The following is a 46,011-nucleotide window of genomic DNA, read 5'->3' as shown; positions in this document are numbered from 1 at the left end:
CCGTCGAAAGCCCCCCGGGCGGGCCCCCGGCGGGCGCCCCCCCCCCCCGGGCGGGCCCCCCCCCCCCCCCCCGCCGCCCCCCCCCCCCCCCCGGGGGGGGGGGGGGGGCCCCGGCGCCCCCCCCCCCTCCCGTCCGTCCACCGGTCGCGTGGAGAACGTGACTGGCACCATGGCGGGATGGCCGAGCAGTCCGTCCCCGGTGCCCCGAGACCCGGGCGCCTCCCCCGGCCGCGCGTCCGGAGCCTGGCGCAGCACGACATCCGCGATGCCCGCGCCCGGCTGCGCGGCACGATCTACGAGGACGTCACGCCGGACACCCGACCGCGCGAGCAGTACTCCCCCGTGCAGATCGTCGACTTCTGCCTCGACCTCGCCGAGGTGATGCTCGCCTCCGGTGCCGACACCCGCAGCGTCGAGACGGCCGTCGTGGCGGTCTCGACGAAGTGGAACCTCGCGCCCCTCGACCTCGACTTCTCCGGCAGCTCGGTGACGATCCAGTACGCCCCGGCGGACACCCCGCCGCTCGTGAAGGTCCGCACCGTGCAGTCCGACGGCTCCGACCTGGACCGGCTGGCACGGGCGAACCAGATCGTCGACGACCTCGTGCACGACGAGCGCGACATGACCTCGGCCGTGAACGCCCTCGTCGCGGTGCTCCGCCTGCCGCCACGGTGGCCACGGTGGCTGGCCGACGTGGGGCTGTCGATCCTCGGCATCTCGATCTCGATGCAGGCCGGTGGCGGCTGGCGAGCTGGCCTGGGCGCGTTCGTGCTCATGCTCGGGATCATCGTCTCCGGACGGTGGCTGACCGGTCGGGGGTTCCCGCAGTTCTTCGTGTCCGGGGCGCAGGGTGCGGTGGCGTCGGCGATCGGCACCCTCGCGATCTGGGCCGGCGTGCTGCACCCCGGCCAGGCCGCGACGATGGTGGCGGCGCTCGTGGTGCTCCTGCTCCCGCACCCGTCACTCGTCACGTGGGCGCAGGACGCGATCTCCGGGTTCCGGGCGATGGCCGTCGCCCGGGCGTTCTACATCGGGCTCATCATCGCGGCGATCGTGGTCGGCGTGCCGGCCGGCATCGCCGTGACGAAGTGGCTGCACATCGAGGTCGATCCGTCCGGCATCGTCACGCAGACCCTGCCGCTCTGGGCGTCGCTCGCGCTGACCGTGGTGTCGGCGGCGGCGAACTGCTTCGTGCAGCAGGCCAGTGCCCGCGTGATCCCGGTCGCCGTGGTCTTCTCGGTCGCGGCCGGCGCGGCGCTCCGAGGCCTGCGTGACCTCGGCATCCCGCTGCTCGGCGCCACGTTCCTCGCGGCCGTGCTCCTCGGCGTGCTGTCGACCATCGCCGCAGCCCGGATGCGGACGGCGGTCGCGGCCATCGCGGTCCCGGCGTTCTGCGGGGCCCTGCTGCCCGGGGTCGCCGTGTCGAACGCGCTGCTGAACTTCATGTCCGGGTCGTCGAGCGCCGCCCTGGACTTCGTCGCCGCGGTGTCGGTTGCCCTGGCGATCGGCGCCGGGCTCGTGCTCGGCGGACTCGTCGCGACACCCGGTGCTCGACGGGCGCTGCGCCGCGCACGGAGGGTCGTCGTGCACTCGGTCCACAACGACACGACCGCGCTGCGGGTCATCCGCGACTCGGGCTACGACCCTGGCGGCGGATCGGTGCCACGCGGCCCGCGACCGCGCTGACGACCGACGCTCAGAGCTCCCAGCCGCCGTCGCTCCACGTCGACAGCCGACGTGCGGCCTGCGGTTCGTATCGCTCCATCCAGCCGCGCTCGAGCCGGGCGACGGCACGGTCGAACGCCGGGACGAGGTCGAGGTCCGACCGCAGGAGCGCCTGCAGCTGCAGCCCCTCGTACAGGGCGATGAGCTGCTCCGCTCCGCGACGGGGGTCCATCGTGTGCGGTGCGCGGCCCACGGCGATGTCGTGCTCGAGCCCGCGCTTGATCTGCGCGTAGAAGAGCTGGTACCGCGACCGCAGGTACGTGGCCATCGGGTGCTGCGGGTTCCCGGCGACGGAGAGCAGCGCCACGAGCAGCCGCATGAGCGCCGGGTCCTCGGCGTTCGAGGCGACGATCCCGCGGAGGAGCTGGACGGTGGACCCGTCGCCGACCTCGCGCGTGACCTCGTCCATCCGACCGCCGTTCCACCGGTCGACCGCGGCGAGCACGAGCCCGTCCCACGAGGGGAAGTGCTGCCGGAGCTCGTCGACGGAGATGTCGAGCCGCTCGGCGACCTTCGCGGCGTCGGCCTCGTGGAAGGGGACGTCCCGGAGCAGGTCGACGGTCGCACCCACGATCGTGATCCGCAGGTGCAGGGTGGCGGCCGCGGCGGCTGCCGCCTGCGTGTCCGCGCTGGTGTGTTCGAGCATCGTGCCCTCCGTCGGTCCCCGGACGTCCTGTCCGCGTCGCCCACTGGGGGCAGGTCCATCCAAACGGAGATCGGGGGACACCAGAATCCCCGGTCCGGGTGTCGGCATGTCGGGGGACAAGACGTCGGTTCGCAGCACGTTCGCGGGGATCCGTGTGACGATGCCGACATGACCCCGAACGACCCCACCGCGCAGGGACTGGCGACCATGGCCTCGGCCGGCTTCGAGTTCGGCGGCGATCCCGACCAGGTCGCGCACGACGTCCGCACGATGTGGGAGCAGCTCGGCCGGCCGGTCGGCGCGTTCGACGCCGCCGCTCGGGCGATCGCCGTCCTGCCGCAGCGTCCGGAGGTCGCGATCGCGGACCAGGCCCGCCGCCGCGAGTTCGAGCGCGCGGTCGGCATCAACCCCGTCGAGGTCGAGCTGGCTGCGGCGCTGTCGGCCCGCGAGCTCCTCGAGCGGATGGCGCGCACCTGCACGACCCCGTGCTGAACATCTTGTATTTCTAATACGATGCTGTCAGGATGGGTGCGACCCGATCCCTCCCGAGGAGCACCCGATGCCCGCAGCACGTCGTTTCGTCAGCGCCCCGTCGACCGATGCCCGTGACTTCGGTCGCGACGCCCTGATCGAGACCCTGCGCTCGCTCCTGCCGCAGGACGCACTCGTCGTCGGCGCCCGCGGTCTCCGCGCGCGCCTCGGCCTCCTGGGCAAGGAGACCGTCGACCTGGCGGACCTGTCGTCCGTCGCCGACCTGGCCGCACTCTGGCACCGCGAACACGGCGCGCTGCTCGAGGGTGGGCCGTCCGCACTCGCCGTGAGCATCGGCGCCGACTCCACGGTCGCCAGCGAGGCCCTCGCCGCCGCCGCCACCGCCGTCGCCGGTGAGCTCGAACTCGCCTCGATCCGGGTGTTCCAGTTCGCCGAGCGCGATGCCGCCGCCACGAAGCAGCTCGTCCGCGCCTTCCGTCGCGTCACCGAGATCCCCGTCTCGGTCGTCACCCACACCGACTCGGTCGCGGACACCGCCTCGGCGTTCGCCGCGTGCAACCTGGTCGTCACGCACGACGCCGCGGTCGCCGCGATCGCCACGTCGGTGCACACGCCGGCGGTCTCGCTCGACGACCACACCGACATCACCGAGCTCTACCTGGCGATCCGCACCGCGACCTCGGACCCCGAGTCCGCGCGCGTCGACGACCGGGCCGCCCGCGCGCTCGCTCTCGCCCTCGACGCCTGGGCCCGCGGCCGCATGTCGACGGCGGACCTCCACGGCGCGATCGCCGACCCCAGCCGGGTCGACGAACTCGTCGGCGCCTGACACCGCCCGGCGCGAGAGACGCCGGACACACAGCGAGACACCGCCGGATCCGGCGGTGTCTCGCTGTCGATGCGGCGCCTCGCGCGCGATGCGCCCGGCCCGTCGCGCTACGGCGTCGGCATGCCCCCGTCGACGTGGAGCGTCTCCCCGACGACGTACGACGACTCGCCGCTCGCCAGGAAGACGTACGCCGGCGCGAGCTCGGCCGGCTGCCCCCAGCGGCCGAGGTACGTCTGCTCCCCGGCGGTCGGGAGGTCCTCCGGCTTCTGCCCACCGGCGGGCTGCAACGGCGTCCAGATCGGCCCGGGTGCCACGGCGTTCACGCGGATGCCCTTCGGCGCGAGCTGCGCCGCCAGGCCCTTCGCCAGGTTGTTCACGGTCGACTTCGTCGCCGCGTAGTGCACGAGGTGCGGGGACGGCGCGTACGCCTGGATCGACGTCGTGTTGATGATCGTCGACCCCGGCTGCAGGTGCGGCACGGCGGCCTTCGTGATGCGGAACGTCGCGTAGACGTTCGTCTTGAAGGTCTCGTCGAACTCGTCGTCGGAGATGTCGACGATGGAGTCGACGTTCTGCTGCTTGCCCGCGTTGTTCACGAGGATGTCGAGCCCGCCGAGCTGCTCCACCGCGTCGGCCACGAGCTGCTCGCAGACCTCGAGCGAGGTGATGTCGCCGGGCAGCGCGACGGCCTTGCGGCCGGCGGCCTCGATGAGGGCGACGATGCGGTCGGCGTCCTCCTGCTCCTCGGGGAGGTACGAGATGGCCACGTCGGCACCCTCGCGGGCGTAGGCGATCGCGACGGCCGCACCGATGCCCGAGTCGCCGCCGGTGACGAGCGCCTTGCGTCCCTCGAGTCGGCCCGAGCCGCGGTAGGTGTCCTCACCGTGGTCGGCGGCCACGTTCTGCGCCATCTCCGCGTCGGTCCCGGCACCCGGCAGGTACTGCTCGTCGGGCTTCTTGTCGGCGTACATCGTCGTCGGGTCCTGCTTGCTGTACTGGTCCGTCATGACATCGACGGTACGCAGGCGGTCGCCTCCGCCCGTCCAGGCGCCTGTCCCCCGGTGCGCGACCCGGACTGCGTCCGCCGGCGCTCGCCTCCCCCGCCCGGTCACGCTCACATCGCGCCCCCGGTCGGACACCGCACCCCGCTGTGACGGGGCGCGATGTGCGCCACAGGGCGCGGAACGGGCGGCGGTCGGGAAGGCCGGACTGGAGGCACGGTGCGGCCCCGGCGGGCGGGTCAGGCCGGGTGGGCGGCCAGGAACGCGTCGGTCTCGGCCCGCGTGGGCGCCGTCGCCGGACCGGGTCGCGACACCGCGATCGCGGCGGCGGCGTTGGCGCGACGGACCGCGTCCAGCAGGGCCTCGCCGCGGGACAGCGCCGCGACGAGGACGCCGCCGTGTGTGTCCCCGGCTCCGTTCGTGTCGACGGCCTCGACCGTGAACCCCGGCACCAGGGCGGGTCCGTCGGGCAGCGACGGATCGGCCACCCAGCACCCGGCACCGCCGTCACGGACCAGCACCGTGCCCCGCGCGACCGCGGCCATGGCGGTGACCGCCTGGCAGAGGTCGGCCGATCCCGGGGACGTGAGCCGGGCCTCCCGGGCGTTCGTGGACACGATGTCCGCACGCGCCGTGACGGGGGCGACCACCTGCGGGTCGAGCGTGTCGACCAACGGCGACGGGTCGAACACGACCCGCACCGATGCCGGGATCGTCGGGATCCAGTCCGCGATCGCGCGACCGTTGACGGGGTGGGCGAGGCCGTAGCCGGACACGAACAGCGTGTCGTCGTCGCGCAGGTCCACCCGGGCGAGCTCGGCCGGACCGAGCCGTCCCTCGGCGCCGACGCTCGTCACGAAGGTCCGCTCGGTCGACGCGTCGACGAGCGCGACGCAGTACCCGCTGTCCTGGTCCGGGATGCCGGGCTGCAGGACCTCGACGTCGGCGTCGGCGAGCGCCCGACGGACCACGTCGGCGAAGGGGCCGGTGCCGTACTGCCCGGCGAAGACCACGTCGAGGCCGTCCCGGCGCGCGGCCACCATCGTGTTCAGGCCACCACCGGCCGTTATCTCGGACGACGACGCGATCACGTCGCCGCCCGGGTCCGGCAGCTCGCCGACACGCATCACGATGTCGACGATGACGTTGCCGACCGAGACCAGACGGGGCATCAGGCGTGCTCCGTCGCGGGCAGCGGAGCCGACTCGTCGGCGGGTGCGTGCAGGGCACCCTTCGGACCACCGGTGAGCACGTAGACCGCGGCGGCGACGATGAACGTGACGATCCAGCCGAGACCGTTCGCACCGATCCAGGTGCCGGCGAGGGCGCCGACGAACACCGGGTCCGCGTCGCCGACCTGCACGCTCGTGAACAGGAAGCCGACGACGATGGCGACGGCCCAGGCGACGACCGCCCGCCACGCGATGCCGCCCGAGTACCAGTAGCGGCCGCCGGCCCGGAGGTCGAGCAGCGCCTCGGGTTCGTACCAGGTGCGACGGACGATGTCGGCGATGAAGACGCCGAGCCAGGCCGTGATCGGGACGGCGAGCACCGAGATGAACGTGATGAACGGCGCGTAGAAGCCGTCGGCGACGAGCATGAAGTACATCGCGCCGAGGAACGTCACGACCACGTCGACGGTGACGGCCCACACCCGGGGCACCTTGATGCCGAGGGTCAGCGTGGTGAGGCTCGCGGAGTACACCGACAGGTGGTTCGACAGCAGCAGCCCGCCGAACGCCGCGATCAGGTACGGGACCGCCATCCAGCCGGGGAGCAGGTCGCGGATCGCGGCGACGGGGTCGCCGGCCTGCGCCAGGGTCGGGTCGCCGGCGGACACGAGCGCGCCGAGCCCGACGAGGACCACGAGCGGGATGCCGGCTCCGGCGGCGCTCGCGCTGACGAGCTTGCCGGCGCGCACGCTCGTCTTCGAGTACCGGGCGATGTCCGCGCCCGCGGTCGCCCAGCCGATGCCGGTGCCGGCCGCGATCGTGCCGATCCCGATCGCCATCGCGGCGAACGGTCCGGCGGGGGCGCTGCCGACGACGTGCCAGTCGACGCGGACGACCAGGAACACGGCGACGAAGACGTTCAACGCGCCGAAGACCCACGTCGCCCACTTCTGCACGGCGACGATGAAGGCGTGGCCGAGGCCGGAGATGAGCACCGTCGCGACGACGAACACGAGGATGGCGACGATCGTCAGGACAGGGTTGTGCTTCGCGTCGCCGTCCGTGCCGAACAGGATCGTGAAGAGCGACAGGAGCACGAAGGCCGCCGTCGTGGTGTTCACGGTCTCCCAGCCGAGGCGGGAGAGCAGCGAGACGAAGGTCGGCCCGATGTTGCCGCGGACGCCGAAGACCGCCCGGCTCAGGGTCAGGCCGGGTGCACCGCCCCGACGCCCGGCGATCGAGATCACCCCGACCACGGCGAACGAACCGGCGGCGCCGATCACCGCGACGAGCAGCGCCTGCCAGATGTTGAGGTGCTGGAAGGCCACCAGGGTCGCGCCGAGGGGCAGGCCGAGGATGGAGATGTTGGCGGCGAACCACACCCAGAAGAGTGCGCCGGCCTGCCCGGTGCGTTCGGCCGCTGGTACGGGTTCGATGCCGCGCTGCTCGATGCTGGTGAGCGTTCCCGAGCTCGGGGTGTCGGTCATGGTTCCTCTTACGTCGTCGGAAGGGTTTCGGGTCCGGGCGGTGGCTCGTGGGGGTCGCCACCGACCGGGGCTAGTGGCTGCTGGCCGCGCGGAGCTCCAGCAGGGGGGAGACGGCGTCCGCGAACCGGATGCCGTTGACGGACTCGACCTGCGCGACCGCCTCGGGGGACCACGCCGACGCCCCGTGCACGGCACCGAGCACCGCGCCCGCCATGGCCGCGATCGTGTCGGTGTCGCCACCGGTGCTCGCGGCGGTGCAGAGCGTCTCCCACGGGTCGAGGTCGAGTGCGACGAGGGCGAGCGCCGCCACGACGGACTCCTGGCTCGCGACACTCGTGCCGATCACGCTGTCGATCGCCGCGATGCGGTCCGCGGCTGCCACCGTCGGCAGCCATCCACGGGCCCAGGCGGTCTTGTCGGCGATCGAGGCACCGGCGATCCAGTGCCCGCGCCGCTCGCCGATCCGGGCGGCGGCGACGGCGACGTCGAGCGCCTCCGCGCGGGAGGCACCGTCGATCCCGGCGCTGACGGCGGCGGCGACGGCCGAGGCCCCGGCGATGCCGAGTCCGGTGTCGTGGGTGACACGGGACGCGTCCTGCACGGCGTCGACGAGGACCTCGAGGTCGTCGGCGGACGTGGTGATGCCGACCGGGGTGATGCGCATGGCGGCACCGTTGGTGGTGCCCGTCGAGCCCGCCTCGGATGCGGGGACGCCGTCGAGGATGCGCTGCACGGCCGTCTTCGTGCTGGGCCCGAGCAGGTCGAGCGACCCCTTGGCCGCCATCCCGCGCTCCCACTCGATGAGCGCCTCGGCGAACCGCGTCGGGTCGAGTCGGCCGTCGCCCTCGACGAGCAGTCGTGCGACGAGCACGGCCTGTTCGGTGTCGTCGGTGATGCTCGCGGCGGGCATGCCGTGCGCGATGCGCTGTCGGGGCCCGGCGTCGACGAAGCCCGTGATGCGGCCGTGGTCCTCGCGGATCTGCTCCAGCGTCATCGACTGGGTCGGCATCCCGAGTGCGTCGCCGATCGCGAGGCCCTGGAACGCGGCGAGGGCGTGGTCGTGGGTCGTGCTGTCGGTCATCGTCATCGTCCTTGTCCGAAACGCATGTGGATACGGAAGCGCTCGGGGTCGAGCAGGCTGTCGACGGCCTCGACGAAGGCACCGTCTGCCGTCCGTGCGACCCGGCGGCTGTGCAGGAACGGCGTGCCAGGTGCCCGGTCGAGCACGGCCGCCTCGTCGTCGTCCAGCGGCCGGACGTCGATCCACTGCTCCGCCCGGGCCGGCACGAGCCCGGCGGCTTCGATGGTGGCGCTCAGTGATCCGTCGACGAGGCCCTCCTCGACGGCGCGGTCGAGGCGTCCGATGCGCGGGACGAGACTGCGCTCGTAGGACACCTTCGGGCCGTCCACGACGGAACGAACCCGGTCGACCGCGACGAGCGCGGGGTCGGCGTCCACGAGGCTCGCGAGCTCGGCGTCCTCGATCCGCTCGATCCGCAGCGTCGAGGCGCGCACCTCGGTGCCGCTCCCAGCGATCGAGCGTGCCCAGCCGGCGCGCGGGTCGAGCGCCGCACCGTCGAACGTGACCACCGAACCGATGCCGCCGTGGGTCGCGATGTACTCGTCGTCGGCGAGGTCGGCGAGTGCCGCACGGACGGTGCCGCGACTGACCGCGTAGCGCTCGGCGAGGTCGTGCTCGCCGGGGAGGCGTTCCCCGGGGACGTACCGGCCCGTCGCGATCGCGTCGCGGAGGGCGTCGGCGACGAGGCGTCGCTTCGATGAGACGGGCATGGTGGCGACCATACATGTACAAGACCTGTCCAGTCCAGGGTGGCCTGGTCGGAAAGGTCACGGTCCGGTCACTGCCAGGCTCCGATTCGGTAACACCCGTCGTCCAGGCAGCCTCGACGTCGTACCGTCGAGTGGTGACCTTCCGGACCGTGCTGGCGTTGAGCGCCGCCGTGCTGGCCTTCTCGGCCGGCACGTTCGTCGTGGACGGCACGTCCGGCGTCGGCGCAGCACCGGCCTCGGCGGCCGAGGTCGCCCCGGAGACGGCGCCGCGCGACGACCCGGCGCGCGTCACGACCGCGAAGCTCAAGCGGGTCGACTCGATCGAACTCGACGCCGAGTCCCTGGTGTTCCGCCGTGGCGAGAAGACCGTGGTCGAGGCCTCGATGCGGGACTCCCGCACCACCGTGAGCCTGCTCAACCGCCTGCTCGGCACCCCGTCCCGCACCCAGACCGCCGAGGGCGACGGCGGCGCGTGCTTCCCGTCCGGCACCACCTACACGTGGGGTGGTGCGATCCGGGTGGCCGCGCTGACCACGCCGGCGCAGGCGGGCAACGCGGTGGAGGTCCGGGTGCTCCGCGATGCCGTGCGCTCCCGCTTCGGCGACGACGTCGAGCTGACCGGACCCGACGGCGTGCAGGTCGGCGACGACATCCACGACGCCATCTCGGACGCCCCGAAGGCCGACCGGATGTCGTTCGGCTCGGACGAGGCGAAGGCCTGGCAGCTCCTGCTCGAGGAGGGCTGGGCCCCCGAGGACGACGCCGACACCGCGGGCACGAACGGCGTCTCGGCGCTCACCGACGACACCACGGTCACGGTGCTCGGGTCGCCGATGCCGGTGCACGCGCAGCGCACCTGCTGACCAGGTCCCCGGCGGCGCGTTCGTTCAGCGGCGCGTCCGTTCAGATCCGGAGCGTGGCCACGACCGGGAAGTGGTCACTCGCGAACCACGTCTCCGGTCCGTCGTGGTCGATCAGGACGCGGTCCACACCGGCGATCCCGCGCGTGAGCACCCAGTCGATGCGCTCCCCCGAGTCGACCGGCGGTTCCCAGTCGTTGAACGTTGCGGTCCGGTCCTCCGGGTCACCGCCGAGCACCCACGCGTCGTCGTAGCCGGCGTCCGCGAACACCGTCGACGCCGTCCCCGCTCCGGCCGGCTCGTTGCAGTCCCCCGCGACGACGACGGGTCCGTCCGTGGTGCTGAGGCGCTCGACGATGAGTGCCGCGCTCTTCGCCCGGACCTCGTCGCCGTGCGGGCCGACCTCGTGGTCGAGGTGCGTGGTCAGCAGGGTGAACGGGTCCCCTTCGACGTCGAGGAAGCGGGTGTGGTTCGCGACCCGGGGGAACAGGCTCCCCCACGTGTTCGAGACGGGCTCGTCGGGGGTGTCCGACAGCCAGAAGGTCCCCTCGTCGAGCGGACGGAAGCGGCTGCGGCGGAAGAACACCGCGGCGTGCTCCCCCGCCGTGTCCCCCTCGCGCCCCTGTCCGACGTCGCCGTGGTCCGGCAGTCCGGCCCGGAGGTCGTCCATCTGGTGCGCGAAGGCCTCCTGCACGCAGACGAGGTCGGGATCGTGCCGGCGGATCACGTCGAGCAGGACGGGGAGCCGGGCCGGCCAGTCGTGCGCGGGATCCGGGTTCTTGATGTTGTAGGTCATCAGGGTGATCGGACGCGCTGCGTTGCTCACCCCTCGAACCTACCGACCTCGGTGCGCAGGGAACCGTGACCCGCCGGAGCGCGAGGACCCGGTCAGTTGATGCAGACGCCGTCCTTGCCGTAGCTCTTCACGTCGGTCGACGACGGCTTCGGCTCCGACGACGCGGACTTCGACGGCTTCGACTCCGACCCTGCGGACTCCCCCGACGACGGCTGCGACGCCGCACCACCGGGAGCGGCCGGCGCCGTGGCGGTCTTGCCGTCGGTCCCGAGCACGAGCGTGACACCCGTCACGGCGGCGGTCCGGACCGGTACGGCTCCCGGCACGACGGCGGCGAGGGCCTTCGCCTGCGCCTCCTGCCCGGCCGGGTACTGGATCTGCGTCGTCTTCGTGGTTTCGGACGAGCCCGGGGCGCCGACCTGGAAGCCCCGCGCGGTGAGGTTCGTCCCCGCGGCAGCTGCGGCGCCCGTGACCCCGCTGCCGTTCAGGACCGTGACGGTCGTGGCGGCGGGCTGCGCGGCCGTCGCCTTCGTGTACTCCTCGGGCTCGCCGACCAGGCTCTGCACGAAGGCGGGGAGCCCGACGGTGTCGATCTCGACGATGGACAGCGCCGACCCGTTGACGTAGATGGTGGGGGTGCCGAGCGTCGGGATGGTGGCCGACTGGATGTTGCCGGGCCGCAGGTTCCGCATCTGCGTGGCGAGGTTGACCAGGTCGGTGTCGGTCTGGATCGAGCCGCCCACGGCGCCGAGGATGTTGTTCATCTTGACCGGGTTGAGCAGGGTGCCGGCGGAGAGCACCTTGCGGGCCTCCTGCGACAGGAAGTACTGCTGGCGGATGTTCCGGTCGAGGTCGCCGTTCGGCAGCCCGTGGCGCTGGCGCACGAAGGACAGCGCCTGCTTCGCGTCGAGCGTGGACTTCCCCGCGGGCAGGTCGACGCCGGAGTACGGGTCCTTCGCCGCCTGGTTGAGGCAGACGTCGACCGGCCCGAGCTCCTTGACGACCTGGTAGAAGCCGAGCAGCGAGACGCGCACGTAGTGGTCGATCGTCAGGCCGCTGAGGTTCTGGATCGTCTGGATGAGCAGCTTCGCCCCGCCGGTGTCACCCCGGCCGTTGAGGGTGCCGAAGTAGAAGGCGCTGTTGAGCTTGCCCTTGCCGACGCCGGGGATGTCGACGTACGAGTCGCGGGGGAACGAGATCATCGTCCCCTGGGTGCCGTCGGCGTTGATGTGCAGGACGATCATCGTGTCGGTGTTCGTCGCACCGCCGTCGGACTCGGTGCTGAGCTCCGCCATCTCCTCCGGCGTCGCGTTGTCCGGCCGGTGGTCGTCGCCCACCAGCAGGATGTTCTGTGCCTGCCCGTCGACGTCGTCCTTGTCGGACTTGTTGCCGGCGATCGCGTCGATCTTCGTGATGCCGGTCGAGAGCCGTCCGTACGCGAACGCGGCGTAGCCGCCGCTCAGCAGGAGCCCCATGGTGAGCACGCCGGCGACGGCGGGCAGGATGACGCCGCCACGCCGTTTCTGGCGGCCGTGGCGAGGCGGCGTGAAGCCGCGGCGGCCGCGGCCGGTCGTCTGCTCAGGGTCGTTGCTCACCCGGAAACCATAACTGCGATGCATGAAGTGGTCATGAAACGGCCCTGGAAGGTCGCCGCGATTCCGCCGCACCGGGACGCACCGGTCACGGACGGGAGGCACGGTGCCAGCTGGCACCGTGCCTCCCGTCCGTCATCCGGTCGCGTCTACGACGCGAGCTCGGCCTTGTTCGTCTCGCGCGCCCGGAGGACGGTCACCCCGGTGATCGCGGCCGCCGCCATCACGTAGAACGCGGGGGCGAAGGTGTTGCCCGTCGCGGTGATGAGCCAGGTCGCGAAGTACGGCGTGATGCCACCGAACAGGGCGACGCTGATGTTGTAGGCGATGCCCATCGAGCCGTAGCGGATGGCCGTCGGGAACAGCTCCGCCATCGCGGCACTGACGGCACCGTCGAACGCCGCCATGAACAGCCCGAGCAGGACCATCGCCCCGGCGGCCGCCCAGAAGTTGCCGGCGTTCATGAGCATGAGGGTCGGGTAGGTGAGCACGAGGAACCCGCCGCAACCGGCGAGCATCACGGGCTTCCGGCCGATCTTGTCCGAGAGCAACCCGAAGAACGGCACGAGACCGGCGATCACGATGAAGCCGATGACCACGACGCCGTAGGACACCAGCGGCGAGTACCCGAGATCGGCCTGCAGGTAGGACGGCATGAACGTCTGCAGGATCCAGTGGCCGACGGCCTTGAGGACGACGAAGCCGACGCAGAACAGCAGCGCCTTCCACCCGGTCCGGAGCGAGCGTCGGAGCGGGTTCTTCGCGAGTTCGCCCTTGGCCTTGAGGGCGCGGAACTCCGGGGTGTCCTCGAGCTTCGAGCGGAGGTACAGGCCGACGAGGCCGAGCGGCAGTGCGATGAGGAACAGCACACGCCAGCCCCACGACTCGAGGGCCCCGTCACCGGCGATCGCCGTGAACAGGAAGACCAGGCCGCCACCGACGATGAACGCGGCGAACCCGAAGACGTCGATGAAGCTCGTCACGAAGCCGCGCCGGTTGGACGGCGCGAACTCGGCGAGCAGCGTGGTCGCCCCGGCCCCTTCGCCACCGGCCGCGAAGCCCTGCACGAGCCGGACCACGACGAGCAGGATCGGGGCGAGCAGTCCGACGCTCTGGTAGGTCGGCAGGATGCCCATCACCGCGGTGGCGCCACTCGTGATGAGGATGACCGTCGCGAGCGTGGTCTTCCGGCCGACCCGGTCACCGAGCGAGCCCCAGAACAGGCCGCCGAGTGGACGCATCACGAAGCCGGCGCCGAACACCGCGAACGCGGAGAGCAGTGCCACCTGGGGGTCGCCCTGCTTGAAGAAGTACAGCGAGATGACCGTCGCCAGGGTGCCGTAGAGGCCGAAGTCGAACCACTCGACGAAGTGCCCGACACCCGCGGCGACGATGACCTTCCGCATGCTCTGGCGGCGGGCGTCGTCGCCCAGCGCTGCGCGGACGTCCGGACTGGTGGCGGCGTCGGGGGTGCTGGCGGCGTCGGCGCTCGTGCGCGTTCGGGTTCCGTCGCTCATGGGTTGACCTCACACTTCGTTGTCGAGAGTTCGTTGACGATAGCACTTGCCGGGCATACTTTGCCACACAGTGGGAATGTCTCGCCAGCAAGTGATACCGTCGCCGCCATGCAGTCCCGTGAACAGCACCACGACGTCGTGGTCGTCGGGGGTGGCCTCGCCGGTGTGAGCGCCGCCGTCGCCGCCGCCCGCCTCGGCTCCAGCGTCGCCCTCGTCACCAACCGCCCGGTCCTCGGCGGCAACTCCTCGAGCGAGGTCCGCGTGTGGGTGGTCGGCGCCACCGCCCACGGCACGCAGCGGTTCGCCCGCGAGACCGGGATCATGGGCGAGCTCTTCCTCGAGAACCAGTACCGGAACCCGCAGGGCAACGCGATCTACTGGGACCAGGTGGTGCTCGACCTCGTCCGCGCCGAACCGAACGTGCACCTGCACCTCAACACCGACGTGCGGACGGTGGTCACCGACGGGGACCGCATCACGTCCGTGACCGGTTGGACCATGGGCTCCGAGATCGAGACCACCTTCACCGCGCCGGTCTTCCTCGACTGCACCGGCGACGGCCTCGTGGGTGCCCTCGCCGGGGCCTCGTACCGGATCGGCCGCGAAGGACGCGACGAGTACGGGGAGGAGTGGGCACCGGAACGGCCCGACGACGAACTGCTCGGCAGCTCGATCTTCTTCTCCACGCACGACACCGGCCGCCCCGAGAAGTTCGTGCCGCCCTCGATCGCCGTCGATCTGGCGAAGACGCCGATCCTGGCGAACCGGGCGATCAAGACCGGCGACAACGGCTGCAACTACTGGTGGATCGAGTGGGGCGGCGAGCTCGACACCGTGACCGACAACGAACGCATCCGCGACGAGCTGTGGGGCGTCGTGTACGGGATCTGGGACCACATCAAGAACTCCGGCTCGTTCGACGCCGACTCGCTCACCCTCGACTGGGTCGGGGCGATCCCCGGCAAGCGCGAGTACCGCCGGTTCGTGGGCGACCACACCCTGACGCAGCAGGACCTGTTGTCACAGCGGACCTTCCCGGACACGGTCGCGTTCGGCGGCTGGTCGATCGACCTGCACCCCGTCGAGGGTGTCTACGCCGAGACCGCCGGCGCGCAGCAGCGGTACACCGACGGCACGTACGACATCCCGTTCCGCTCCCTCTACTCGGCCGACGTGGCGAACCTGCTCTTCGCCGGCCGGAACATCTCCGCGTCGCACGTGGCCTTCGGGTCCACCCGGGTGATGGCCACCTGCTCCACCCAGGGTCAGGCGGCCGGGACCGCGGCGCACCTCGCGGCCCGGCACGGCGTGACCCCGCGGGAGCTCGGCACCGACCACGTCGCGATGCTGCAGCAGACCCTGCTCCGCGAGGACGCGCCGCTCGTCGGGGTCCGAGCGATCGACGGCGCCGACCTCGCGCAGCGCGCCAGGATCAGCGCGAGCAGCGAGCTCACCGCGCTCGACACCACGCCGTGGACGACCGACGACACCTTCGCACTCGACCGCGACGTCGCGATCGTCCTCCCCGCCGACCCCGCACTCGGGTCGTTCGTGCTCCGGACCGTCGCCGATGTCGACACCGAGCTCACGATCGAGCTCTGGACCACCGGGAAGCCGCAGAACTACGCGCCCATCGAGCACGTGTCGACCCACACCGCGAGCGTCCCCGCCGGCGCGGGTGCGGCGGTCGTCGACCTCGGGTTCCGGCCGGACGAGCCGTGCAACGCCGTCGTCGTGGTCCGTCGTGCCGACGGGGTCCGCCTGCCCCTGACCGACGGACACCCGTACGGCGTCCTCGCGCTCCGGGCCCGGTCGGCCGAGGACGCCCAGTTCGACGACCACATCCCCGAGGAGGCCGACCAGCCCGTCACCGACTGGGAAGCGCGGGCCCTGCGCGGACGCTCCTTCGCGTTCACCGCAGCCGGCACGTCGGACGCGTGGCGCGCCTCCCGGATCGCCGACGGCTACCAGCGTCCCTTCGGCGGGCCGCACCTGTGGTCGTCGGAACCGGGCGACGGCGCGGCCACGCTCATCCTCGACTGGGCGGAGCCCGTCGACGTCCGCGAGGTCCGCATCGTGTGGAACGACGACGTCGACGCCGACCTCATCAACCTGCACCACCACCGCACGCCGTGGGACGCCGTCCCGACGCTCGCCCGGGACTACCGGGTCGAGGCGTGCGTCGACGGATCGTGGCAGGAACTCGCGACCGTCACCGACAACCGGCACCGGCACCGCGTGCACGACGTCGCACCGACGCGCACCGCGTCCCTGCGCGTCGTCGTCACCGCCACGAACGGTTCGCCCTTCGTGTCGGCGAGCGCCGTGAAGGTCTACTGACCCACCCGCAGCACCACCACCGATCAAGGGAGATCGCCATGCGCCTGCGCACACTGACCATCGCGACAGCCGTCGCGCTGTCACTCACCGCCCTCGGGGTGGTTGCCCCGGCGGCCGCCGCGACGAACGCCGCCGGTCCGACCGCCGGCACCGCCGTGATCCACGCGAACCCGGGCAACCCGACGGCACCCACCGCCACCGCGCACACCGTGTCGGCGAACGGCACTGCCGTGCCGGTCAAGGCCGAGTCGGTGAGCGGCACCTCGCACGACGTCGCGATGTTCGCCAAGGGGACGGGCACCGCGACCGTCAGTGTCACGATGCCGGGTCTGGCCGCGTCGGCCGCGCCGGTCGTCACCCCGCGGACGCTCGCGATCGCCACGACGCGCTCCGGCGACACCGTGACCTTCACGATCCGCGATGCGCACCCGCTCGTCATCGAGACGCCCGGCGTCCGCGCGCTGTTCCTCTTCGTCACGCCGGAGGAGACCGCGGTGCCGTCCGCCACCGACCCCGACGTGCTGTACTTCGGCCCGGGTGAGCACGACGCCGGCGTGATCCGTCCGGTGTCGGGCCAGACCGTCTACCTGGCGCCGGGTGCCCTCGTGCACGGCCGCATCGACGGCGACGGCGTCACCGGCGTGCAGGTCCTCGGACGCGGGATCCTCGACGCCGGGGCGGACACGTCGCGGACCAGCAAGACGATGGCGATCCGGTTCCACGACAGCTCGGACATCACGGTGTCCGGCATCGGCGTCCGCAACGCCCAGTGGTGGCAGACGCTGTACATCCGCTCCTCGGGCATCCACGTGTCCTGGATGAACCTGATGGGCACGCTCATCAACAACGACGGCATCGACACCGACGGCGTGCAGGACATGACCGTCGAGCACAACTTCGTGATGAGCGGCGACGACGGGTTCGGCTGGCACGCCCTCGACGCGGCCACGAACGGCGAACCGGAGACCCGCGGCCTGCACGCCACCGACACCACGTTCTGGAACGTCACCGGCGGCAACCCCGTCCGGTTCGGCTCGTCCATGGAGACCGAAGTGTTCACCGATATCTCCATCACGCAGTCGTACGTGCTCCGCGCGAAGGAGGTCGCCCTGAAGTTCGACGTGCAGGACTGGGCGACGGTCTCGGACGTCACCGTGGACGGCTTCCACGTGGAGTCGCAGCCGGTCGGCAAGCAGGCCATCGTGCTGCAGGTCCTCAAGGGGCAGTACTCGAACGACACCGGGTACCGCGACGAGCGCGGCCGGATCACGGGCATCACGATCCGCGACTTCACCGACGTCACGGCCGACCCGGTGACGCTGTCCGGGTGGGACACCACGCACGGGATCTCGGACGTCGCCTTCGAGGACGTCGTGCTCGGCGGCGCGCCCCTCACCGCGGCACAGGTGCGGACGAACCAGTTCGTCAGCGGTGTCACGGTGTCCTGATCGACTCCACGGGACAGAATGGGCGGATGGCCACCACCCCTCCGAACCAGAGCATCGAGCGCGCCGCGGCTGTCCTCGGCGCGCTCGGTGCTGCCGACGGGGCGATGCGCGCCTCCGACATCGCTCGTGCGATCGGACTCGGGACCTCGACCACCGGACGGCTCCTCGCCACGCTGGAGTCACTCGAGTACGTGCGCCGCGACCCCGAGTCGCAGGGGTACTCCGTCGGCCGTGCGGTGCTCGAGCTCGCCAGCCAGGGGCTCAACCACAACCCCGTCCACCGCGAGAGCCGGGCCGCTGCGCAGGAGCTCGCTCACCGGATCGGCCTCACCGCCAACGTCGGCGTGCAGGACGACACGGCCTGCATCTACCTCTGCCACTTCGAGGGGTCGCTCGCCCCGAAGTCCCACACCATGATCGGGATGCGGCAGCCGCTGCACGCCTCGGCGCTGGGCAAGGCGCTCATGCTCGACCTGTCGCAGTCCGAGCGGCAGGCGTTGCTCGGCGAGGACCTCGCGCGCTACACGGACCACACGATCACGTCGCACGACGAGCTGACGGCCGACCTCGAGGCGTCGGCGAAGCGTGGCTGGTGCGTCGAGAACCAGGAGGTCGCGCTTGGGAGGTTCTGCATCGCGGCCCCGATCCGGAACGCGTCGGGGCGCATCGTGGCGGCGCTCTCGATCTCGGGGCGGGTCACGCAGCTGCGGGACCGGGACATGGATTCGCTCGCCGAGGACCTCATCGAGGTGGCCGACCGCATCAGCGTCGGCCTCGGCATGATCAGCGCGGTCGCGCACTGACGGCCTGGAGGACGTGGCGGGGCCGGTCGGGCCCGGTCGGGCCTGGGCCGCAACCTCCGCGCGAAAGCGACAGAATCCGGCCGACTGTGCGCGCCAATCTGTCGCTCTCGCGACAGCGTCCGTGGTCGACGACGAGAACTGTCGCTTTCGCGACGCAGGTGGTGACGCACTGACGGCCTGGCGCGCCCCGCTCGGCGGCGACGCGGAGCGTTGCGCGGGGCGCGCCGACCGAGCCTGCGAGGGAGGACGTGGCGGGGCCGCCACGTTCCTCCAGGCCGTCTGCTGGTCGCGCTGGTCGCGCTGGTCGCGCTACGAGCGCGACGGGAGCAGGTGGATCGCCTCCATGGCGAGCTCGGCCGCGATCGGGTCCTTCGCGAGGACCGCGTCCTTGAGCTTCGCGAGCTCGGGAAGGACGACGTCGGCCGGGATCAGCTCGGCGAGCTCCGGCACGCGGAGCTTGAACGCCAGCCCGTCCGTCGTCGACTTGCAGAGCTGCTCGAGCGAGGGGTTGCCGCAGTGGTCCGCCCACATCGAGTAGATCGCGGCGCCGTTCTGGGCGACCTCGCCCTGGTGCTGCGCCTCGACCTGCGCGGTGACGTCGTCCAGCATCTTGACGACCTTCTTGCGCTGCGCGTCGGGGAAGCGCGGGGTCGCCAGTCGGACGACGCCGCCGTAGATCACGCCGAGGGTACGGTACGCGTCGAGCAGCTCGTCCTTCGCCGGGGCGGCGACCCGGGTGTACCGGTTCGGCGCCATCTCGATCAGTCCGGCGCGGGCGAGCTCGGCGAGGGCTTCGCGGATCGGGGTCCGGGAGACACCCAGCCAGGCGATGAGGTCGTCGTCGTTGAGACGCTCGCCCGGCTCGAGGGTGCCGTCCATGATCGCGTCCCTGATCTTGTCCTGCACGGTGTCACGGAGGAGCTTCCGCTCGGCGGCGGGCTGCGTCGAAGGAACTGGCATACGCCCAGCGTGTCACATGTGATGGTCTGCGCGCGACAGGCGCGACGGCCACCACGTGCGCCGCCCCAGGTCGTACGCCAGGGCGGGGACGAGCAGGGACCGGACGACGATCGTGTCGAGCAGCACGCCGAACGCCACGACGAACGCGATCTGCACCAGGAAGAGGATCGGGATGACCCCGAGGGCCGCGAACGTCGCCGCGAGGACGACCCCCGCCGAGGTGATCACCCCACCGGTGACGCCGAGCCCGCGGAGGACGCCCTCGTGCGGACCGTGCCGGAGGGCTTCCTCGCGGACACGGGTCATGAGGAAGATGTTGTAGTCCACCCCCAGCGCCACCAGGAAGACGAACGAGTAGAGCGGCACGGACGGGTCCGCCCCGGGGAAGTGGAACACGTGGTCGAACACGAGGGCACCCACCCCGAGCGCCGCGGCGAACGACACGATGACGCTGCCGATCAGGACGAGCGGCGCGACGATGCTCCTGAGCAGCAGCATCAGGATGAGCAGGATGACGGCGAGCACCACGGGGATGATGAGCGTGCGGTCGCGGATGCCGGTGTCGTTCGTGTCGACGGCCGTGGCGGTGGCACCGCCGACGATCGCGTCCGGGTCCACCCGCTCGACCGCAGTGCGGAGGTCGCGGACGGTCTGCTCGGCGGCGTCGGAGTCCGCCGGGTCGGACAGGGTGGCCTCGAGCAGGACGTCGCCGCGGGAGACGGTCGGGGTCGTACCGCTTGCCTGGTCGACGGCCACGGTTCCTGACGGGGCGTCCTTCGCCGCCGCCACGACGCTGTCCACACCGTCGACCGAGGTGATGGCGTCGGCGAGCTCGTCGACCTTCGCCGCCGAGCCGATGACCTGCGCCGGGCTGCCCGAGCCGCCCGGGAAGTGGTCGGCCAGCACGTCCTGACCGTCGCGGGCCTGCGAACTCCCGATGACGAGGTCGCTCTGCGGCACGCCGTCGGCCTTGAGCCCGACGAGACCGGTGCCCATCGCGAGCAGCCCGACCGTGCACACGATCCAGACGACCCGGGAACGCCGGGCCACGAGCCGGCCCACCCGCGCCCAGAGTCCACGGGCATCGGGGCCGGTGAGGACGGGGTGCGCGCTGCCGTACGCCGGGCGGAGCGGCCAGAACGCCGCGCGTCGGAAGGCCAGCAGGAGTGCGGGCAGCAGGCTGAGGGCGGCCAGCAGGCTGAACGCGATGCCGATCGCCGCGACCGGACCGAGCGCCTTGTTCGAGTTGAGGTCGGAGAGCAGCAGGCAGAGGACGCCGACGATCACCGTGCCGCCCGAGGCGAGGATGGGTTCGAGACTCCCGCGCAGGGCCGCCTTCGTCGCACCCCACCCGGCGCGGTGGTCGCGGAGCGCTTCCCGGAACCGTGCCGTGTAGAGGAGCGCGTAGTCGGTCGCAGCGCCGATGACGAGGATCGACAGGATGCCCTGCACCTGGCCGTTCACGGTCACGATGTCGGCCTTGGCGAGCCACCACACGACGAGGATCGAGGCGCACAGGGCGAAGGTCGCGGTGCCGAGCACGAGGATCGGCAGCAGCGGTGATCGGTAGACGATGATGAGGATCACGAAGACCGCGGCGAGCGCCACCCCGAGCAGGATGCCGTCGATGCCCGCGAACGCCTCGGTCAGGTCGGCGGTGAAGCCGGCCGGGCCCGTGACGTACCCCTGTACGCCGGACGGCAGGGCGTCGTCGACGTCGGCGCGGATCGCCTCGACCGCGTCGCCGGTGTCCGCGTCCTGCGTCAGCGTGGCGACGATCTCGACCGCGTCACCGTCCTCGCTCGGGATCGCCGGGCTGACCCCCTGCACGTCGTCGCGCTTCCCGAGGTCCGCCGCCAACGTGCCAGCGGCCCGCTGGTCCGACGCAGTCAGCCCGCCGTCGCGCTCCAGCACGATGATCGCGGGCGCTCCGGATGCCTGCCGGAACTCCGACGCGCGCTCCTGCACCTTGGTGGCGTCCGCCGAGGCGGGGAGGAACGAGGTCTGGTCGTTCGTCGAGACCTCGGAGATCTTCCCGAAGTAGGGACCGCCGACGGAGGCGATCGCGAGCCAGGCCACGATGACGAGCGCGGGGAGGACGATGCGGAGGAAGCGGGACACGACCGTGAGCGTACTCCATTAGTCAGCATGCTGATTACTAGACGAACCGCAGGAACCCCGCCCGTAGACTCCATCCATGCGCGAGACCCCCGACGGATGGCCACTCGGCCGTCTCCTGTCGGCAGCGGCACGGGCGGTCGAACGGGACTGGGACGAGCGACTCCGGGCCATCGGGCTCCCCCACGCGGCGCTCATCGCGATCGACATCCTCATCCGCACGGGCCCGACCGGCGCCGACACCCTCGCCCGCACCGCCCGCGTGCAGCCGCAGACGATGTCACGGACGCTCGAGCGCATGGAACGGGACGGCCTGGTCGAGCGCTCCCCGCACCCCGCCGACCGCCGCCGTCGGATCGTCACCGTGACGGACCACGGTCGCGAGGCCTGGGAGACGGCCCGGCACATCGAGCGCGACGTCCTGCCGGACGACCCGGCGCTGCGCGAGGCACTGACCGCCCTGCTCGCGCGCGGGGACAGCAACTCGAACTGATCACATAGAGTTTGATATACATCATGCGGTAGACTGGCCGTGTCGGCAGCAGGACCGACCCGACCCGCCAGGAGCCCCGATGTCCGAGCGCCGCGCCGCCCGTCAGGCCGCCGATGCAGCGGAAGCCGCCGCAGCCGCACCGATCGACGCACCGAAGCGGAAGCGCAAGCGGCCGTTCCTCGTCGCACTCGTCGCCACGCTCGGCTCGCTCGTCGGCATCGCCGCGGTGGTCGCCGTCGTCGCGAGCGTCTTCGTCGGCGGTCTCGCCCGCAGCTACGACGCCGGTAAGGACGTCCTCGCGGACCCGTTCCCGACCGGTTCCCGCCCCGCACCGTCAGCGGGCGCGCAGAACATCCTGCTCATCGGCTCGGACTCACGCTCGAACTACAACCCCGACGGCGACCACCAGAAGCTCGACATCGGCGGCCGCTCCGACGCCCTGATGCTCGCGCACGTCCCGGCCGACCGGACGGGCGTGTACCTCATGTCGATCATGCGTGACTCGTGGGTCGACGTCCCCGGTCACGGCATGGCCAAGATGAACGCCGCGTACGCGTGGGGCGGCGTCCCGCTGACGGTGCAGACCGTCGAGCGGCTCCTCGACGTCCGGATCGACCACGTCGCCGAGATCGACTTCGAGGGCTTCAAGGACATGACGGACGCCCTCGGTGGCGTCACGGTGGACTCGCCCAAGGCGTTCGAGGCCCGGGGACACACGTACGCGGCCGGCGCGAACCGCCTCGACGGCGATGCCGCCCTGGCGTTCGTCCGCGAGCGCTACTCCTTCGCCGACGCCGACTACACGCGTGTGCAGAACCAGCAGGCGTTCATGCGCGGCATCCTCGACGGCGTCCTCTCGAAGGGCACGGTCACGAATCCCGGTCGCATCCAGGACTTCGTGACGGTGACGAGCAAGTACCTGTCCGTCGACGAGGGCCTGACCTTCCAGACACTCGTCGGCCTCGGATGGTCGTTGCGCGACGTCCGCCCGTCCGACCTCAGCACGTTCACGATGCCCACCGCGGGCACGGGGACGTCCCCGGACGGCCAGTCCATCGTCAACGTGAACACCCTCGCGGTGCAGTCGCTGTCACAGGCGCTCCGGTCCGACGATCTGCCGGAGTGGCTGCTGGACAACCCGCAGTAGAGCCCCGGCAGCCCGTACGACGACAACGCCCCGCGACCGAGGTCGCGGGGCGTTGCTGCACGGATCGCCGGAGCGATCAGGCGGGGAGCTGGAGCTCCTGGCCGGCGTAGATGAGGTTCGCGTCGTCGATGGTCGACGTGTTCGCGGCCCACAGCTTGTTCCAGCCGCCGTCGATCTTCAGCTTCGTCGCGATGCTGTCGAGCGTCTCGCCCGAGGCGATCGTGTACGTCTTGCCGCTCGTCTTGACGGGCGCGGGCTTGCTCGGAGCGGCCGGCTTCGGCGCTGCCTGCGTGGTGCTGGGTGCGGCCGGCGTGCTCGGTGCCGCCTGCTGCGGCGCGGCCTGCTGCTGCGGGGCGGCAGGCGCCGGAGCGGCGGGTGCCGGAGCCGCGGCCTGCGGAGCTGCACCGGTGGTGCCGCTCAGCCCGAGCTTCGCGGAGCAGGCAGGCCAGGCGCCCCAGCCCTGCGAGGCGAGGACGCGCTCGGCGACGGCGATCTGGGCGCCACGGCTCGCGGAGGCCGGGTTGCCCGCGCCGCCGTTCGCCTGCCAGGTGCCGAGGGTGAACTGCAGGCCGCCGTAGTAGCCGTTGCCGGTGTTGATCGCCCAGTTGCCGCCGGACTCGCACTGCGCGAGGGCGTCCCAGGTCGAGCCGGATGCTGCGTTCGCGGGTGCTGCCGCGAGGCCGACACCGGTTGCGGCGATGCCGGCGAAGGCCAGGCCACCGACGATGGTGCGGGTACGGGAAAGCTTCTTCATGGTTGATACTCCAAGCAGTTGCGGGAGCGCCACCGAGGGTGGGGGTCTCGTGCCGGGGGCGCCTCGGTCGGCCACCATAGGAAACTCTTGACTGTTATCAAACCGAGACCAACGGTTCTACCCATCGATGCTATGTACCCCGGCGGTGAACCTGTACGCGTCGATCGCCGCGTGCGCGGCGATCGCGGCGTACCCGGGTACGCCACCTTGGCAGTTCCCTGGCAATGACGGCCTGGAGGAACGTGGCGGCGGTGATCCGCGCCTCCCGTCCGTCGTCCTGGTCACCTCCGGGACAGCAGCGTGACCGCTTCCAGGTGCCCCGTCTGCGGGAACATGTCGAGCACACGCGCGCGCCGCAGGCGCAGCGACGGCATGCGCGCGAGGTCCTTCGCCAACGTCACCGGGTTGCAGCTGGAGTAGACAACGTGCTGGACGTCGGACTCCTCGAGCCACGTCGACAGCGTCTCGCCGATCCCGCGCCGCGGCGGGTTCACCACGACGAGCTCCGGGAGCGCCTCAGGACGGGATCGGAGCGCGTGCTCGGTCGCGTCGTCGGCGGCGAACCGGACCCCCTCGAGCCCGGCCTCGCGCGCGGACTGCTTCGCGGACCGGATCGCCTCACGGCTGGTCTCGATCCCCGTCACCGAGCGCCCCGGACGCGCGGCGTGCAAGGTGAACCCGCCGACGCCGCAGTACAGGTCCCACATCGAGGCGGGCGACACCTCGTCGATCCACGTCGACGCCTGCGCGTACAGCTGTGTCGCCACGGTCGTGTTGGTCTGGAAGAAGCTCTGCGGGCGCAGGTGCATCGTGACGTCGCCGAGCCGCATCGACAGGGTCTCCTGGTCGGTGAGCACGACCTCGCGCTCGCCTTCGGTCACTGCCTTGTGCTCGGGCAGCAGGTTCGCGGTGACGACGACCGCGTTCGGCAACACGCGCTGCAGTGCCCCGAGCTGCTGCCGGAGCCGTGGGAGCTGCCCCTCCGAGCGCAGGACGAACCGGACCATGAGCTCCCCGTCGGGCGACTCGGTCACGAGCACGTACTTCAGCTCACCCCGGCGTGCGGCGACGTCGTACGGGATGAGGCCGGCGTCGCCGATGAAGTCGGCCAGGACGGGCAGCGCCTGCTGGATGCCCGGGGTGCAGATCCCGCAGTGCCGCAGGTCGACCCCGCGCTGCCGGTGGTCGAGGATCCCCACCGTCGGCTGCTGGACCGTCCCGCCGACGACCATCTTCGCCTTGTTGCGGTACGCCGCCTCGGGGCTCGTGATGGCCGGGAGCCACTCGACGCTGCCCGGGCCACCCGACGCCTCCACCGCGTCGTGCAGGAGCTCGCGCGTGCGGAGTTCCTTGTCCAGGACCTGCTCGGCGTACGGCTGCCCCATGAGCGTGCACGATCGGCACACCCCGCGGTCGAAGTAGTCGCACTGCATGGCCGAGTCAGGATACGGCAGCCGCGTCCCTCGTCGTCGTCGCGATCCGGTAGATCGAGGTCGTGGCCGCGAGGAACAGGGTCGTGCCGTCGTCTCCGCCGAAGCAGAGGTTCGCCACCGTCTCCGGAACGTCGATCTGCCCGAGCCGTCGCCCGGACGGGTCGAACACCACCATGCCCCGGTGCGACGACGACCACACGTTGCCGTGCACGTCGACGCGGATGCCGTCCGGAGCACCCTCGCCGGGCTCGAGACGGGCGAACACGCGACCGTTCTTCAGCCGGGCGCCGTCGCGGTCGTAGACACGGATGACCGGCTCGTCGGACGACGAACTCGCGATGTACAGGACCCGTTCCGTCGGGTCGAACGCCAAGCCGTTCGGCTCGTCGAGGTCGACCGCCACCGGACGGAGGTCCTCGCCGGCGGCGCCGCAGCGGAACACCCAGTGGTCGCCGTACTCCCGCTCGCCGGGGTGCCCCTCGCGCGGCTGCGTGATGCCGTACGCGGGGTCGGTGAACCAGACGCTGCCGTCCCGGGCCACGACGACGTCGTTCGGGGAGTTCAGCCGGACGCCGTTCCACGAGTCGACGATCGGGGTGACGGTGCCCTCCCGGTCCCGCTCGACCCGCCGGAGACCGTGCGAGCACTGCACCACACTGCCGTCCCGGTCGAGGGTGCGACCGTTCGTGAACTCGACCCCCTCGGCGTAGGCGTCGACCGCCCCGGTGTCGGCGTGCCACTGCAGGATGCGGTCGCCCGGGATGTCGGACCACCTGAGGGTCCTGGTCGCGGGGATCCAGCACGGCCCCTCGGCCCAGGTGCTGCCCGTGGCGATCCGTTCGAGCGCGGTGGGGTCGGGAACGATGTCGGTCAGCCCGTCGGGCACGTCGTCATGCACGGCGCCAGCGTATGCCGGTTCAGTCGATCTCGGGCTCCCGGAAGCGCTCGAGGAAGTCGCGGTGCGTCGGCGCGTAGAGCTCTCGCAGCGCCGCCCGCGCAGCGTCGGGGTCATCGGCGACGAAAGCGTCGTGCACGGACTCGACACCGCGGCGGAGCCATTCGGTGTCGATGGCCGTCGTCGAGTCGCCCGGGGCGAGGAAGCGTGCGAGCTCGGCGTCGATCCGGCGCACCTGTCGTTCGAGTTCCGGGTTCCCGATCCGGTTCGTGAGGACGACGAAGAACGCACCGATGCCGCGGGCGATCCGCGGCCCGTCCCCGGCCTGGACGACCGCCGCGACCTCGGCTCGCTGGGTCGCGAGCTCGTCGGCGACGCCCGGGGCGTCCGATCCGATCAGCCGGACGACGGCGTACTCGTTGCAGATCCCGGACACGAACAGGGCACGGTTCGTCCGCTCCGGCGCGAGTTCGGCGACGGTGGTCTGCCGACCGGCTGACATCTCGATCAGGCCGGACTCGGCGAGACGGATCAACGCGTGCCGGATCGGCGTGCGGGACATGCCGAGCCACTCCATCAGCTCGTCGTCGCGCAGCACCTCACCCGGGACGAGCTGACTCGTCTGGATCGCCTGGAACAGGGCGTCGTACGCGCGGTCACGAAGGAAGGTACGGCCGGCGGGCTGCGCGGCGCTCCCGGGGAGGGGCATCAGATCGTCTCCTGGGCAGGTGCGTCGAGCACGGTTCGCGGGTGGGCGTCGTGCGCGTCGAACCAGCGGCGGAGGACGACTTCCGTGCGGTCGCCGTCACCGTCCGTGACCGCTGCGGCGAATCCGTCGAGGTCGAGCTCGTCGAGCGTCGGCGCGTGTTCGGGTGCGATCGTCCAGGTCCGGAGCACGTGCGGGACGAGTTCGTCCCACGCCTGACGGAGTCGCGGGTTGCCGATGACCCCGACGAGCACGTCGAAGACGCCGTCCGTCGCGACCAGCTGGGCTGCCGACCGCACCGACCGCGTGCGGCGTGCCACCGCGTCGCGCTGCGTGGCCGTCGCCACCGGGACCACGATCCGCGAGGAGACGGCGAGGAGCTCCCCGAGCAGGGAGAACGACGAGGACGCCCGCTGGGGGTCGAGCTCGGCGACGAGCGTCCCGCGTTGCGGCAGCACGTCGACGAGCCCCACGGCGGCCAGCCGGTCGATCGCCTCGCGCACCGGGGTCCGGGACGCGTTGGCCCACGACTCGACCTCGGACTCGCTGATCGTCTCGCCCGGCTGCAGCTCCCCGCTCACGATCGCGTCGCGCAGTTTCGCGAACACGACGTCACGGAGCAGGAGTCGCTTCGCGGGACGGGTCGGCTTCGGGATCGGCATGCACACAGCGTAGAGCCCTCATCGGATATCAGATACCGCGGCGAGAGCACCGCGTGTCGACTCCCGCATCGACCGTTCGGACATCGTCGCCACGAGTGTGTCGCCACCACGAGGACATCCGGTGGAAAACCACGCAAAATGGAATATGATACATCTATGATCTGTTACCTCGTGCAAGCGCACCACCAGCCGGATCACCACGAGCGTCTGATCAGGACGCTCACGGCCGATGGTGACGTCGTCCTGACGCACGTCGACGCCAAGGCAGATCAGTCAGCGTTCGCGACGGTGCCCAACGCGAGCTTCACCGAGGAACGCATCAGGGTCTCCTGGCGAGGGTTCAGTCAGGTACGCGCGACCCTGATCCTGCTCGCAGAAGCACGTCGACGGCACCCCGATGCGTCGCACTACTGGTTCATCAGCGGGGACAGCTACCCGCTCCGTCCTCCCAGGGCGCTCCGAGCCATGGTCGACGCCCATCCGGGACGGCAGCTCCTCAGCGTCCTGCCGTTCCCGGCGCCCGAGATGGGGAAGCCGGAGTCGAGGCTCTCGGGACTGTGGATCGAGCACGATCCGCGGCACCGCAAGCTGCTGTCACTCGTTCTCAGGGTGATCCACCGCACGGTCCGACTCCCGTACCGGCGCGCATTGGGAGACCTGTCGCCGTTGTGCGGCAGCAACTGGTTCACGCTGACCGCGGATGCGGTCGACGCGCTCCTCGAGCAGGTCGGCGCCCGGAAGTCGTTCCGGAGACTCTGCGAACGGACCAGCTGTGCCGACGAGCACTACCTCCACACGCTCCTCGGCGCGACGGAGTTCCTCGCCGACACGGCACCGGCGGGGATGTACGCCGACTTCGAGTCACCGACCGGGCCCTGGCCGAACGCACTGACCAGCGGGCACGTGCAGCGGCTCGCTGCAGCGACGCCGGGCCGCGCAGACGAACGCTACGGCGCCTCCGCAGACTACTTCGCGCGGAAGTTCACCGACGCGACCAGCGAGGCCCTGATCTCGGAGATCCATCAGCACCTCTGGCCACTGCCGATCCCCGACCCCGTTCGGCACCCGATCATGGACCACTTCCTCGCGGAGAACGGAGGCGTTCAATCACACACGACCACGGAGGCCGGTCACCCGACGCACGCCTGCTGATCAGCGCGGGGAGCGCGAACGCGCCGAACGGCCCGCCGACGAGCGCGGTGTGCGCCACCGACCGGTGCGGCGCCGACCGACTCCCTCGCCGGCTCCTGGGACCGGACCCGCTCAGCCGCGGTCGACGATCTCCCGCATCGCCTGCTCCGCGCCATCGGCGTCTCCGGCGACCACAGCGCGAGCGACCACGACGTGGAGGCCCACGTCGTGGTCATCCGGCCCGATCCCGAGCCGTTCGTCGAGCGCGCGCACGACCACCCGGTGCAGTCGCCGGTACATCGCGTTCCCCGACAGCTCCAGCACCAGCCGGTGCAGGTCGCGATCGGCCTGGAGGAACGTGGCTGCGTCACGCACGCTGGCGGCGGAGGCAAGGCGGTCGGCGGCCGCGAGCAGCGGCTCCAGTCCGACGGCGCAGGATGCGTCCGACGCACGCTCCGCGGCTGCTGCCGCCGCGACCGGCTCGACCGCGCGCCGGAGCGCGCGCAACTCGGCGAGCGCGTCCTGCCGGTCCGGACCGCCGAGGCGCCACCCGATCACCCGCGGGTCGAGCACGTCCCACTCGGACGCCGGCAGCACGCGCAGGCCGACACGGCGTCCGGCGCTGAGCAGACCGAGGCCGACGAGGACCCTGACGGCCTCGCGCACGATGCTCCGGCTGGCACCGGTACGCGTGACGAACCCGTCGATGCTGTCCGTGCGTCCCGGCGGCAGCGTGCCGACGACGACCGCGGTCCCGAGCTCGTCGAGCACCCGGTCGAACGTGCTGGTCACCGCTGCGACACCGGGCTCACGACGAGTTCGTCGATGCGCACGTGCGCGGGCGACCCCAGCACGAACGCGACGGTGCGGGCGATGTCCGACGGCTGGAGCATGACGGCGCGCGCGGCGACGTCCGGTACCGAGGGCCGCTGGTCGAGGAAGTCGGTCGCGACGTCACCAGGACAGAGGTGCGTGGCGCGGACCCCGTGCGGCGCCTCCTGCTGGTTGAGGGTGCGGACGACGGAACCGAGCGCCGTCTTGCTCGACGAGTAGGCGACCCCGGCGCCCGGCTGGAACGACCACCCGGCGTACGAGGACACCACGACGACCACCCCGCCGGACATGCGCAGCGCGGGGAGCGCCGCGTCGACGACGGTGACGACGGCCGTGAGGTTCGTGTCCACGATGGCCCGGAAGTCGGGCACCGACTGGTCGTCCCACCGACGCCGCGGGGTGTTCAGCCCGGCGGCGAGCACGAGCCCGTCGAGCCGCCCGTGCTCGGCGAGCACCGCGTCCCGGGCGGCGCGCACGGCGTCGTCGTCGGAGACGTCGAGCGGCAGCGCCCAGGCCGAGCCGCCGTCGGCGCGGACCGCCCCGACGACCTCGTCGAGCGCCTCGTGTCGTCGACCGCTGACCACCACGGTCCAGCCGTCGGCCGCGGCCGCCCGGGCACTCGCGGCGCCCATGCCGCTGCCGCCGCCGGTGATCCACAGGACTCGCTGCTCCGTCATGCTGGAATAGTATGCCTATTGCAGTCGCCGACGACGCGAGGTCACGGCCTGCCCGACGAACAGGAGCGCCCGATGCACCTCGACCTGACCGACCGTGTCGTCATCGTGACCGGGGCCGCGCGCGGCATCGGGCACCGCATCGCCTCCCGCTTCGCCGACGAGGGAGCGCGCGTCGTCGCCCTGGACCTCGCGTTCGAACAGGACTTCCCGCTCGAGCACGTGGTCTGCAACGTCGCCGATCCCGCATCCGTCCGCGCCGCCGTGGACACCGTCGTCGAACGACACGGCACGATCGACGTCCTCGTGAACAACGCGGGCATCAACGTCGAGGGCACGGTCGCCGAGCTGGAGTGGGACGCCTGGCGCCGCTGCATGGACGTCAACCTCGGCGGGACGTTCCTGATGAGCCAGGCCGTCGCCCCAGTGATGCAGGCGGCGGGGCGGGGCCGGATCATCAACGCGGCGTCCTTCGCGGCGATCGTGCCGAGCGTCGGCAGCGCCGCCTACGCGGCCTCGAAGTCGGCCGTCGTGGCGTTCACCCGGGTGCTCGCGTCGGAGCTCGGGCCGTGGGACATCACCGTGAACGCGTACGCGCCGGGCATGGTGCCGACGGCGATGAACGGCTTCGCGACGATGCCGACCGAGGCGCAGGACCGACTGCTCGACACCCTGTCACTCCGGCGGTGGGAGACCCCGGACGACGTCGCGGACCTGCTCGTGTTCGTGGCGAGCGACGCGGCGGGCTACATCACCGGGACACTGCTCGACGTGTCCGGCGGCAAGCTCGCGACGCAGATCCCGTCCCGGGCGCACGGGCGCTGACGATGGCGGGGCGCGGGCGCGGGCGCGGGCGCGCTCAGCGCAGCATGCGTTCGAGCAGGTCGCGCAGCGCGCGTCGGTCGTCGATGGCCAACCGGGTCATCAGGGGCAGCAGCGCATCGCGCATCGCCGCCTCGAGCGACCGCGCGACCTCGAGGCCGGCCTCGGTGATCACGACGTCCACCGCGCGGGCGTCCTCGGCGTTCGGCTCCCGAGCCAGCAGTCCCTTGGCGGACGCGCGAGCCACCAGTCCGGTCATCGTCGACCGTTCGAGCCCGAGGTAGTCCGCCAGGTCGCCGATCCGCAGCCGACGATCGCGCAGGATCGCGAGCACCCGGAGCTGCGTCAGGGAGACCCCGGCGTCCGCGGCGATCCCGGTCAACGCCCCCATGGTCCGGAACGCGGTCTCGCCCAGTGCGTCGACGAGCAGCTCGTCCTCGGTCATCTCCTGCATCTTCCCAGCCTACTTGACTCATTTCGTGTTGCGAACTAATTTGTTTCGTAACACGAATCATAAGGAGGACACCATGCACGCAGCAGTCGTCACCACCTTCGGCCACGCCCCCACCTGGCAGGAGTTCGCGGAGCCCACCCCGGCGGACGGCGAGGTCGTCGTCGAGGTCGTCGCCGCCGGACTCCACCCGCGCGTCCGCTCGCAGGCCGACGGATCCCACTACACGAGCGAGGGCGCGCTCCCCCTGGTCCCCGGCGTCGACGGCGTCGGGCGCTTCCCGGACGGCTCCCTCCGCTACTTCGCCGTCGCCAGCGACACCCGCGGCTCGATGGCCGAACGCGTCGCCGTCGACCCGCGCGCGAGCGTCGCCCTGCCCGACGGCGCCGACCCGGTCACGATCGCCGGTGGTGCCAACCCGGTGATGTCGTCGTGGGTCGCCCTCCGCCGGCGGATCGCGTTCGAGCCCGGCAGTCGCGTGCTCGTCCTCGGCGCGACCGGGGCGTCCGGCACCGCCGCGGTGCAGGTCGCGAAGCACCTCGGCGCATCGCACGTGGTCGCGAGCGGCCGTGACGAAGCCCGGCTCGCCGCGCTCCGCGAGCTCGGCGCCGACGTGGTCGTCCCGCTCGACGACGTGGAGGGCGTCGCCGCCGCTGCCGCCGACGTGGACGTCGTCGTCGACTACGTCTGGGGGCAGCCCGCAGCGGACGTCATGCGAGCACTCGTCACGGCCCGCTCGGACCGTGGTCGTCGCCTCGACTGGGTCGCGATCGGGTCGACGGCCGGCCAGGAGGCACGGATCCCGTCCGCCGCGCTCCGTGCGTCCGGCCTCACCATCGTCGGGAGCGGCCAGGGCTCGGTCGGTCGTGCCGCGTTCGTCGCGGAGCTGCCCGGGATCGTCGCGGCGATCGCGGACGGCACGATCCGTGTCGATGCGACGGGCGTGCGGTTCGCGGAGGTCGAGGCGGCCTGGGCCGGACAGGGCGCCGCGGGCGCGGGCAGAGTGGTGTTGACAGCCTGACCCCCGCGCGGGCTCCCTGTCCGCCTACTCAGGTTCTCCACATCGGCCGCTTCGTAAGCTGTGAGGGCCCAGTGAGCCGGACTGCAGCCCGACCCCGAGGAGGTGCCCGATGGTCACCGTCCTCGTCGCGTTCGCGGTCGTCGCCCTGATCGTCCCCGCCCTGACCCCCGTCCTCGGCCGCCGCGTCTTCTACGTGGCGGCCCTCGCACCGGCAGCGGCCGCGGTCCTCACCGTGGCCCAGACCCGGACCGCGTTGGACGGCGGCGTCACCGAGCGGTTCGGGTGGATCCCGCAACTCGACCTCGCGATCGCCCTGCGGATGGACGCCCTGTCGTGGGTGCTCGCCCTCGTGGTGTCGGTGGTCGGCGCCCTCGTGCTCGTCTACTGCGCGTCGTACTTCGGCCGCGACGAACCCGGACTCGGACGGTTCGCCGGCGTCCTCACCGCCTTCGCCGGGTCGATGTACGGCCTGGTGGTCGCTGACGACGTCATCGTCCTGTTCGTCCTGTGGGAAGCCACCACGGTCTTCTCCTACCTGCTCATCGGCCACGACTCGGTGAAGCGCGCCAGCCGTGCGGCGGCGATGCAGGCCCTCGTCGTCACCACGGCCGGTGGGCTCGCGATGCTGGCCGGACTGGTGATGCTGTCGGTCACGGCGGGCACGACCTCGCTCTCCGGGATCATCGCCGATCCGCCGTCCGGCACGATCGTCTCCGTCTCCGTGGTCCTCGTGCTGCTCGGTGCCCTGACGAAGTCCGCGATCGTCCCGTTCCACTTCTGGCTCCCGGCCGCGATGGCCGCGCCCACCCCGGTCAGCGCGTACCTGCACGCCGCGGCGATGGTGAAGGCAGGCATCTACCTCGTCGCCCGCCTCGCCCCCGCGTTCGCGCTGCTCGAGGGGTGGCGGGAGACCATCACGCTGCTCGGAGTCGCCGGCATGCTCATCGGCGGGTACCGGGCGCTCCGACAGACGGACGTCAAGCTCCTGCTCGCCTACGGCACGGTCGCGCAGCTCGGGTTCCTCGTGCTCGCGGCCGGGTGGGGAGCCCCCGCGGTCGCACTCGGCGGGGTCGCCCTCCTCGTGGCGCACGCGGCGTTCAAGTCGACCCTGTTCCTCGTCGTCGGCGCGATCGACCACGTCACCGGCACCCGCGACCTCGCGAAGCTGAGCGGCCTCGGTCGGAAGCTCCCGTGGCTCGCGGTGGTGGCGGTGCTCGCGCTGCTGTCCATGGCCGGCATCCCGCCGACGATCGGGTTCGTCGCGAAGGAGGCCGTCCTCACCGGGTTCATCGAGTCGCTGCACGGTCCCGATGCCGGCTGGGCCTGGTTCGCGCTCGTCGGCGTGACGATCGGCTCGGTGCTGACCGTGGCCTACTCGCTCCGGTTCCTCTGGGGCGCGTTCGCCCGGAAGCCCGGCGTCCCCGACACGGAGCCGCACGCGCTGCACGGGCTCGGTGTCGTCCCGTCGGTCCTCGCGCTCACCGGTCTCGCCCTGGGGATCGCGACCCCGTTCGTGGCGCACGGCCTCGAGCCCGCGGCGCGCGCCGCCGCACTCCCCGGCGAGGTTCCGCACCTCGCGCTCTGGCACGGTCTCGAGCCGGCGCTCGGCCTGTCCGCGATCACGCTCGTCGGCGGTCTCGCGCTGTTCGCCCTGCGCCGCCCGGTCGAGGCGCTGCAGCACCGCCTGGCGGGGTTCCCGAGCGCGTCGAGCATCTACCGGCACGTCATGCGCGGACTCGACCGCGGGGCGACCGCCCTCACCGCCGGGGTCCAGCGCGGTTCGCTCCCCTACTACCTGACGGTGATCCTGTCGGTGTTCGTCGCCGGCGCCCTCGTCAACCTGGTGATCGGCGGCCCGTGGGCGTTCCACGTCCGGTTCGCCGACTCGTGGGGTCAGATCCCCGTGGTCATCGTGATGTCGGTCGCCGCGATCGCCGTGCTCACCGCGAAGACCCGGTTCGCGGCGGCGGTGCTCGTCGGGGTGACCGGGTACGGCATGTCCGTGCTGTTCGTCCTGCACGGCGCGGTCGACCTCGCCCTGACGCAGATGGTGGTCGAGACGGTGACGCTCATCGCGTTCGTGCTCGTCCTCCGCCGGCTCCCCCCGCGGATCGCGACGACGAACCCGTCCCGCTTCCGGATCGTCCGGGCACTGTTCGCCGCAGTCGCGGGCGTGACGCTCGCGATCGTGGTGGTCGTCGCCGCGTCGGCCCGCACCGCCGAGCCGCTCTGGCCCGACCTGCCGGCGCTGACGAGCTCGTTCGGCCACGGCCTGAACGTGGTGAACGTGGCGCTGGTGGACCTCCGCGGCTGGGACACCCTCGGCGAACTGACGGTCGTGGTCGCCGCGGCCACCGGTGTCGCGAGCCTGATCTTCGTGAACTCGCGGGAGGACACGCTCCCCCGGCTCCGCGACCTCCCCTCGACGGTGACTGCCGACAAGCACCGTCCCGACGGCGAGCCCCGCGCCTGGCTGCCGACGAGCGCCGCGATCCCGACCGGACGCTCGGCCCTCCTCGACGTCGTCGTCCGGCTGCTGTTCCACGGCTTGATCGTGTTGTCTGTGTACCTGCTGTTCGCCGGGCACAACGCGGCGGGCGGCGGCTTCGCTGGCGGCCTCGTCGCGGGCATCGCGCTCGCGGCCCGGTACCTCGCCGGTGGTCCGGCCGAACTCGGCGCCGCGGCTCCGGTGCGCGCCGGCCGGCTGCTCGGGCTCGGTGTCGCCACGGCCGCGATCACCGCGCTCGTGCCGATGTTCTTCGGCAAGGAGGCGCTGTACTCGGAGTTCTTCGAGGCGACCGTCCCCGTGCTCGGGCACGTGGAGTTCGTCACCGCGACGTTCTTCGACATCGGCGTGTACCTCGTCGTCGTCGGCCTCGTGCTCGACGTCCTCCGCAGCCTCGGCGCCGAGGTCGACCGGCAGCGCTTGGCCGACGCCTCGACGCCCGTGCAGGACATGACCGAGATCCCCACCCCGGAAGGGAGCGCCACGTGACCGTCACCCTCGTGCTCGTCATCGCGATGGCGGTGCTGTTTTCCTGCGGGGTCTACCTGCTGCTCGAACGGTCGCTGACACGGATGCTGCTCGGCTTCCTGCTGCTCGGCAACGCGCTCAACCTGCTGCTCCTCGTGATGTCCGGTGCCGCCGGGGACCCGCCGATCGGCAAGTCGTCCGAGGGCATCGCCGACCCGCTGCCGCAGGCCTTCGCACTCACCGCGATCGTGATCACCTTCGCGGTCAGCGCGTTCCTCCTCGCCCTCATCCACCGCTCCTGGAAGCTGTCCCGCGCCGACGAGGTCGAGGTCGACGAGGCCGACGTCGCGATCGGCCGCGAGCGGGACGAACCGGCCGACGAGGACCCCGAGACCACCACCGACGCAGAACAGGAGGCGACCCGATGACCTGGCTCGTCCCGCTCCTCGTCCTCGTCCCGCTGCTCGGTGCCGCGGTCGCGCTCGGACTCCTCAACCACCAGAAGCTCCAGCGGGCGATCACCGTCGTGGTGCTCGTGGTCGCGCTGGCGGTCGCCGCGACGCTCATGGTGCTCGTGGACCAGCACGGCACCATCGTCGTGCAGGTCGGCGGGTGGGAGGCCCCGTACGGCATCTCGCTCGTGGTCGACCGGCTGAGCGCACTGCTCCTCACCGTGAGCGCGAGCGTGCTCCTCGTCGTCCTGTTGTTCTCGATCGGGCAGGGGCTCGCCGCGGACGACGGCGAGGCACCGGTCACCATCTTCTACCCGACGTACCTCGTGCTGGCCGCGGGCGTGCTCGACTCCTTCATCGCCGGGGACCTGTTCAACCTGTACGTGGCGTTCGAGATGCTCCTGGTGGCGAGCTACGTGCTCATCACCCTGGGCGGCAGCGAGCAGCGTGTCCGGGCCGGGACGACGTACATCGTGACGAGCCTCATCGCGTCGGCGATCTTCCTCGCGGCGATCGGCCTCGTCTACGGCGCGACCGGCACCGTGAACATCGCGCAGATCAGCGAGCGGATGGCGGTCCTGCCCGAGCACGTGCAGCTGCTGATCCACACGATGCTGCTCATCGGCTTCGGCATCAAGGCGGCGGTGTTCCCACTGGCGTTCTGGCTGCCCGACTCGTACCCGACGGCTCCGGCCCCGGTGACGGCCGTCTTCGCGGGCCTGCTGACGAAGGTCGGCATCTACGCGATCATCCGGCTCGAGACGATCATCTTCCCGAGGCCACAGCTCAACACGGTGCTGCTGATCGTGGCGATCCTGACGATGGTGGTCGGCGTGCTCGGCGCGGTGTCGCAGACCGACGTGAAACGGCTGCTGTCCTTCACGCTCATCAGCCACATCGGGTTCATGGTGATGGGCATCGGCCTCGGCTCGGTCGTGGGCACGGCCGCGGCGGTGTTCTACACGGTGCACCACATCGTCGTGCAGACCACGCTCTTCCTGGTCTCGGGGTTGATGGAACGGGTCGGCGGGACCACCTCGACGCGGTCCCTCGGCGGGCTGCTCAAGGCCTCTCCGCTCCTGGCGGCGCTGTACCTCGTCCCCGCGTTCAACCTCGGCGGCATCCCGCCGTTCTCCGGGTTCATCGGGAAGCTCGGGCTGTTCCGCGCCGCGGCGATCGACGGCTCGCCCCTGGCGTACGCGACCATCGCCGCCGGCGTCGTGACGAGCCTCCTCACCCTCTACGCGCTCATGCGCGTCTGGGACGCCGCCTTCTGGCGGCCGCGGCCGGCGGCCGAGGCCGCGGCGCCGCACGCGAGCGTGGCCGAGCCGCACGCGCACCTGCGGTCCCCGGAGCCCGCCCCGCTGACCGTGTCCGAGGACACGGGCAAGGCGTTCCACCCTGGAGGTACGACAACCGTCACCGACGCACCGCACGCGAGTCGCGCCTCCAGTCCGGAGACCGCGCCGACGGCCACGCAGGACGGCGTCGGTGAGGCACCCGCCCGCGTGAAGCTGCCGCGCATGCTCGTCGGCGTGACCGCGGTCGCAGTCCTCGGGTCGGTCGCCCTGACGGTCGTCGCCGGCCCGCTCTACGGCTACGCGACCCGCGCGGCCGAGTCGCTCGAGTCGCCCGACCGGTACGTGCAGGCGGTCCTCGGAGGTGAGCGATGAGTGACACCCGCCGCATCACCAACGCCCGCCGGATCGCCGTCGCCTGGCGCTACGACGTCCCGCTCGTCGCCGGGCTCACCGTCCTCTGGGCACTGCTCTGGGGTTCGTGGACACCACTGACGCTGCTGTGCGGCATCGTCGTGGCCCTGCTCGTGACGCAGGCGCTCCCGCTCCCACCCGTGCCGCTGTCGCCCCGGTTCTCGATCGTGCACTTCCTGTGGTTCCTGGTGGTGTGGTCGGGGCTCGTCGTGCTCGCGTCGTTCCGGGTCGCCTGGGTGGCTCTCCGTCCGCGCGGCGTCCGGCGCAGCTCGATCACGCTGCTGCAGTTGCACACCACGTCCGAGATGACCTTCACGCTGGCGACGCTCGCGATCTCGCTCGTGCCGGGGTCGTACGTCGCGGACGTGGACCTGCGTCGTCGACGGCTGCTGCTGCACGTGCTCGACACCGAACGCATCGAACAGGTCGACGCGGCACGGCGCGAGGCCCTCGGGATCGAGGCCATGGTCATCCGCGCCCTCGGGTCGAAGCAGGACCTGTCCGAACTGTCCGAGCCACTGCCGGAGGTCACCCGATGAGCGCCGCCGTCGTCGTCATGGGGATCGGGATCGCCCTCGTCCTCGCGCTCCTCGGCGCCACCCTCGCGCTGGCGGTCTTCCGGATCGTGCGGGGCCCCACCATCCTCGACCGCATGATCGGGTCGGACATGGTCCTGACCACCGCGCTCATCGTCATCGGTGCCGCGATGGTCGTGCGGCGGGACCTCACGGGGGTGCCCGTCCTGGTGGTCATCGCCGCGACGAGTGTGTTCGCGACGATCGCCGTGGCCCGGGCAGTCACGCCGTCGTCAGATCCGTCCGACGAGGGGCTCACCGTCACCACGCCTGAACAGGCCACGGAAGGGGATCGCTCGTGATCGACGTCATCCAGGGCTTCATCGACGGCGCGGGGGTCCGCGCCTGGATCGCGATCGGCCTCCTCCTCGTCGGAGCACTGCTGTCCCTCGGCGCGGGCGTCGGGATCGTGCGGTTCCCCGACCCGCTCGTCCGGCTGCACGCCATGGCGAAGCCGCAGGTCCTCGGGCTGGCGTTCGCGCTGGCGGCGATCGTCGTCGCCGTGTGGACGTGGACGGCGCTGTGGGTGGTCCTGCCGATCATGGTGTTCCAGTTGTTCCTCGTACCGGTGTCGACGCACATGATCGCCCGCGCGGGCCTGCGGTCGAACGACTACCGGCACCAGGACCTGCTCGTCGACGACACGGAGTGAGGGTTTACATTCCTTATCCAGCTTTATGAAAGAGCGATAAAGCGCTCTAAACCTTGTAACTTGGCGGCGTGGACAGCGTCAGGAACCCTTTCACGCCGAACGCGGGCGCGACGCCCGAGATCGTCGCCGGTCGAGTCGAACACACCCGCGCGTTCGAGGTCCTCCTCCAGCGCCTCCTCCGTGGCCGCACCGAGCAGTCGTTGATCATGACGGGGCTGCGTGGTGTCGGAAAGACAGTGCTGCTGAACGAGTTCGCCGACCGGGCCCGGGCGGCTCGTTGGGAGGTCGTGGAGCTCGAAGCGACCAAGCACGACGACGGCCAGTTCCGGCAGACGATGGCGTCACTGCTGCGATCCGCTCTCCTCCAGATGTCGCCACGCAAGCGCTGGGGCGAGCGTGCCAGCCGAGCGGCCGCAGTCCTCACGTCGTTCGGCCTCTCGATGACCTCGGACGGCACGTGGTCGATGTCATGGGACGTCGAGCCGGCCGAGGGGCTCGCGGATCACGGTGACCTGGCGATGGACCTCACGGACGTCTTCGTCGCCGTCGGACAAGCCGCCCAGGAGCAGGGGCGTGGCGTCGCGATACTCGTCGACGAGGTCCAGTTTCTCCGATCCGCACAGCTCGAGGCGCTGATCCAGGCACTGCACAAGACCGTGCAGCGAAGGCTGCCCATCACCTTCGTCGGCGCCGGTCTCCCGCAGATCGCCGAACTCGCCGGCGACGCGAAGTCCTACGCAGAGCGACTCTTCCGGTTCCCCGAGATCGGATCGCTCGACGATCAGGACGCCCGCGAGGCCCTCACCCGACCTGCCGAGATCGAAGGCGCGACGTTCTCAGAAGCGGCGGTCGGCCTCGCGCTCGAGATCACGAAGGGGTACCCGTACTTCATCCAGGAGCTCGGCTACCAAGCATGGGAGATCGCCGCGGGTCCGGAGATCACGGCCGACGACGTGGACGCTGCCCGAGATGGGTACCTCACGGAGCTCGACCGATCGTTCTTCCGTGTGCGGCTCGACCGAGCGACCGTGCTCCAGACGGCCTATCTCCGAGCGATGGCGGAGTTGGGGCCGGCTCCACAGAAGGCAGCCGACGTTGCCCGTGTCCTCCACCGCGAGTCGACACAGCTCGGGCCGACCCGTGCCGAGCTCATCGACATGGGGCTGCTCTTCACGCCGGAACACGGGTACGCCGCGTTCACCGTGCCTGACTTCGACCAGTTCATGCTGCGCGCGGTGCCGCAGCTGGTGATCCCGGAGGTCCGGCCACGGCGGCGGCGCAACGACGGCTGACGGTCGGAGGAGTTCGCCGTCAGCTGGTCACGCCGCGCCGCGACGCGGCAGCAGCAGGTTGACCACCGCGGCGAGCACCACGATCGCCGCGGACGCGGCGGGCAGCAGCATCGCCGCCGCGGCGCCGTGCTGCTCCGCGACGTCACCGGCGATCGCCGCCGTGAGCGACTGCCCGACGATCACGGCGGACCCGAGGATCGTCATGGTGGTGGCGGAGCGCCCGACGGGCGAGCGGTCCGAGCCGAGGCTGTACTGCGCGACCAGGGTCGGGCCGATGCCGACGCCCATCACGGCGAGGACGATGCCGACGGCGAGCACGGACCCGGCCTGCGAGAACGCGATCGCCCCGCCGAGCAGGACGATGCCGAACACCAGCCACCGCCAGCCGAGGGCGAACCGGCTCGGGAAGGCTGCCGAACCGAGCGCGAGTCCGGCCGACCCGATGCCCATCAGACCGTAGAGGAGTCCAGCCTGCGACGGCTCGCCGTGGGCCTCCATGAAGGCCGTCAACGAGGTCAGCGTCGACCCGAAGAACATGCCGACGCCGAGGATCCCGATCACCACGACCACGAGCCGGGGGCGGAGGAGTTCACGGGCGGGCGCCTGCACGAGTTCTTCGTGGTGGCCGAGCACGAGCTTGCCGGTCGGGTGCAGCGCGAACGCGGTGACGAACACGAACGTCAGCGCCGAGGCTCCGGCGACGGCGACCCACGGGGCGATCGCACTCGCCAGGAGCCCGACCAGGAACGGCCCGATGATGAAGACGGTCTCGTCGGCGGCCGACTCGTACGCCATCGTGCCGCTGAGGACCTTGCCGCGCCGACCAGGGGCCATGCGCTGCCCGATGATCGCGACGAGCCGCGTGCGGGACATCGGAGCGACCTGCGGTGCGGACGCGCCGATGCAGAACGCCATCGCGAGCACCGCGAGGTCGGGCGCGGTGCCGGTCACGACGAAGGGGAACACCCCGAGCAGCACGGCGTTCACCAGGCCGACGGGGACGAGCACGGTGCGCTGGCCGAACCGGTCGGCTGCTGCGCCGACCATCGGGCCGAACACCGCCGCGCCGATGCCGACGGAAGCAGAGTTGATGCCGCCGAGGGCGACCGAGTCGCGAGCGGAGACGACGAGCGTCAGCACCCCGACGACCATCATGGCGAACGGGAGCCGGGCGATGAACGCGACCGGGAAGTACCACCGCCCGGCATGGGAGATGAGCGAGCGGTCGTCCGCCGCGGAGGCAGGCGGAGCAGAACTGGTCTGGAGCATGGGGTGTGCCTTCTCGGCCCGTCCCGGTGCTGCGGGGGCGGACCCATCGGGTGCCGCCGTTGTCCGCCGGGGGTGCCGACGGCCGGTAGATACACACTGCGTGTAGGTGGAGCCCGCCCAGGGTACCAGCGGTAACGGTTCGTCACCCGGGGCCCACGGGGCGAACGGTCCTCATATCGTGGCGCGCATGGAACAGCGACGCATGGGGCGGACGGGCGCTCCCGTGAGCGCGCTGACCCTCGGGAGCAGGGCCCTGGTCCCCGTCGCGGAACGGGATGCCGACGACGCCGTGCGGTTGGTCCACGAGACACTCGCCCGCGGCGTCACCTCGGTGGACGTGTCCGACGCGGACGGAGCCGGGCTCGCCGAGAGCGTCGTGGGAGCGGCACTCGGTGACCGGCGGGACGACGTCTTCCTGTCCGTCCGGTTCGGCGACCCGGTCGACCGGGACCCCTCGCACCACGGCAACGGCCGCCGCTGGATGTTCCGCGCGGTCGAACGCAGCCTGACCCGGCTCGGCACGGACGTGATCGACCTGTACCAACCCGCGCACCCGGACCCGGCGACGTCGCTCGACGAGACGCTCGACGCCCTGGCGGACCTGGTGTCGCAGGGCAAGATCCGTGCCTTCGGGATCCCGGGCTTCCCCGCCGAGGAGCTCGTCGAGGCGCAGTGGCTCCGGTCCGGCGGCAAGAGCGTCACCGCGACGCACGCCCCGTACTCGATCCTCACGCGGACGGCGGAGCGCACGACGTTCCCCATCGCCCGCCGGTTCGGCCTCGGTGTGCTCGCCGCGGCCCCGCTCGCCGGTGGGTGGCTCGCCGGCGCGTACCGGAACGGGACCGTTCAACCCCGGTCGCCCCGGGTGGTCGAGGAGCCGCACACCTACGACATCGGCGCTCCGACGAACCGCCGGAAGCTCGACGTCGCCGACCGGCTGGGGCGGCTCGCGGACGAGTCCGGGCTGACGCTGCTCGAACTCGCGGTCGGCTTCACGCTGACGCACCCGGACGTGTCCTCGGTGGTGATCGGTCCGCGCACGGTCTCGCACGTGGACGCCTACGCGCAGGCGTCCGAGGTCGCGCTCGACGACGGCCTGCTGGACGCGATCGACGTGATCGTGCCGCCCGGGACCCACGTGCTCGAGGGCGACACGGGCGTCGCGTTGCCCGGGCTCACTCGCGAGCGGTTGCGCGGACGCGTCCTCGCCCGCTGACCCCGCGACGAAGCACGCCGCCCTAGGATCTCGACCATGGTGGAGATCCCGCAGCCGAAGCCGACGGACCTGCTCACGATAGGCGAGGTCGTCGAACGGACCGGGGTCGCCGCGTCGGCGCTGCACTTCTACGAGCGCAAGGGCCTCATCCACCCCGAGCGCACGGCCGGCGGCACACGGCTGTACCCGCGGCACGTCGAGCGGCGCATCGCGATCATCCAGGTCGCCAAGCGGCTCGGCATCCCGTTGAGCGAGGTCGCCGAGCAGTTCGCGACGCTCCCCTCCGACCGCATGCCGTCCCTCCGCGACTGGAACCGGCTGAACGAGCGGTGGCGCGCCAGGCTCCGCGCGCGGCAGCTCGAGCTCGAGCGCCTGCAGCAGGAGATGACGCAGTGCATCGGCTGCGGGTGCGTCTCGTTGAACGCGTGCCTGGTCATGAACCCCGGGGACCAGCTCGGCGCCGAGGGGCGCGGGGCCCGCCGGTTGCTGCCGATCGAGGACGAGGCGCCGGACGCGACCAGCTGACGGCCTGGAGGCGCGTGGCGGCGCCGCACCGCGCCTCCCGTCCGTCAGCGGGTTGCGTCGCGCAATCCGTCGTCGACCCGCGTCAGGAGCGCGAAGGTCGAAGCGACGTCCCGCTCGTCCCCGGCGAGCGCCGTGCGGAGCACGGTCGCCCAGTGCGCGTGCAGCCGTGCGATGCTCTGCGCGGCGAGCTCGGTCGAGAACAGCTGCACGGTCCGGGCATCCTCGGGATCGGGTCGACGCTCGACCATCCCCTTCGCGACGAGGGACCCGAGCGCGACGCTGAGGTTGCTGCGCTTGAGCGCCGTCGCCTCGGCCACCGCGCTCGGCGTCGACCCCGGGTTCCGGTCGACCCAGCGCATCACGAGCGCCTCGGTGCCGGTGAGCGGCACGATGTCGAGCGACCGCGCACCGTGCGGGTCGATCTCGCGCGAGATGCGGAGGACGACGTCGGCGAGCTCGGCGAGGAGGTCGTCGGGCACCGCGGGTTCCATGCGGTCACTGTACCGGCGCGGACAATGAGTTATGATTTCATAATCATGACGACCGACACCGGCTCCATCCGCGCGCACACCGCGCCGCCCACGACCCGCCAGCAGGGCATCACCACGGGGCTCCTGCTCGTACTCGGCCTGCTCAGCGCCGTCGCGCCCTTCGCGACCGACCTCTACCTGCCGGCGTTCCCGCAGATGACCGGTGAGCTGCAGGCCTCCGCGACGACCGTGCAGCTCACCCTCACCGCGTTCCTGGTCGGCGTCACCGCGGGGCAGCTCGTCTTCGGGCCGCTCTCCGACCGGTTCGGCCGGGTCCCGCCGCTCCTCGCCGGGGCAGCGCTCTGCGTGCTCGCGAGCGCCGCGGCCGTGCTCGCGCCGAACGTCGGCGTGCTCGTCGTCGCCCGACTGCTGCAGGGCCTCGGCGGAGCGGCCGGCATGGTGATCGGCCGCGCGGTCATCTCCGACCTCGCGACCGGCAAGCCCGCGGCCCGCGCGTTCTCGCTCATGATGATCGTCGGCGGCGTCGCCCCCGTGGTCGCCCCGCTGCTCGGCGGGCTCCTCACCGGCCCGATCGGCTGGCGCGGCCTGCTCACGATCGTGCTCGGGCTGTCCGTCCTCATGCTCGTGGCGGTGCTCGCGGTCGTGCGCGAGACCCACCTCCGCTCGCACCGCGACGCTCTGCGTGCCGAGCGCCAGGGGTCGGGGTCCCCGCTCCGCGCCCTGCGGTCCCGGACGTTCCTCGGCTACACGGCGGTGTTCGGCTTCGCGTTCGCGGTGATGATGGCGTACATCTCGGCGTCCCCCTTCCTGTACCAGGACATGCTCGGGCTCGGCACGGTCGGCTACGGGCTGGCGTTCGGACTGAACGCCCTCGCGTTGATGGGGATCAGCATCCTGTCCGCGAAGCTCACCGCGACCCGCTCCGTCACCGGTGTGCTCACCGTCGGGATCGCCCTCGTGCTCGCGTCCACGGTCGCGTTCGCGGTGCTCGTCGTCACCGGCGCGCCGGTCTTCTGGCTGGCCGTCCCGCTGTTCACGGCGGTGGGGTCGCTCGGACTCGTGCTCGGGAACGCGACCGCGCTGGCGCTCGGCGCGGTGCCGTCCGCTGCAGGGAGCGCCTCGGCCGTGCTCGGTGCACTGCAGTTCGGGCTCGCCGCGCTGGTGTCACCGCTCGTCAGCATCGGTGGCGAGGGCACGGCGGCGCCGCTCGCGATCGTGATGCTCGCGTCCGCCGTGGTCGCCGTGGTCGCCCTCGTGCTGGCCAGAGGCCGAGGCAGCAGCCGTGGCCGTGGCCCGGTCAGCGCGTCCGGGACTCCCGCGGCCGCAGGAACGGGACCTTCGGCATGAGCCAGTCCACCCACACGACCCGCACGCCCGGGGCCACGGCGAGCGCCCACACGATCGAGGCGAGGGCGTCCGTCGGGTAGTGCACGGCGTCGATCGACACCGAGAAGAACACGATGACGATCGCGACGATCCCGAGTGTCAGCGCCAGCCGGTGCCACCGGGTGTCGCGGAGGAGCCAGATCAGTGCGATCACGAACGCCGTGATGTAGACCGTGTGCCCGCTCGGGTAGCCGGGGTCCGGCTGCACCGGGAACGGGTGCGGCAGCACGGCGACGTCGGGGCGCGCACGGTGCACGATCTCCTTCACGACCGCCGACGGCACCCAGGTGATCGCGATCGTGCCGCCGAAGGCCAGCGCCGGACGGAGGTCCCTGGTACGCCACCAGATCACCGCCACCACGACGACGGTGATGCCGATCGCCGGGCCGGGGCTGATCACGTGGTAGACCGCCGTGGTGAACGCGCCGATGAACCCGGTGTGCAGGCCGTTCAGCGCCTTCGACAGGCCGATGTCGACGGTGCCGAGGGTGAACCCGACGAGCGTGATGACGATGACCGCGACGACGGCGATGGCGACCGACGCGAGCGGGTACGGGCTCCGGTCGAGGATGCCGTTCACGTCGGACACTCGTCGGCGGGGGCGGAGCGCTGCGTCGGACATCCGCCCATCGTCCCAGTACCGGCTGCGTCCGCGGCACCGGCGAGCCTCTGAAAGCACTCAGCGCAGCCTCCGCCGAGTAGACAGGAGGGCATGACAACCGTTGCCGAGAACATCGTCGCCACCCTTCGTCAGAACAACGTGGAACGGGTGTACGGCCTTCCCGGCGACTCCCTCAACGGCTTCACCGACGCCCTGCGCAAGGACGGCACGATCCGCTGGGAGCACGTCCGGCACGAGGAAGCGGC

At 71.6% G+C, this 46,011-nt stretch carries 45 protein-coding genes; 23 read left to right on the top strand and 22 right to left on the bottom strand.

Going from position 1 to position 46,011, the window contains the following annotated elements:
• Window positions 1-177: 177 nt before the first annotated feature.
• A complete protein-coding gene (locus ABIC61_RS16355; protein ID WP_354030768.1) occupies window positions 178-1,686 on the top strand; it encodes a threonine/serine exporter family protein in 1,509 nt (502 codons plus the stop codon).
• 10 nt (window positions 1,687-1,696) lie between these two features.
• Here the strand turns inward: ABIC61_RS16355 and ABIC61_RS16350 are convergent, their stop codons facing one another.
• A complete protein-coding gene (locus ABIC61_RS16350; RefSeq protein ID WP_144756628.1) occupies window positions 1,697-2,371 on the bottom strand; it encodes a TetR/AcrR family transcriptional regulator in 675 nt (224 codons plus the stop codon).
• 168 nt (window positions 2,372-2,539) lie between these two features.
• On the opposite strand from ABIC61_RS16350, the gene ABIC61_RS16345 reads away from it, so the two are divergent.
• Together ABIC61_RS16345 and ABIC61_RS16340 are read left to right on the top strand one after the other, a co-directional pair.
• Window positions 2,540-2,863 (top strand): hypothetical protein, encoded by a 324-nt coding sequence (locus tag ABIC61_RS16345; RefSeq protein ID WP_097181625.1) that lies wholly within the window; start codon window positions 2,540-2,542, stop codon window positions 2,861-2,863.
• 67 nt (window positions 2,864-2,930) lie between these two features.
• Complete coding sequence (locus ABIC61_RS16340; protein WP_354030767.1) at window positions 2,931-3,692, top strand: hypothetical protein; 762 nt, start codon at window positions 2,931-2,933, stop codon at window positions 3,690-3,692.
• A gap of 107 nt (window positions 3,693-3,799) precedes the next feature.
• Here the strand turns inward: ABIC61_RS16340 and ABIC61_RS16335 are convergent, their stop codons facing one another.
• The 5 genes from ABIC61_RS16335 to ABIC61_RS16315 all read right to left on the bottom strand — a co-directional run bounded on the left by ABIC61_RS16335 (window position 3,800) and on the right by ABIC61_RS16315 (window position 9,143).
• Window positions 3,800-4,699, bottom strand: coding sequence for an SDR family oxidoreductase (locus ABIC61_RS16335; protein ID WP_354030766.1), 900 nt, complete (start codon window positions 4,697-4,699; stop codon window positions 3,800-3,802).
• A gap of 233 nt (window positions 4,700-4,932) precedes the next feature.
• Entirely contained in the window at window positions 4,933-5,865 is a 933-nt protein-coding gene (locus tag ABIC61_RS16330) for a PfkB family carbohydrate kinase (protein WP_354030765.1), read from the bottom strand.
• Window positions 5,865-7,352: a purine-cytosine permease family protein gene (locus tag ABIC61_RS16325; RefSeq protein ID WP_354030764.1), complete on the bottom strand. Its 1,488-nt coding sequence runs from the start codon at window positions 7,350-7,352 to the stop codon at window positions 5,865-5,867. Before ABIC61_RS16325 ends, ABIC61_RS16330 begins: the two co-directional genes overlap by 1 nt.
• Window positions 7,353-7,422: 70 nt before the next feature.
• A complete protein-coding gene (locus ABIC61_RS16320; protein WP_354030763.1) occupies window positions 7,423-8,433 on the bottom strand; it encodes an ADP-ribosylglycohydrolase family protein in 1,011 nt (336 codons plus the stop codon).
• 2 nt (window positions 8,434-8,435) lie between these two features.
• Window positions 8,436-9,143, bottom strand: coding sequence for a GntR family transcriptional regulator (locus ABIC61_RS16315; RefSeq protein ID WP_186322096.1), 708 nt, complete (start codon window positions 9,141-9,143; stop codon window positions 8,436-8,438).
• Window positions 9,144-9,277: 134 nt separating this feature from the next.
• Here ABIC61_RS16315 and ABIC61_RS16310 point away from each other — a divergent pair, with 134 nt between their 5' ends.
• Window positions 9,278-10,006 carry a hypothetical protein gene (locus ABIC61_RS16310; protein WP_354030762.1) on the top strand — a complete coding sequence of 243 codons (729 nt, stop codon included), beginning with the start codon at window positions 9,278-9,280 and terminating at the stop codon, window positions 10,004-10,006.
• 40 nt (window positions 10,007-10,046) lie between these two features.
• Here the strand turns inward: ABIC61_RS16310 and ABIC61_RS16305 are convergent, their stop codons facing one another.
• The 3 genes from ABIC61_RS16305 to ABIC61_RS16295 all read right to left on the bottom strand — a co-directional run bounded on the left by ABIC61_RS16305 (window position 10,047) and on the right by ABIC61_RS16295 (window position 13,908).
• Entirely contained in the window at window positions 10,047-10,829 is a 783-nt protein-coding gene (locus ABIC61_RS16305) for an endonuclease/exonuclease/phosphatase family protein (protein WP_354030761.1), read from the bottom strand.
• Between the two features lie 62 nt (window positions 10,830-10,891).
• A complete protein-coding gene (locus ABIC61_RS16300) occupies window positions 10,892-12,394 on the bottom strand; it encodes an LCP family protein (protein ID WP_354030760.1) in 1,503 nt (500 codons plus the stop codon).
• A gap of 146 nt (window positions 12,395-12,540) precedes the next feature.
• Window positions 12,541-13,908 (bottom strand): MFS transporter, encoded by a 1,368-nt coding sequence (locus ABIC61_RS16295; RefSeq protein WP_222122009.1) that lies wholly within the window; start codon window positions 13,906-13,908, stop codon window positions 12,541-12,543.
• A gap of 108 nt (window positions 13,909-14,016) precedes the next feature.
• Here ABIC61_RS16295 and ABIC61_RS16290 point away from each other — a divergent pair, with 108 nt between their 5' ends.
• Genes ABIC61_RS16290 through ABIC61_RS16280 form a run of 3 tightly spaced genes read left to right on the top strand, consistent with a single transcriptional unit; the run spans window position 14,017 to window position 18,499 of the window.
• The gene (locus ABIC61_RS16290; RefSeq protein WP_354030759.1) at window positions 14,017-16,248 is read left to right on the top strand and encodes an FAD-dependent oxidoreductase; all 2,232 of its coding nucleotides are present in this window, start codon (window positions 14,017-14,019) and stop codon (window positions 16,246-16,248) included.
• A 38-nt stretch (window positions 16,249-16,286) separates the two neighbouring features.
• The gene (locus ABIC61_RS16285) at window positions 16,287-17,696 is read left to right on the top strand and encodes a glycoside hydrolase family protein (protein ID WP_354030758.1); all 1,410 of its coding nucleotides are present in this window, start codon (window positions 16,287-16,289) and stop codon (window positions 17,694-17,696) included.
• A 26-nt stretch (window positions 17,697-17,722) separates the two neighbouring features.
• Window positions 17,723-18,499, top strand: coding sequence for an IclR family transcriptional regulator (locus ABIC61_RS16280; protein ID WP_354030757.1), 777 nt, complete (start codon window positions 17,723-17,725; stop codon window positions 18,497-18,499).
• Between the two features lie 309 nt (window positions 18,500-18,808).
• On the opposite strand, the gene ABIC61_RS16275 is transcribed toward ABIC61_RS16280, so the two are convergent.
• Window positions 18,809-19,459, bottom strand: coding sequence for a GntR family transcriptional regulator (locus tag ABIC61_RS16275; protein ID WP_354030756.1), 651 nt, complete (start codon window positions 19,457-19,459; stop codon window positions 18,809-18,811).
• A gap of 12 nt (window positions 19,460-19,471) precedes the next feature.
• The gene (locus tag ABIC61_RS16270; protein ID WP_354030755.1) at window positions 19,472-21,580 is read right to left on the bottom strand and encodes an MMPL family transporter; all 2,109 of its coding nucleotides are present in this window, start codon (window positions 21,578-21,580) and stop codon (window positions 19,472-19,474) included.
• Window positions 21,581-21,656: 76 nt separating this feature from the next.
• Between ABIC61_RS16270 and ABIC61_RS16265 the strand changes: the two genes are divergently transcribed.
• The gene (locus ABIC61_RS16265; protein WP_354030754.1) at window positions 21,657-22,070 is read left to right on the top strand and encodes a MarR family winged helix-turn-helix transcriptional regulator; all 414 of its coding nucleotides are present in this window, start codon (window positions 21,657-21,659) and stop codon (window positions 22,068-22,070) included.
• Between the two features lie 79 nt (window positions 22,071-22,149).
• On the top strand, window positions 22,150-23,217 hold the full coding sequence (locus ABIC61_RS16260; RefSeq protein WP_354030753.1) for an LCP family protein: 1,068 nt from the start codon (window positions 22,150-22,152) through the stop codon (window positions 23,215-23,217).
• A 76-nt stretch (window positions 23,218-23,293) separates the two neighbouring features.
• On the opposite strand, the gene ABIC61_RS16255 is transcribed toward ABIC61_RS16260, so the two are convergent.
• From ABIC61_RS16255 to ABIC61_RS16235, 5 genes are all read right to left on the bottom strand, one after another.
• Window positions 23,294-23,971 carry a transglycosylase family protein gene (locus ABIC61_RS16255; RefSeq protein ID WP_354030752.1) on the bottom strand — a complete coding sequence of 226 codons (678 nt, stop codon included), beginning with the start codon at window positions 23,969-23,971 and terminating at the stop codon, window positions 23,294-23,296.
• A 281-nt stretch (window positions 23,972-24,252) separates the two neighbouring features.
• Window positions 24,253-25,404: a 23S rRNA (uracil(747)-C(5))-methyltransferase RlmC gene (gene rlmC / locus ABIC61_RS16250; RefSeq protein ID WP_354030751.1), complete on the bottom strand. Its 1,152-nt coding sequence runs from the start codon at window positions 25,402-25,404 to the stop codon at window positions 24,253-24,255.
• Between the two features lie 7 nt (window positions 25,405-25,411).
• Window positions 25,412-26,302, bottom strand: a complete 891-nt coding sequence (locus tag ABIC61_RS16245; RefSeq protein ID WP_354030750.1) for an SMP-30/gluconolactonase/LRE family protein — start codon at window positions 26,300-26,302, stop codon at window positions 25,412-25,414.
• 19 nt (window positions 26,303-26,321) lie between these two features.
• The gene (locus ABIC61_RS16240) at window positions 26,322-27,008 is read right to left on the bottom strand and encodes a GntR family transcriptional regulator (protein ID WP_354030749.1); all 687 of its coding nucleotides are present in this window, start codon (window positions 27,006-27,008) and stop codon (window positions 26,322-26,324) included.
• The gene (locus tag ABIC61_RS16235; protein WP_354030748.1) at window positions 27,008-27,667 is read right to left on the bottom strand and encodes a GntR family transcriptional regulator; all 660 of its coding nucleotides are present in this window, start codon (window positions 27,665-27,667) and stop codon (window positions 27,008-27,010) included. Before ABIC61_RS16235 ends, ABIC61_RS16240 begins: the two co-directional genes overlap by 1 nt.
• Window positions 27,668-27,823: 156 nt before the next feature.
• Here ABIC61_RS16235 and ABIC61_RS16230 point away from each other — a divergent pair, with 156 nt between their 5' ends.
• Window positions 27,824-28,819 (top strand): beta-1,6-N-acetylglucosaminyltransferase, encoded by a 996-nt coding sequence (locus ABIC61_RS16230; protein WP_354030747.1) that lies wholly within the window; start codon window positions 27,824-27,826, stop codon window positions 28,817-28,819.
• Between the two features lie 111 nt (window positions 28,820-28,930).
• Here the strand turns inward: ABIC61_RS16230 and ABIC61_RS16225 are convergent, their stop codons facing one another.
• A complete protein-coding gene (locus ABIC61_RS16225) occupies window positions 28,931-29,590 on the bottom strand; it encodes a FadR/GntR family transcriptional regulator (RefSeq protein WP_354030746.1) in 660 nt (219 codons plus the stop codon).
• The gene (locus tag ABIC61_RS16220) at window positions 29,587-30,309 is read right to left on the bottom strand and encodes an SDR family oxidoreductase (protein ID WP_354030745.1); all 723 of its coding nucleotides are present in this window, start codon (window positions 30,307-30,309) and stop codon (window positions 29,587-29,589) included. Before ABIC61_RS16220 ends, ABIC61_RS16225 begins: the two co-directional genes overlap by 4 nt.
• Window positions 30,310-30,381: 72 nt before the next feature.
• Between ABIC61_RS16220 and ABIC61_RS16215 the strand changes: the two genes are divergently transcribed.
• Window positions 30,382-31,131 (top strand): SDR family NAD(P)-dependent oxidoreductase, encoded by a 750-nt coding sequence (locus ABIC61_RS16215; protein ID WP_354030744.1) that lies wholly within the window; start codon window positions 30,382-30,384, stop codon window positions 31,129-31,131.
• 34 nt (window positions 31,132-31,165) lie between these two features.
• Here the strand turns inward: ABIC61_RS16215 and ABIC61_RS16210 are convergent, their stop codons facing one another.
• Window positions 31,166-31,582 (bottom strand): MarR family winged helix-turn-helix transcriptional regulator, encoded by a 417-nt coding sequence (locus ABIC61_RS16210; protein WP_354030743.1) that lies wholly within the window; start codon window positions 31,580-31,582, stop codon window positions 31,166-31,168.
• A gap of 73 nt (window positions 31,583-31,655) precedes the next feature.
• On the opposite strand from ABIC61_RS16210, the gene ABIC61_RS16205 reads away from it, so the two are divergent.
• From ABIC61_RS16205 to ABIC61_RS16170, 8 genes are all read left to right on the top strand, one after another.
• Window positions 31,656-32,600, top strand: coding sequence for a zinc-binding dehydrogenase (locus tag ABIC61_RS16205; RefSeq protein WP_354030742.1), 945 nt, complete (start codon window positions 31,656-31,658; stop codon window positions 32,598-32,600).
• A 109-nt stretch (window positions 32,601-32,709) separates the two neighbouring features.
• Window positions 32,710-35,595: a Na+/H+ antiporter subunit A gene (locus ABIC61_RS16200; RefSeq protein WP_354030741.1), complete on the top strand. Its 2,886-nt coding sequence runs from the start codon at window positions 32,710-32,712 to the stop codon at window positions 35,593-35,595.
• The gene (locus ABIC61_RS16195; protein ID WP_354030740.1) at window positions 35,592-36,002 is read left to right on the top strand and encodes a Na(+)/H(+) antiporter subunit C; all 411 of its coding nucleotides are present in this window, start codon (window positions 35,592-35,594) and stop codon (window positions 36,000-36,002) included. Before ABIC61_RS16200 ends, ABIC61_RS16195 begins: the two co-directional genes overlap by 4 nt.
• Window positions 35,999-37,699: a Na+/H+ antiporter subunit D gene (locus ABIC61_RS16190; RefSeq protein WP_354030739.1), complete on the top strand. Its 1,701-nt coding sequence runs from the start codon at window positions 35,999-36,001 to the stop codon at window positions 37,697-37,699. The genes ABIC61_RS16195 and ABIC61_RS16190 overlap by 4 nt, the downstream gene beginning before the upstream one ends.
• Window positions 37,696-38,277, top strand: coding sequence for a Na+/H+ antiporter subunit E (locus ABIC61_RS16185; protein WP_144756693.1), 582 nt, complete (start codon window positions 37,696-37,698; stop codon window positions 38,275-38,277). Before ABIC61_RS16190 ends, ABIC61_RS16185 begins: the two co-directional genes overlap by 4 nt.
• A complete protein-coding gene (locus tag ABIC61_RS16180; RefSeq protein WP_144756695.1) occupies window positions 38,274-38,615 on the top strand; it encodes an MrpF/PhaF family protein in 342 nt (113 codons plus the stop codon). Before ABIC61_RS16185 ends, ABIC61_RS16180 begins: the two co-directional genes overlap by 4 nt.
• The gene (gene mnhG, locus ABIC61_RS16175) at window positions 38,612-38,965 is read left to right on the top strand and encodes a monovalent cation/H(+) antiporter subunit G (RefSeq protein ID WP_354030738.1); all 354 of its coding nucleotides are present in this window, start codon (window positions 38,612-38,614) and stop codon (window positions 38,963-38,965) included. Before ABIC61_RS16180 ends, mnhG begins: the two co-directional genes overlap by 4 nt.
• A gap of 68 nt (window positions 38,966-39,033) precedes the next feature.
• On the top strand, window positions 39,034-40,257 hold the full coding sequence (locus ABIC61_RS16170; protein ID WP_354030737.1) for an ATP-binding protein: 1,224 nt from the start codon (window positions 39,034-39,036) through the stop codon (window positions 40,255-40,257).
• 27 nt (window positions 40,258-40,284) lie between these two features.
• On the opposite strand, the gene ABIC61_RS16165 is transcribed toward ABIC61_RS16170, so the two are convergent.
• Window positions 40,285-41,526 (bottom strand): MFS transporter, encoded by a 1,242-nt coding sequence (locus ABIC61_RS16165; RefSeq protein WP_354030736.1) that lies wholly within the window; start codon window positions 41,524-41,526, stop codon window positions 40,285-40,287.
• Window positions 41,527-41,713: 187 nt separating this feature from the next.
• Here ABIC61_RS16165 and ABIC61_RS16160 point away from each other — a divergent pair, with 187 nt between their 5' ends.
• Both ABIC61_RS16160 and soxR read left to right on the top strand, forming a co-directional pair.
• Window positions 41,714-42,742: an aldo/keto reductase gene (locus ABIC61_RS16160; RefSeq protein ID WP_354030735.1), complete on the top strand. Its 1,029-nt coding sequence runs from the start codon at window positions 41,714-41,716 to the stop codon at window positions 42,740-42,742.
• Between the two features lie 36 nt (window positions 42,743-42,778).
• Window positions 42,779-43,267, top strand: a complete 489-nt coding sequence (gene soxR / locus ABIC61_RS16155; protein WP_354030734.1) for a redox-sensitive transcriptional activator SoxR — start codon at window positions 42,779-42,781, stop codon at window positions 43,265-43,267.
• Between the two features lie 44 nt (window positions 43,268-43,311).
• Here the strand turns inward: soxR and ABIC61_RS16150 are convergent, their stop codons facing one another.
• Window positions 43,312-43,758 carry a MarR family winged helix-turn-helix transcriptional regulator gene (locus ABIC61_RS16150; RefSeq protein WP_354030733.1) on the bottom strand — a complete coding sequence of 149 codons (447 nt, stop codon included), beginning with the start codon at window positions 43,756-43,758 and terminating at the stop codon, window positions 43,312-43,314.
• 45 nt (window positions 43,759-43,803) lie between these two features.
• Between ABIC61_RS16150 and ABIC61_RS16145 the strand changes: the two genes are divergently transcribed.
• On the top strand, window positions 43,804-45,105 hold the full coding sequence (locus ABIC61_RS16145) for a multidrug effflux MFS transporter (RefSeq protein ID WP_354030732.1): 1,302 nt from the start codon (window positions 43,804-43,806) through the stop codon (window positions 45,103-45,105).
• Here the strand turns inward: ABIC61_RS16145 and ABIC61_RS16140 are convergent.
• A complete protein-coding gene (locus ABIC61_RS16140) occupies window positions 45,056-45,766 on the bottom strand; it encodes a phosphatase PAP2 family protein (RefSeq protein ID WP_354030731.1) in 711 nt (236 codons plus the stop codon). The two genes, ABIC61_RS16145 and ABIC61_RS16140, sit on opposite strands and share 50 nt — an antisense overlap.
• Window positions 45,767-45,856: 90 nt before the next feature.
• Between ABIC61_RS16140 and ABIC61_RS16135 the strand changes: the two genes are divergently transcribed.
• Window positions 45,857-46,011, top strand: a 155-nt coding sequence (locus ABIC61_RS16135) for a thiamine pyrophosphate-binding protein (protein WP_354030769.1), incomplete at its 3' end; no start/stop codon positions are given.

The sequence above is a fragment of the Curtobacterium sp. 1544 genome (genome assembly GCF_040544915.1).
In the GTDB taxonomy this organism is placed as follows: domain Bacteria; phylum Actinomycetota; class Actinomycetes; order Actinomycetales; family Microbacteriaceae; genus Curtobacterium; species Curtobacterium pusillum_C.
This window is presented reverse-complemented; position numbering and strand designations above follow the sequence as displayed.

Bases quoted from the DNA above. Each gene is read 5' to 3' on its own strand.
- ABIC61_RS16355 (WP_354030768.1), top strand. From the start codon at position 178: ATGGCCGAGCAGTCCGTCCCCGGTGCCCCGAGACCCGGGCGCCTCCCC.
- ABIC61_RS16350 (WP_144756628.1), bottom strand. From the start codon at position 2,371: ATGCTCGAACACACCAGCGCGGACACGCAGGCGGCAGCCGCCGCGGCC.
- ABIC61_RS16345 (WP_097181625.1), top strand. From the start codon at position 2,540: ATGACCCCGAACGACCCCACCGCGCAGGGACTGGCGACCATGGCCTCG.
- ABIC61_RS16340 (WP_354030767.1), top strand. From the start codon at position 2,931: ATGCCCGCAGCACGTCGTTTCGTCAGCGCCCCGTCGACCGATGCCCGT.
- ABIC61_RS16335 (WP_354030766.1), bottom strand. From the start codon at position 4,699: ATGACGGACCAGTACAGCAAGCAGGACCCGACGACGATGTACGCCGAC.
- ABIC61_RS16330 (WP_354030765.1), bottom strand. From the start codon at position 5,865: ATGCCCCGTCTGGTCTCGGTCGGCAACGTCATCGTCGACATCGTGATG.
- ABIC61_RS16325 (WP_354030764.1), bottom strand. From the start codon at position 7,352: ATGACCGACACCCCGAGCTCGGGAACGCTCACCAGCATCGAGCAGCGC.
- ABIC61_RS16320 (WP_354030763.1), bottom strand. From the start codon at position 8,433: ATGACCGACAGCACGACCCACGACCACGCCCTCGCCGCGTTCCAGGGC.
- ABIC61_RS16315 (WP_186322096.1), bottom strand. From the start codon at position 9,143: ATGCCCGTCTCATCGAAGCGACGCCTCGTCGCCGACGCCCTCCGCGAC.
- ABIC61_RS16295 (WP_222122009.1), bottom strand. From the start codon at position 13,908: ATGAGCGACGGAACCCGAACGCGCACGAGCGCCGACGCCGCCAGCACC.
- ABIC61_RS16290 (WP_354030759.1), top strand. From the start codon at position 14,017: ATGCAGTCCCGTGAACAGCACCACGACGTCGTGGTCGTCGGGGGTGGC.
- ABIC61_RS16285 (WP_354030758.1), top strand. From the start codon at position 16,287: ATGCGCCTGCGCACACTGACCATCGCGACAGCCGTCGCGCTGTCACTC.
- ABIC61_RS16280 (WP_354030757.1), top strand. From the start codon at position 17,723: ATGGCCACCACCCCTCCGAACCAGAGCATCGAGCGCGCCGCGGCTGTC.
- ABIC61_RS16275 (WP_354030756.1), bottom strand. From the start codon at position 19,459: ATGCCAGTTCCTTCGACGCAGCCCGCCGCCGAGCGGAAGCTCCTCCGT.
- ABIC61_RS16265 (WP_354030754.1), top strand. From the start codon at position 21,657: ATGCGCGAGACCCCCGACGGATGGCCACTCGGCCGTCTCCTGTCGGCA.
- ABIC61_RS16260 (WP_354030753.1), top strand. From the start codon at position 22,150: ATGTCCGAGCGCCGCGCCGCCCGTCAGGCCGCCGATGCAGCGGAAGCC.
- ABIC61_RS16255 (WP_354030752.1), bottom strand. From the start codon at position 23,971: ATGAAGAAGCTTTCCCGTACCCGCACCATCGTCGGTGGCCTGGCCTTC.
- rlmC (WP_354030751.1), bottom strand. From the start codon at position 25,404: ATGCAGTGCGACTACTTCGACCGCGGGGTGTGCCGATCGTGCACGCTC.
- ABIC61_RS16240 (WP_354030749.1), bottom strand. From the start codon at position 27,008: ATGCCCCTCCCCGGGAGCGCCGCGCAGCCCGCCGGCCGTACCTTCCTT.
- ABIC61_RS16235 (WP_354030748.1), bottom strand. From the start codon at position 27,667: ATGCCGATCCCGAAGCCGACCCGTCCCGCGAAGCGACTCCTGCTCCGT.
- ABIC61_RS16230 (WP_354030747.1), top strand. From the start codon at position 27,824: ATGATCTGTTACCTCGTGCAAGCGCACCACCAGCCGGATCACCACGAG.
- ABIC61_RS16220 (WP_354030745.1), bottom strand. From the start codon at position 30,309: ATGACGGAGCAGCGAGTCCTGTGGATCACCGGCGGCGGCAGCGGCATG.
- ABIC61_RS16215 (WP_354030744.1), top strand. From the start codon at position 30,382: ATGCACCTCGACCTGACCGACCGTGTCGTCATCGTGACCGGGGCCGCG.
- ABIC61_RS16210 (WP_354030743.1), bottom strand. From the start codon at position 31,582: ATGCAGGAGATGACCGAGGACGAGCTGCTCGTCGACGCACTGGGCGAG.
- ABIC61_RS16205 (WP_354030742.1), top strand. From the start codon at position 31,656: ATGCACGCAGCAGTCGTCACCACCTTCGGCCACGCCCCCACCTGGCAG.
- ABIC61_RS16200 (WP_354030741.1), top strand. From the start codon at position 32,710: ATGGTCACCGTCCTCGTCGCGTTCGCGGTCGTCGCCCTGATCGTCCCC.
- ABIC61_RS16190 (WP_354030739.1), top strand. From the start codon at position 35,999: ATGACCTGGCTCGTCCCGCTCCTCGTCCTCGTCCCGCTGCTCGGTGCC.
- ABIC61_RS16185 (WP_144756693.1), top strand. From the start codon at position 37,696: ATGAGTGACACCCGCCGCATCACCAACGCCCGCCGGATCGCCGTCGCC.
- ABIC61_RS16180 (WP_144756695.1), top strand. From the start codon at position 38,274: ATGAGCGCCGCCGTCGTCGTCATGGGGATCGGGATCGCCCTCGTCCTC.
- ABIC61_RS16165 (WP_354030736.1), bottom strand. From the start codon at position 41,526: ATGCTCCAGACCAGTTCTGCTCCGCCTGCCTCCGCGGCGGACGACCGC.
- ABIC61_RS16160 (WP_354030735.1), top strand. From the start codon at position 41,714: ATGGAACAGCGACGCATGGGGCGGACGGGCGCTCCCGTGAGCGCGCTG.
- soxR (WP_354030734.1), top strand. From the start codon at position 42,779: ATGGTGGAGATCCCGCAGCCGAAGCCGACGGACCTGCTCACGATAGGC.
- ABIC61_RS16150 (WP_354030733.1), bottom strand. From the start codon at position 43,758: ATGGAACCCGCGGTGCCCGACGACCTCCTCGCCGAGCTCGCCGACGTC.
- ABIC61_RS16145 (WP_354030732.1), top strand. From the start codon at position 43,804: ATGACGACCGACACCGGCTCCATCCGCGCGCACACCGCGCCGCCCACG.
- ABIC61_RS16140 (WP_354030731.1), bottom strand. From the start codon at position 45,766: ATGTCCGACGCAGCGCTCCGCCCCCGCCGACGAGTGTCCGACGTGAAC.